This window comes from Paenibacillus campinasensis (genome assembly GCF_002272015.1).
Lineage (GTDB): Bacteria > Bacillota > Bacilli > Paenibacillales > Paenibacillaceae > Paenibacillus_AQ > Paenibacillus_AQ campinasensis.
On sequence record NZ_NPBY01000028.1, the window covers coordinates 1 to 56,522 of the forward strand.

Here is a 56,522-nt window from a genome sequence, read left to right on the forward strand (position 1 = left end):
CATGTAGCGATGATGATGGTCCCTGAGCCTTGGAATAACCATGAGAGCATGGACGAAACGAAAAAAGCGTTCTACGAGTACCACAGCACGCTGATGGAGCCGTGGGACGGACCTGCAGCGATGGCGTTTACGGACGGTATCCAAATCGCCGCGACGCTAGACCGCAATGGTCTTCGTCCATCGCGTTACTATGTAACGAAGGACGATCTGATCATTCTCTCGTCCGAAGCCGGTGTGCTGGATGTTGCACCGGAGAATGTGCTGTACAAGGATCGCCTGCGTCCGGGACGCATGCTGCTCGTTGACACGAAGGAAGGCCGCATCATCTCCGATGAAGAGGTGAAAGCTGCGATCGCGTCCGAGCATCCTTACAAAACATGGCTGAACGAGCATCTGGTGGAGCTTGACGAGCTGCCTGAGGCGCCGGAGCTTCCGGATCCGAAGCATGAGAATGTTCGTCAGCTGCAGCAATCGTTCGGGTATACGTTTGAAGAGCTGCGCAAAGTGATGGAGCCGATGGCGCTGACAGGTGCCGAGGCTGTGGCTTCGATGGGCTACGATGCCCCGCTTGCGGTGCTGTCCGAACGTCCGCAGCGCTTGTTCAACTACTTCAAGCAGATGTTTGCCCAGGTAACGAATCCGCCGATCGATGCGATCCGGGAGGAGCTTGTCACCTCCACCGCTACGACGATTGGGCCGGAGCGGAACCTGCTGAAGCCGGAGCCGGAAAGCTGCCGCCATATCCGTCTGGATACGCCGGTGCTGTCCAACGAGGAATTTGCGAAGCTGCGCCATATTCATCGTCCGGGCTTCAAGTCGATGACCATTCCGATCTTCTTCCCGGCAGCGGAAGGGGCAGAGGGGCTGCGCAAGGCGATTACCGGCTTGTGTGAGGCGGCCGATCGCGTCATCGCCAAAGGCCATAACATCCTGATTCTGTCTGACCGCGGCGTGGATAAAGAGAATGCGGCGATTCCGTCGCTGCTGGCCGTGTCGGCGCTGCATCATCATCTGATCCGCCAGGGAACGCGGACGAAGGTTGCGATTCTTCTGGAGTCCGGCGAACCGCGGGAAGTTCATCATTATGCGCTGCTGCTCGGTTATGGCGTGAGCGCGGTGAACCCGTATCTTGCGTTCGAGACGCTGGATGATATGATCCAGGAAGGCATGCTGCGTGGCATCTCGCACGAGAAGGCTGTGAAGAACTATATCAAGGCAGCCAGCAAAGGCGTGGTGAAGGTGTTGTCCAAGATGGGCATATCCACCATCCAGTCTTATCGCGGTGCCCAGATTTTCGAGGCTGTCGGCCTGAAGGAAGACTTTATCGAGCAATACTTCACACGCACACCGTCCCGTATTGGCGGAATTGGCCTGGAAGAGATCGCGCAGGAGACGCTTGCGCATCATGAACGCGCCTTTACTGACAAGGACGGGAAAGACAAAGCGCTGGACTCTGCCGGCGAATACCAGTGGAGAGCAGACGGGGAAGAGCATCTGTTTAACCCGAGAACGATCCATCTGCTCCAGCAGGCGGTTCGCACAGGCGATTATGAAACGTATAAGAAATATGCCGAGCTCGTACAAGGTGAGAACGAGCAGCACCTGACACTGCGTTCCCTGCTCAAGATCAAGCCTGCAGGAGAGCCGGTGCCGCTTGAGGAAGTGGAGCCGGTGGAATCGATTATGCGCCGCTTCAAGACAGGGGCGATGTCCTTCGGTTCCATCAGCAAGGAGGCTCACGAGAGCCTGGCGATCGGGATGAACCGCATCGGCGGCAAGAGCAACACTGGTGAGGGCGGGGAAGACCCGGCACGCTTCGTACCGGATGCTAATGGCGATTCCCGCCGCAGTGCGATCAAGCAGGTTGCATCCGGCCGTTTCGGGGTAACTTCGAACTATTTGGTAAATGCGGATGAAATCCAGATCAAGATGGCGCAAGGGGCCAAGCCGGGTGAAGGCGGACAGCTGCCGGGACGCAAAGTGTATCCTTGGGTCGCTGAGGTTCGCGGCTCTACGCCAGGCGTGGGTCTGATCTCGCCGCCTCCACACCATGATATTTATTCCATCGAGGATTTGGCAGAGCTCATTTATGACCTGAAGAACGCCAACCCTCGTGCAGATATTAACGTGAAGCTGGTGTCCGAGGTCGGTGTCGGCACGATCGCCGCAGGGGTGGCGAAAGGCCGTGCAGACATCATCCTGATCAGCGGTTACGATGGCGGAACCGGGGCATCGCCGCAGGGCTCGATTCGGCATGCCGGCATGCCTTGGGAACTGGGGCTGGCCGAGACACACCAGACGCTCATGATGAACAACTTGCGGGATCGCGTCGTTCTGGAAACCGATGGAAAAATGCTGAACGGTCGCGACCTCGTCGTCGCTGCTCTGCTCGGAGCCGAGGAGTATGGCTTCTCGACCGCGCCGCTGGTGGCTATCGGCTGCATTATGATGCGGGTCTGCCAAATGGACACCTGCCCAGTCGGGGTAGCAACCCAGAATCCGGAGCTGCGGAAGAACTTTACCGGCGACCCGGAACATGTCGTTAACTTTATGCGTTTTGTTGCTGAGGATATGCGTGAGCAGATGGCGCAGCTGGGCTTCCGCACGGTAGACGAAATGATCGGGCGTACAGACTGCCTGGACGCGGTGAAAGCCGATTCCCACTGGAAGAAAAAAGGCGTGGATATCTCTGCGCTCCTGTACACGCCGGAGCTTCCGGAAGGCAGCACACGTTATCGTACGAAAAAACAAAATCATGGGCTTGAACAGACGCTGGATATGCGTCAGCTGCTGAAGGCAGCCGAGCCTGCTCTTGAATCGGGCACACCGGTAGAGGGAACATTCCCGATTACGAATGTGGATCGCGCCGTTGGCACGATTCTCGGCAGCGAAGTCACCCGCAAGTATGGTGCGCCAGGTCTGCCTGAAGATACCATTCGGTTCACCTTTGTCGGCTCGGCAGGGCAGAGCTTCGGTGCGTTCGTACCGAAAGGCATGACGCTGACCGTTGAAGGGGACGCCAATGACTACATCGGCAAAGGATTGTCCGGCGGCAAATTGATCGTGAAGCCTTCGCCGAAGGCAACATTCAAGGCTGAGGAGAACATCATCGCAGGCAATACCGCCTTCTATGGAGCAACCGGCGGGGAAGCTTACGTTCGCGGCATCGCGGGCGAGCGCTTTGCGGTACGGAACTCCGGAGCGAACATTGTGGTCGAGGGTGTCGGCGATCACGGCTGTGAATACATGACAGGCGGCCGCGTCGTTGTTCTGGGCGAGACGGGACGGAACTTTGCCGCAGGGATGTCCGGTGGCATCGCTTATGTCTATGATCCGGAAGGCAGCTTTGTCAGCCGCTGCAATCTGGAGATGGTGTTGCTTGAGCGCGTGGAGGATCAGAAGGAAGCGGATCAACTGTTCCGGATGATTCAGCAGCATTCCATCTATACGGACAGCGTGCCGGCGCAGCAGGTTCTTGCTGACTGGGATCAGGCGCTCCATCGCTTCGTTCGGGTCATTCCGAAGGACTACAAGCGGATGATTCAGCAGATCGAGAAAGTTCATGCTCAAGGACTATCCGGAGACGCCGCGCTGCTGGCTGCATTCGAAGCCAACATGAAGGAATTGGCCCGGGCCGGAAGCTAAGCGGTAACCTGAAATATCAAGCAATAAAGGCGATTCCCGCCTTTGCGGCGGTTTAACCCGCAGCGGAGTTGCTTTCATAAATGTGAAAAACACACTGCATTTCGACTAAGAATGCAGTGTGTTTTTTTCTTATCGTCCCGATGTTAACGTACGAAAATATGAATTTTACGGGAAATTGATTTTTTGCAACAAACCTATTCGACAAAAATAGAACCCCAATCATGGAACAGCATTTCCATCAGACGACAACATAAAACAAGCACCTTCGTTATAATATTGATAAGTAAGTTTGCAGGCTAAAGGGCGGCGGTTCATTTCAGGAATACAGGTTCAAGGACTGGAATCAACAACGATACATAGCGGCAGGGATGGATAGGAAATCAGTGAATAAGCGGGGGAAGAATGAAGATGAGTATGGATAAGGAGAGAAGCTCTGTCGGTGGCGAGCAGCAGCCGGATGAGCAAAAGGTGAGTCTGGACATCCTGGAGCTCATGATTCAATTGGGAATCCATCCCGACAAATGGCGGCAATACGAGGAGACATATAAAAAATAAGCTGCATACCGGCTCGTCAACACAAAGATCCCCGGAATGTCCAGGAGACATGCTCTGACTCCTGGCTTCCGGGGATTTGTTGTGGTTCATCTTATGCTGAAAAGGCATCAGCATCTTATTTCATGGAACGTTCCATCCGAACGAAAGCAATAAAGCGTCTGGCTTCTTCCTCCGTCAGCTTGCGCCCGTCTACCGTCAGATTGAAACGCTGCAGAATATCCTCATCGGAGAGCTCAAGATCATCAACAAAATCTCTGGCTGCCGAATCCAGCACCGCTTTCTCCTCGGTTGTCCGCCCGATCAAATAATCAATCGACACGTTAAACCGGTCAGCAAGACGGGTCAAGGTATCAAAATCCGGCTTGCGCCGGTTTTTTTCGTAATGAGACAGCGCCGCCCGAGTAATGCCTACCGAATTGGCAAGCTCCTCCTGGGTCCAGCCGCGTCGTTCACGTAACTCTGAGATTCGTTCTCCGTAGTTCATTATGGATCCCCCCTTCGAATCTAGGATGCTGTTATTATTTATGGTTCAATGTAAAAATGACTTCCATGGATTGCCTCAAATCGGTTCTCTTCATGCGTTCCGTTATTGTCCTGCTATAGGGCCATCGGATGTGGACCTATCCGAAAATACAATAAGCGAGCCATGCTTGTAAAGAAATATAAAAACGCATATAAGGACTTGACTGGATACAATATGTATCGTAAAATTGGAAAATAAAACGATACAATACGTATCTTGGATATGCCGAATAGTGACATATAGTATCATTTTATCCTTGGAATTCATGTCTCATACCAGAATTTCATTGGATTAAAGGAGCGAACCGGATAATCCTATGTCAAATGAAATGAGCCACCTCATTCGAGTTGGAGTTCGGATACTCAAAATCGGCAGCTTGAACATTCAAGGAGAACTACATGCTGTAACCCCGCTCGAGCTTCATCCCGAGAGGCTGGTTTTCCTGTGCCGATGGCCGATTCCGATTACTCCTAACGTGAAGCTGGGGTATGAAATTAATGATGGAACCGATCAAATTAGCGTAGCAGGACGCATTGTAACAGAGGAGCCTTTCATGAGCTCCTATCTTTATCATGCCGAAATATACGCAGACCAAGACCAGAAGTCAAGGATAACGGGCATGCTCAACCGGATGATTACGGACTGCAGGCAGGGACGATTGCCGTACCCACACAGCAATAAATATATCATCCAGTGAAAATATGAAGTTGCTAAAGCCATTTTACTATATTTAAGAAGTGCGGTCATTAGTTCTTTTACCTTAAATACAAAGGTCCTTTCGTGGCTCATCGGCATCGGCCGCCTGCTCCCGGACGTGAATCCGGCGGCGAGGCAGGGGACGGTTCTTGCACCGAATGCGCCAAACGACACCCCGATTCGAACCCGCAATGCCTTCACTCTCATTTCCAACGACCTAGACCGATGCCGTGCATAGGGCACCATCGATCATCTCATGTATAACCAGACGTGAATAAGCGTGACTAACTATGGAGGGCAGCCATCCATGACGAAAAGAACCAAGTGGATCATCGGAACGCTCATCGCACTGCTCGTACTACCTTCCAGCTACATGACCTACGTCTATTTATCCATCAAATCCACGGTGAACGAGATCTATGAAGAACGACCGCGTCCACAGATGCTTCCGGAGGGCGTCCAGGTGCAAGACGTGAAGGGGAGCAATGCACCGAGCGCTGCACCGAAAATTACCCGCAAGGCGACGCCGTTTACCGTGCTGATCCTCGGGGTGGATGAAAGGCCATCGGACAGCGGGCGGTCGGATGCGATGATATTCATGGCGGTTGATCCGGACAAGGGCTCCGTATTGATCTTTAATATTCCTCGCGATACACGGACAGATATCGTCGGCCGGGGCACAGTAGACAAAATCAATCATGCCTATGCCTTCGGCGGGGTGGATATGTCCATTCAGACGGTGGAGCATTTCTTAAAGGTGCCGGTCGATTATTATATCAAGGTGGATATGGAAGGCTTCGCGGATATCATTGATACGCTGGGCGGCGTGACTGTACATAACGACATGGAGTTTGATTATGCCGGCTTTCATTTTGGCAAGGGTGAAGTGACGCTGACCGGGGAGATGGCGCTGGCTTTTTCGCGGATGCGTTTTGAGGACCCGAGAGGCGATCTCGGCCGAAATTCAAGGCAGCAGGAAATTATTAAGGCGATCATGCACAAGGCGATGAATGTATCAACGGCCTGGAAGCTGGAACAGATCCTCGATGATATTAAAGGCAGTGTGAAGACGAATATATCCTTTGACGAGATGAAGATTCTCGTGTCGGATTATCGCCAGAAGCTCCGGCAGATTGAACAGGTTGAAATCCAGGGGCACGGCCAAAGAATCAATGGGATCTGGTATTACATCGTCAACCAGCAGGAGCAGGAGCAAATCCAGTCCCGATTGTACAGTCATATGAACAGCGGTGAGTAAAGGAAAACTAACCAGCAAACCAAACTAATACCATCAAAAATAATCTGTGCTATTTACAGGGAAGCAGACAACATATCATGGAATGAACACTTGCGCATCCATAGTCGCTTAGACAGCGAGCATGGATGCTTTTTTGCGTGTCGCTCAGGTGCCGCATGCGGGATGGTCGCTGCGGTTTTGACTGCGGCTGCCGCTGGCGTCGCCCGGCAAACGGTTCGAAATAACGACAACCTGCGCAGAATCCATGTCGATTTATGTTGACAATCCCGGATAAATTTAATACATTTCAGGTTATGATACAATTTGTATCCTGAATAATACTATGATTCCCCTAGAGAGGAACTATCCACATGAGTGATATAAAAATGTACTGCCTGATCTGCAGGCGGATCGTGAAGGTGGCCGAGGGCGGGGAAGTGTTCAAGACGGGATTCTATCGATATCATACGCCAATGGGCATCTGTGTTGCTTGTCAACAAAAGAACAGGCTGCCCGGCGGCGACAGCGAGGAGCATCAGGGTAAGGGCAACGTCCAGCTTCAAGAACCACTGTGATATAATAAGGAAATGATGGATCATTATGGTGACCGTAGTTGGGTTAATCTGTAGTAGGTAATGGATGCGTTACGCCTGAAGAACACATACAAGGAGAACTTGAATATGCAGGAACCGCTCGTAAGACTGATGGGAGTCACCAAGAAAATATCATCAAGGGTGATCGTGGACAACCTGACCTTTGATATTCCTCAGGGTCAGGTATTCGGTTTTCTCGGGCCGAACGGGGCCGGGAAGACAACCACGATCCGGATGATGGTCGGTTTGATGTCCATCACCGAAGGGGATATTACGATCGGGGGCTGGAGCATTCGTCATCATTATGAACAGGCTGCCGCCCAGATCGGTGCCATCGTTGAAAATCCCGAGATGTATAAATTTATGTCGGGTTATAAAAATCTGATTCACTATGCCCGCATGATGCCCGGCATTACCGAGGAGCGGATTACGGAGGTTGTCAACCTTGTCGGCCTGGGCAATCGAATCCATGATAAGGTGCAGACCTATTCGCTCGGCATGCGTCAGCGGCTTGGCGTGGCTCAGGCGCTTCTTCATCGTCCGAGGCTGCTCATTCTGGATGAGCCGACGAACGGGCTTGATCCGCAAGGAATTCGCGAGCTGAGGGACTACCTGCGCAAGCTGGCGCAGGAGGAGGGGACAACGGTGTTTGTCTCCAGCCATTTGTTGTCGGAGATGGAGCTGATGTGTGATACGGTGGGCATTATCAGTCAGGGGAAACTGGTCGATGTCCGCGCCCTGAGGAACGCTCACGGCGAGCCGGAAGCGGAGGATACGGCCTTTATCGTCAGCGATCCAGCAAGAGCGGCAGAGGTGCTGCAATCCGCTGATCCGACCGTTCAGGGCAGCAGCGTCGTTGTGCGCGGCACCCCGGACATGGTGGCGGAGATGAATGCACGGCTAGTGAGTGCAGGGGTGAACGTATACGGGATTATGCCGGTTACGCGTTCGCTGGAGGATCAATTCCTGGAAGTGACAGGAGGGGAAGCGATTGAATAATTTCATCCGTCTTGTCGCGAACGAGAATATGAAAATTTACAGCCGTCCGCGCACATGGGTCATGCTGGGCCTGCTGGCGCTGTTCAGCTTGGCGATGCCGGTCCTGCTCTATCTGACGGGAGCCGATATGGACCTGTGGACGGTGTTTACGTGGACCGAAAGCTTCACCTATTTGCTGAACATCATATTTGCAGTTGTCATTGCTTCCGATCTGGTCGCTGGAGAGTTTAGCTGGGGAACGATCAAGCTGCTGCTGATCCGGCCTTGGAGCCGGGGCAAAATCCTGTTCTCCAAATATATTGCCATGCTGCTGTTCGGACTGCTGGGCACTGTCATATTGTCTGCTGTCGGGATTGTTTCATCAGCTCTGTTATTCAGTGGGAACCAGGCGATGGGCGCCGGCTTCGAACAGTCGCGGATGCTGGATTCCATGCTGCTGGTGCTGACCGATCTCATTCAGCTTGTGGTCATTGCCACGATCACCTTCATGCTGTCCACCGTGTTTCGCTCCAGCAGTCTGGCGATCGGCTTGTCGCTGCTTATTCTGTTTACGAAGGATCTGTTCGGCATGCTGTTCAATCCGGAGAAGCATGTCTGGGCGAAATATGTTCTTCTGCTTCATACCGATCTGAGTGTGTATATCCATTCACCGGTAGGCCCAGGAGGGACAAGCCTGGCGTTCTCCATTGCGATCCTGGCAGGGTATTCCATCCTGTTCCTGCTCATATCCTGGTGGGTATTCACCAAGAGGGATGTTACAACATGATACAAAAGGAGCTCCCATTCATCTTATCCAGATGCGAGGAGCTCCTTTGTTGTTTCTGCGAAAGCGGGTATGGATGATCGTGAATGCCGGGCCAGTGCGGCATCATGGAGGCATCCATTGCTGCCTTAGCCCACATCCGAATGCTTTACAGGCAGGACGCTGAGCTCCGAGCTCTCCTGAGCGGCGCTGTTCGTCTGATCCTCCATGCGGCTGACGCCGTTAAGCTGGCCGCCTTCCATCACGATCAGGGAGGAAGCCACTACATTGCCGAACATTTTCCCGGTCGGCGTGATCGTCAGCTTGGTTTCCGCCGCGACGTCCCCATAGACCATGCCAGCGACGATGACTTCGTTAGCCGTAATGTTGGAGCGGGCGACTGCGCTTTCGCCAATCGTGACGCTGCCCTGGCTTTCGATCGTTCCCTTGAAGCTGCCGTCGATCCGAAGGTCGGCATTGCTCTGCAGGGAGCCCTCCATTTCCGTTCCCGGACCGACGAGTGTGTCCATTCGGAGCGCTTGACGTCTGGCTTTTCTGTTTCTTCGCATGTTGATTCCTCCTGTTTACTTTTATTTTCATTGCAGATACGGCATCGGGTCGACGGTCTGATTGTTTTTGACCACCTGGAAATGAAGATGTGGTCCTGTACTGCGGCCGGTATTACCGAGCTTGCCGATGATGTCGCCTTGCTGGACCTGCTGGCCAACAGACACGTTAAGGCTGTCCAAATGCATGTACCACGTTTCCAAGCCGTTCGGATGCTCGATGACGGTGTAGATCCCGCGGGCGCCGCTTCGCTCTGCGGCGGTGACTATGCCGGAGCCTGCCGCATAGATCGGATCGCCGACACTTCCGGCAATGTCGATGCCGGCATGATAGGCGGAACGGCCGGTGAAGGGATCGCTGCGGTACCCGAAGCTGGAGGAGATCCTCTTGGAAACCGTGGGCCACAGTGACGGTGTTCCTTCCAGCATGACCTGGGTCTCCAGCGCCTGACCCAGCGTGCGGGGAATGTGGGATTCCATCCGGGAGATCAGCGCCTGAATCTCGGCAAAATCATCGCGGGTTTCCCTGGCCAGCGTGAGCATTTCATTCTCATGGACCGCGATAAATTCCCCGCCGACAAACATCCCTTGCTCCATGCTGACCGATGACGTTGCATCCTTGAACGTACCGTTCTCCTTGATGAACTCCTGGAGCTCCTGTTCCAGCTGCTGAACCCGCTCCATCTGGGCCCTGGTCTCCTTGGCCTCGCCTGACAGCTCGATGATGGCCTTGTTCAGCCGTTCGATGGCCGCGTCCTTATCGGTGACGGTAACCTCCATCTGCAGCGCTTCAAGGCTCTTCAGCGCGAGCTGCTGCTCCAGCTGTGTAATGGTCTGGGCGGACTGGATCTGGAGGGAGACGATCAGCCCGGCAATGGACAGAACAGCTGCGGCAGGCACGGCGATCATCATCGGCTTGGACAGTTGTACCTGCTTGACAGAATGCTGGGCATCCCGAAGAACGAGGAGGGTCAAGCGTCCCTTTTGCTGCGCGGTTTTCATGACATCACTCCTTTCGATTCGGAAAATAGGGGATTTCCATACGTCAGATCGGGTCGAGCATACTCCTTATCTTCTATGTATTCTACTTTTTCGGAGAACATGTCAAAAAAATAGGGCGAGCCTATTTTTATTCATCATGACAGGTTATTGGTTATGTATTGAATAAATAGCTGGAAGAATGGACAATGATGAATCTTGAGGCTGCTCCTGCTGTGCAGGGCATTATACCGATGCAGCGGCACGGACTCGCTGTTCGCATTATTCCAATTTTAGCGATTATCATACTAGTTAGGAGGCTGCCCCTATGCAGTGGCTTCTGCTTGCACTCATGGCTTTTGTTTTACAGATGGCAGCGGTCCTGCTGCTGGAATTCCGCAATCCTTCGAAGACGGTGGCATGGCTGTTTATTTTATTTTGTCTTCCGTTTCTCGGTTTCGTGCTCTACTTTTTTATCGCCAGGGACTATCAGAAGCGGTTCAAGTTCCGCGACAAAGGATCAAAAGTATTTCGGGAAATTCGCGAGCATCTGTGGAAGCGGGTGACGGTGGTCGAGAAGCCGGAGGAGATGAACAACCCTGAATTCAGAGGGCATCTGCGGCTGTTCAACCTGCTGAACCATTTGTCTGAGAGCCCGATTACCGGCTGCAACGAGACCCGCGTGTTAACCGATGGCGAGGAGACCTATGCCGCGATGCTCAAGGCGATGGAAGAGGCGAAGGATCATATTCATGTGGAATTTTATATTTTCAGACATGACAAGATTGGCACCAAGTTTCAGGATGTGATGATCCGTAAGGCGAAAGAGGGCGTCAAGGTTCGTCTCATCTGCGATGGCCTCGGCAGCTATAAGCTGAAAAAAGCGTTCATCCGGCGATTTCAGGAATCGGGGGTGGAGTTCTATTTCTTTCTTCCGGCGATGGTGTCGATGTTCAGTCGGCGCGTCAATTACCGCAATCACCGCAAAATTGTGATCGTGGACGGCACCGTCGGGTTTCTCGGCGGCATTAATGTCGGGGATGACTATTTAGGCAAATATCCGAAGATGGGGTACTGGCGTGACACGCATCTCGAAGTGAAGGGGGATGCGGTTTATTTTCTGCAAAATGTGTTTCTGCATGACTGGAGGCTGGCGTCCGGAGAACGCATCGCGGACCCGCTGCTGTACCCCGAGCACGGCTGCACAGGCGAAGAGCAGGTTCAGATCTTGAGCAGCGGGCCGGATCAGAACTGGAACGCGATTCAGGAAATGTGCTTTGGGGCCATCTCGGTTGCTAAAGAGCGGATATGGATCACCAGTCCCTATTTCATCCCGGATGAAGGCGTGTATGAAGCGATCAAGACGGCCGCCGTGAGCGGGGTCGATGTCCGCATCATTATTCCGGACAAAGCCGACACGCGCCTGGTGAAGCTCGCCAGCCTGTCTTATGTGGAGGAGCTTATGGCTGCGGGCGTGTCCTTTTACGAATATGAAAAAGGGTTTATTCATGCCAAGGTGATTATCGTCGATGAGATTCTGGGCTCGGTGGGCACGGCGAATATGGACATGCGCAGCTTTTTTTGCAATTTCGAGCTGACGGCCGTAATGTTCAACAAGCGCCCGATTGACGATCTTGTCGCCGATTTTGAAGAGGATCTGCGTAACAGCCGCCCGATCGAGTGGGAGTCCTTCCATAAGCGTGGAGGCAGGCAAAAAGCGGCGGAGATTCTGTGCAGAATGCTGTCTCCGCTACTGTAGCAGCCTGACATCTATGTGATCATAAGTTCCGGTTGGTGGCAGACACAGCGCAGGTGCACGCTTGCGGTATATGGCGTTTCAATATTTTATGTTAAAATATATATATAGCTGCAGCTCATAAATATATGAAACACAGATCCTCAGAATGAACGGGGGAAATTTATGTCAAGTCATGTAAAGGTTCTTGCGCATGAGGAAGAGGAGCAGCAGAAGCCGGAGAATCTGAAGGCGGGCGCGGTCCCGAAAAGGCTTCTCCGCCGTCTGGTGTTTTTGACTTTCGGTGCGTTGTTTATGGCTGTAGGGCTGGAGATTTTCTTAGTCCCCAACAAAATTATTGATGGGGGGATCACCGGGGTATCGATTATGGTTGCCCATTTTACCGGCGTTCCGCTCGGGATATTCCTCGCCTTGTTCAATCTGCCATTTCTGTTTATAGGGTATAAACAGATTGGCAAGACGTTTGCCTTGTCCACACTGTATGCCGTGCTGGTGATGTCCACCGCAACGTACGTTCTGCATCCGGTCAAGCCGCTTACGATTGATCCGCTGCTGGCGGCCGTCTTCGGCGGCATATTTCTCGGCGTGGGCGTCGGGCTTGTCATTCGCTCGGGCGGATCGCTGGATGGTACGGAAATCGTGGCGATTCTGATCAACAAGCGAACGCCGTTCTCGGTCGGGGAAATTGTGATGTTCATCAACGTGTTCATCCTGGGCAGCGCGGGCTTTGTCTTCGGCTGGGATCATGCGATGTACTCGCTGATCGCTTATTACCTCGCTTTCAAGCTGATTGATATTACGATTGAAGGCATCGACCAGTCCAAATCGGTGTGGATCATCAGCGACAAGTACAGGGAGATCGGCGAAGCCTTGACCCAGCGTCTGGGCCGAGGCGTCACTTACCTTGAAGGAGAGGGCGCTTATACCGGCGACAGCAAAAAGGTCATCTTCGTAGTCATTACCCGGCTGGAGGAAGCGAAGCTGAAATCGATTGTGGAGGATTGGGATTCCCAGGCTTTCCTGGCCGTCGGGAACATTCATGATGTGAAGGGCGGGCGCTTCAAGAAGAAGGATATTCATTAGGCCGGAAGAGCCGGGGGACTTCGCATCGCTCAGGCTGGACCGGAACGATATAGGGGATCAGCGGAACATAGTAGTCATAGATACTGTAGTCATAGATACAGGCTGTCCAAGAGAATGCGGGTGCGTTCTTGCGGGCGGTCTTTTTTTGGCCTTCTGGAAGCTTGCTGAAAATTCCATTTGAAACAGAACATATGTTTGGTTTATGATGGGGAATATAGAATGCAGCACTGGCATTAGAAGGGGAGGCGGGTTGCCATGCCAACGACAACTTATGAGACCGTAACTACGAAGCAGACGTTAAATCGGGTTCAGGAGGAGCGAATGCCTTTTGACTGGTCGATTAATCCGTACCGGGGCTGCGCTCACGGCTGCAGCTTCTGCTATGCAAGGGCCTTTCAGTCCTTCATGGGGCTTGGAGCGGAGGATGAATTCCAATTTCGCATTATGATGAAGAACAATGCAGCTGAGGCGCTGGAGAAGCAGCTGTCTGGCATGGCGCGCAAGCTCGGCCACGACATCGATGCGCTGGGCAGACAGATCGGTCAGGTGACCACCGGGACTGCGACCGATCCTTACCAGCCGATTGAGGGCAAGGCCGAAATTACGAGGGCGTGCCTGAAGGTGCTGGCCAAGTACCGGATCAGCACCAGCATTACAACGCGGTCGCCCCTCGTGCTCAGAGACCTGGACATTCTGACGCAGATGAAGGATGTATCGGTGAACATCAGCATCAATACGCTGGATCCCGGCATCATCCGCAAGCTGGAGCCTGCCTCCCCGCATCCGCACCAGAGGCTTGAAGCGCTGCTCGGGCTGTCGGAGGCCGGTATTCAGACCGGAATATTTGCTGCGCCGGTGCTTCCGCTCATTACCGACGAGGAAGAAGGGCTGCGCCAGCTGCTGATGGCAGCGAAGGAGCGCGGAGCGGCGTTTGCCATGATCTCTCTGCTCCGGCTGTCCAAGGATGTGAAGCGCTGGTATCTGCAGACGCTGAAGGAGCAATTTCCGGACAAGCTCGCTTCGTATTATGAGCTGTACCGAGGTCCTTATGCAGAGGAAGGATACGTCCGCTCATTCAAGCAGATGGCTGCGAAGCTGCTTGCGCAGTGCGGCATGAACGACGGATCGGCACCGGCTCAGCCTCGGGTGAAGGCTGCAAGCACGAGAAAGCTCCCTCGTCCTTCCGCAGAAGTGACGGTGAGGGAGCTTACACCGGAGGTCGAGCAGCTATCCTTTCCGTTTTGAGCCCCGGCCCGTTCCGGTCTTCAGATGACGAATGATATCCTGTACCGGCTGCGGAGGCAGCATTTGCAGAAGATCACCCTTTTCTTTCAGACGCTCTTCGATATTGAGCAGATGGAAGTCGGTTGGAGACACATTGGACTTCACCTCTTCCCAGGTCAGCGGCGTGGAGACGGTGGCAAGCGGACGGGCCCGCGGCGTATAGGGAGCTGCGAGCGTTCTGCCGCTGTAATGCTGGAGGTAGTCGAAATAGATCTTGTCTCCGCGATGTTTCTTCAGCCGCTCGATGGTGAACAGCTTCGGATGCTTCTCGGTCACGTATTGACCGACGAACAGCCCCACCGAGCGCAGCTCGTCAAATGTCACGCCTTCGGGAATCGTCACAATAATCTGGACGCCGGTCGCGCCCGACGTCTTCGGCACCGACTCGATGCCGAGCGAGCGCAGCGTGTCGCCGACAATGGAGGAGGCCTCCATGATGCGCGGCTCTTCCGGCAGTGACGGATCCAGATCGATCATCCATTCGCAGGGCAGCGGGCTGCCTGCATAATGGAGCGATGGGTGAAATTCAAGCGCAGCCAGATTGCCGAGCCACAGCAGCTCCGGCAGGCCGTTGAGCAGCACATACCGGATATTCTCATGGACGGCAGTCTGCACGAAGTCCGGAGTTGGCTCCGGGGCGTTCTTCTGATAGAACGATTCGTCCCCCGCCCCATGAGGATAGCGGATCGTGGTCAGCAGCCGGTTGCGGCAGTATCGGAGCAGGAAGGGGGACAGTGCCGCCAGCTTCTGCAGGTACATCGCCTTGGTGATGCCCACCTCCGGCCACAGCGGTTTGTCCGGGTTCGAGATTTGAATTTCCTGGCCCTCAATGACGAGGGTTCCTTTGACTTGACGCGGCATCCGCTACACCCCTTCTATGGCGAGCAGCTTCGGGTGGCGCATCAGGCCGTCCTGGCTCCATTCCAGAAAGGTAACGGATACCTGGATGGGCCGGCTTAGCCACATCAGCTGCTCTTTCTTCAAGTCGGCATGAAGGACGGGGGGATGAAGCTCGGCGCGATGCTGTCCGGCATAGTTAAGCAGTCGCGCCTTGGTCTGCTCGTTCAGGCCGAGTGAAGCTCGGCCGATATAATGGCCCTCTTCGTTAAACAGCACAAGGCTGGCCACGCGCCCTTCTCTTATGATAAGAGCCATCGCCGAGGCGTCCATCTCGACGGCGATTTTCTTCTTATACCAGTCTTTATGCTTCTTCCCTTCCCGGTATGGGGAGGCCAGGCGCTTCATCACAACGCCCTCCCAGCCGCGTTCCTCCGCCCATTGCCACAGGCTGGCCCCCTCCTGAAACAGATCGGTTATGATTAATCCGGGGATGTTCGGCGCGAGGGCTTTCAGCCGCTGATGCCGCTCCACATAGGGGAGCGTACGCAGGTCTTCGCTGCCGTCAATGAGCAGATCGAACAGCACATAGGTAAAAGCCGGCGCACCGGCACCTGCGCTGCGCGATCGCTCGCGCTGAAGCACTTTTTGGAACACAGGCCGACTGAGCTCCGGATCGAAAAAAACAACCTCGCCATCCAGCAGCAGACGGCGACGGCCGAGCTTCTCGACGGCATGGACCACTTCGGGGTAGAGCGAGGTTTTGTTCAGGAGCTTGCGGGAATAGAGCGAGACGCGGCCCTGATCCAGCGTGGCGAGAATCCGGACGCCATCCCATTTCAGCTGGTAGCCCCATTCCTCGCCGTCCAGCAACGCATCTGTTGATATCGGAGCCATAGGCTCCTTCGGAAGCAATTCCTCTAGCGATTTCATATCAGGAACCGGTCTCGGTCTTCTTCGATTTGGTCCGGCGCTTCGGCTTCGGGCCTTCCGGCTCCGTTTGATCACCGCTGGCTTTAGCAGCAGGCTCCTTGGCTGCTGTCTTGCGCGTCGTTTTCTTACGCGGCTTGGTGGCGGTGCCCGGATCGGTTCCGATCGGCTTCACCGCTTCGATGCTGGCCTGCAGGGCAGCCATCAGATCGACCACATTGGTCTCCTGGCGGGCCGGGGCAATCTTGATCTCTTCGCCAGTCACCTTGCTGTTGATCAGATCAAGCAGCCGCTCGCGGTAATCGTCGGTATATTTTTCCGGATCGAACGGTGTGGAAAGCTGGTCGATGAGAAGGCGGGCCATGTCCAGCTCTTTATCGTTCACTTCGGCTTTTTCCGGCAGGTTCGGCACCTGTGAAATCGGGCGGATCTCATCCGGATAGAAAATCGTCTCGATCGACAGGCAGTCATCCAGCACGCGGATGGCGGCTAGGCTGCTTTTGGAGCGGATCGCCATTTTGGCAATGCCGATTTTGCCGGATTGACGCATCGCTTCCATAAGCAATCGATAGGCGTTCGTTCCCGCCTGGTCGGGGGAGAGGTAGTAGGTTTTCTGGAAATAGATCGGGTCAATTTCCTTCAAATCAACAAAATCAAGAATCGTGATGTTCTTGTTGTTCTCTCCGGCAAGCTGGTCGAGCTCTTCTTTTTCAAACAGCACAAACTTTCCTTTCTCATATTCATATCCTCGCGAGATTTCCTCCCAGCCAACCTCCTCCTCGCAGACCGGACATTTGCGCACATACGACAGCGGGCTGCCGCATTCCTTATGGACATAGCGCATCGAGATGTCTTTGTCCTCGGTGGCGGAGAACATTTTGACAGGGACGTGGACCAGTCCGAAGCTGATCGCGCCCTTCCATACCGTATGCATCGATGAAACCCTCCTATTGATAAAGATTCGGCTGTACCGTTCCGCTCGATCTGTGGCTGATATGATTCCTGAATGAATGAACCTATAGGGGCACAAATCCGCAATATAGCAGTTTCTACTAGCTTGCCCAAAACCTATGGCAAATATAAAAGCTCCAAATCGACCACAAAGGGCCCTGCCGGCTTGGACTCCTTCAGTTCCGGGAATAATCCCGGCATGAATGTGGCATATTGACGGTGATGCGTCATATCAAGGAGGGATACCGTCATGCTGAAGCCTGAAGCAAACAGACAGTCCGAAGAGATTCAGAAGGATCGGGCCTCCGATCATGCCTCTTCGGGTCCGGTGTCCGGACATCAACCGGACTGGAGCCGACTGACCTCAAGCAAGGAAGATCCGGCTGGCCGGGAGTCGACGATGTTTGATATCGACCGGATGATCAATGAAGGTCTGGGTGGAGGCAATGTGACCGAGGACAACGGCTGGATCGGTGCCTCCACCACCGATACGATGAAGCAGGTGAACGAAGCGCCGCGAGAAGCGCAGGAAGGAGATGACTGATGGATATACAACGTGCAATGGATATATATAACGCCAGCGAAACCTATAAGGTGAGCCTGGAAGGCGAGCCGGTATGGATTGAGCATGTGGACCCGCATAATGGCATGGCGACAGTTCAGGTCGGTTCGCGTCCGACCAATACGCTGACCGTCAACGTGGACAGGCTCAAGGAAGATGAATAGCAGCATGCTCCCGGCTGCCTAGCTGCTGCCTTATGCTTCATTCTGTATGTGCACCGATATACAATGATATAGATGCGATATCGAGATTAAGCGAACGTCAAACACCTTTCATCCGATTCCGTGCTTGTACATGAAGGCCGGGCGAGGATAAAGGTGTTTTTTCATAACTGCACCCAGCGCTGTAGATGAAGATATGCGGTATGCTGCCGGATTATGTTTGGACTCCGGGCTTCCTTGCTGATCAACAATCCTTGCAGGGGGGAAAGCGGACCGATATAATGAAGATCAGGTTATTGCAGCATGGATAGGGGACAAGTTGTTCATCTTCATGCAGCAGGATAAAGGTGGGTTAACGGTGGATAAAAGCCATAGCGAAGCACAGTTCCAACTGACCTCCTCGGGGCCGGAGGATACACAGCGGCTGGCTGCCTGGCTGGCAGACAAGGCGGAGCCGGGCACGGTGATCGGGCTGGACGGGGATCTCGGGGCCGGGAAGACGGCATTCTCCCAGGGCTTTGCGAAGCAGCTGGGCGTCAGCGGCGTTGTGAACAGTCCGACGTTCACGATTATTAAGGAGTATGCGGGACGGCTCCCCCTGTATCATATGGATGTCTATCGGCTGTCGCTGGATGAGGCGGACGAGCTGGGGCTGGATGAATATTTTTACGGAGATGGGGTATGCATTGTGGAGTGGAGCCGTCTCATTACGGAGCTGCTGCCGGAGCAATACCTTCATATTCACATGGAGACGATCGATGAGTTTCACCGCACCATCACGCTGACAAGCGTTGGCGAGCCGTACGGCAGCTGGTGCCGGGAATTGACTGAAAAATGGGGTAAATAGAAAATGAATGATCATAACACAGAGCCGCGCCAGCGGTTTTTGGCGTTAGATACGTCCACGGCGCAGCTGGCCGTGTCGGTGCTGGAGGAAATGACGCTGCTGACCGAAATGAACACAAGCGCAGAGCGCAACCATTCGGTGCATCTTCATCCGGTCATGGCCGAGGCGCTGCAGCAAGCCGGGATGACGATGGACGAGGTAAGTGGCATAGCGGTCGGCGTCGGCCCCGGTTCTTATACGGGCATACGCATTGCCGTTACGGCAGCCAAAACCTTGGCCTGGACACTGAATCTGCCGGTCGTCGGCGTGTCCAGCCTGCACGCGCTGGCATGGGGCGGCCTTGTGGCTGCGGTGAAGAATGGGCAGCCGCCCGAAGGCGGCAGCTGGATCGTTCCGCTGCTGGACGCGCGGCGCGGGCAGGTGTATACCGCCCTGTTCGGGACGGAGGGCAGCGAGATGAGTGCGCCGGTGCGTCTGGAGAACGACGGCATCCGTCTGATGCAGACGTGGCTTCAAGAGATTAAGGAGCGGATTGCCGGGCTGCCTGAGCAGCGCAGGCCGCAGCACGTCTTTTTTGTCGGCGAGGTCGACATTCATGCCGAGGCGGCAAGGGAGCTGGAAGGATTCGCGGGGACCGGGGTATCGATTTCGCCTTATTCGCTGGAGGGCCGCTGGGTCGGGTATCTCGGCGCCAAGCGGCTGTTGGCCCAAGAGGCGGACGAGCCGCATTCGCTGGTGCCGAACTACACACAGTTGTCCGAGGCGGAAGCGAACCTGCTTCGGAAACGGTGAAGGGAGCGTCGGAACGAGTGAACGAGTCGCAATCGAGCGCGCCATGGGATGAGGAAGGCTTGAGCTTCAGATTAATGACGGAGCAGGATATCCCTGATGTTCTGGCCGTGGAGAGGGAAGCCTTCACCGTCCCCTGGACGGAGGAAGCGTTCCATAATGAACTGAAGCTGAACCATTTTGCTCATTATATGGTGATGGAATATGAAGGCCGGACGATCGGGTATGCCGGCATGTGGACGATCGTAGATGAAGCGCATATTACGAACATTGCCCTCAAGGAGGCCTATCGCGGCCGCAAATGGGGGGACCGGCTGTTAACGGAGCTGATGAAGACGGCGGCTTATATGGGGATGGAGAAGATTACGCTGGAGGTCCGGGTGTCCAACCATGTTGCCCAGAGGCTCTATTTGAAAAAAGGGTTCAGGCCAGCCGGCATCCGCAAAGGATACTACTCCGATAACCATGAGGATGCGATGATTATGTGGGCGGACTTGCCTCCCTACCGGGAGGACGAAGGCACGGAAGGAAGTCAAAGGCTATCATGAATGATATAAAGACGGATCGGCAGCATAGCTGTATATTGGCGATTGAGACAAGCTGTGACGAAACCTCGGTCGCTGTGGTGAAGGACGGATGCGAGGTGCTCTCCAGCGTCATCGCCAGCCAGATTGAAACCCATAAGGCTTTTGGCGGGGTGGTGCCTGAGGTGGCCTCGCGGAAACATGTCGAGAGCATTACGAACATAATAGAGGAAGCCATCCGCGAGGCCGGCATCGGGAAGAACGATTTGTCGGCGATTGCGGTGACGCAGGGGCCCGGGCTGGTCGGGGCGCTTCTCGTAGGAATGATGGCGGCGAAAAGCCTGGCGTTTGCCTTGAACAAGCCGCTGATTGGCACGCATCATATTGCGGGGCATATCTATGCGAACCGCTTCGTAGGCGAGATTGAATATCCGACGATGGCGCTGGTCGTATCCGGCGGACATACGGAGCTGGTGTATATGAAAGAGGAAGGCAGCTTCGAGCTGATCGGCAGAACGAGAGATGATGCGGTGGGCGAAGCGTACGACAAGGTAGCCCGTGCGCTCGGGTTTCCGTATCCGGGCGGGCCTCACGTGGATCGTCTCGCGCTTGAAGCCGAGGCGGCAGCCGATTTGCCGCGCGTCTGGCTGGAGGCGGACTCCTATGACTTCAGCTTCAGCGGACTGAAATCCGCGGTGCTGAACGCGGTTAACCAGAGCAAGATGCGCGGGGAAGACGTGCCGGCCGGAGCGATTGCCCGCGGCTTCCAGGAATCGGTGGTGGAAGTGCTGGTGGAGAAGGCCGTCCGGGCTGTGAAGCAGTTCGGAGCGAAGCAGCTGCTGCTATGCGGCGGTGTGGCTGCTAACAAGGGCCTGCGGACGGCGCTGACAGACCGCTGCGAGGCCGAAGGGATTCAGCTCACCATCCCGCCGTTTAAATATTGCACGGACAACGGGGCGATGATTGCGGCGGCCGCACATCTGAAATGGAAGCGGGAGCGTCAAGATCCGCTTGATTTGAAGGCAGATCCGCAGCTTTCGCTGGAAAGCTGGATGTAAGTCAACACGTTAGCGGCATGCTTGGCATGCTGTGGCGATGGCATGCGATAGTTCCATGAATATTCCAGAGGGCAGTTCCGGGTTGACCGGATGCATTCCCCTTGCAGACGTTCGTCGAGATGAGATCTTGACTTGGGCGGCGGCTGCCGGGAGTGTGTCCGGTCCAAACGGGACTGCTCTTTTTTATCGTGATGGAGGTCGCAAGTACGTCCGCAAAAGTGTGGCGATTCTTGTCAAGATGTGCACAACGTTATCCACATATCCTGTGAAAATTGTGTATAAGTAAGAAAAATGTCGAAATAACGGCGTTTGAAGACGGATTGAAAAGAGGGGATATTCTTTTCAGAAACCCGGGATTTTTTTGTGGATAATGTGAATAATTTAGTGGATAAAGCTGGATATTGCGCGGAAATGGGTGCAGAACAACAAAAAAATGGCCGCGAAGGCCATTTTCAAATCCTACTTATACACTAAAGCTGGGGATAACGCTGTGCATAAGTGCAATATTCGATTTTGAAACAGGTTTGTGAAATTTTTTTATTCCTCCAGCAGGGACTCCCATTCGGCAAAAATTTGCTCCAGCAATTCTTTTTTGTTGTCGACGGTTTCCTGCCGCTCCTGAAGCGCCACATAATCCTGAAAAATTTCTGGACGGGTCATCTCTTCTTCAATCTGGGCAATCTCCGTCTCCAGTGTATGAATCTGCTCCTCCAGGCTCGCCAGCTTCCGTTTGCGGCTGCGCTCCTCCCGTTTCGCCTGCTTCTCGGCTTCAAAGGATACTGCGCCCTGCTTCTCCGGAGCCTCCGGTTTATTCTCCGTCTTGGCCGAATGCCGCGCAAAGGGCTCGGAGGGCTCATCGTTGAAGTCCAGCAGCTCCTGCTTCTTCTCGGTGTAGTCGTCGTAATTGCCCAGGAAATGCTGAACGCCGTCCGGATGAAGCTCGACGATGCGCTCGGCCATTTTGTTCAGGAAGTAGCGGTCATGGGAGATGAACAGGAGTGTCCCCTCATAATCCATGAGGGCGGATTCCAGCACCTCTTTGCTATACAGGTCCAGATGGTTGGTCGGTTCGTCCAGAATGAGCATGTTGGCTTCAAGGAGCATCAGCTTGGCCAGAGAGACCCTGGCTTTCTCCCCGCCGCTTAATGAGCTGATCTTCTTGAGCACATCTTCGCCGCTGAACAGGAAGTTGCCAAGCACGGTCCGGATTCGGGCTTCTTCCATATGCGGATAAGCACTCCACAGCTCTTCCAGCACGGTATGGTTCGGATTGAGCTCCGATTGCTCCTGGTCGTAATAACCGAGCTTGACCTTCGTGCCCCACTGAAAGCTTCCCTCTGAAGGCTGCATCGTGCCGATCAGGCATTTGAGCAGCGTGGATTTGCCGACACCGTTGGGCCCGATCAGCGCCACGGTCTCGCCGCGATGCAGATCGAAGGAGACGTCCCGGAACAGCGGACTTCCCGGTTCAAAGGCGACGGATAAACCGCTCACCTGAAGCACGTCTTTGCCAGACATATATTCCACTTCAAACGAAAAGTGAGCCTTCTTTAGCTCCCCCATCGGTCTGTCCATGCGATCCATCTTTTCCAGCGCCTTGCGCCGGCTCTGCGCACGCTTGGTCGTTGAAGCCCGGACCAGATTGCGCTGAATGAACGCCTCCATGCGGGCAATCTCATCCTGCTGCTTCTCGTACTGCTTCATCTGGGATTCGTATTCGGCCGCCTTCAGCTCGATGTAGCGGCTGTAATTGCCGGTGTAACGCTTCGAGTGGCGGCGTTCAATCTCGACAATGGTCGTCACGAGCCGATCCAGAAAGTAGCGGTCATGGGACACAACGACGAGTGCGCCTGCATAGCCGCGCAGGTAGTCTTCGAGCCAGGTCAGCGTGGCGATGTCCAGATGGTTCGTCGGCTCGTCCAGCATCAGCAGGTCCGGAGCTTGCAGCAGCAGTTTGGCCAGCGCCAGCCGGGTCTTCTGCCCGCCGCTGAGCGTGGCGATCGGCGTGTCCGGTGCGAAGGAGCCGAAGCCCATCCCGTGCAGTACGCTGCGAATCCGCGTTTCGATCTCATACCCGCCGTGGTCCTTGAACCAGTCTGAGCGGACGGCGTAGCGGTCCAGCAGGTCCTGGTAGCGCTTCGGGTCCTCGCTCGATTTCGGATCGGCAATCAGCTGCTCCATCTGGCGCAGTTCCCGTTCAGTCTCCAGCAGCGGGGTGAATACGTCGAGCATTTCCTCCCAGATGGTCCGCTCGGATTGCAGTCCGCTATTCTGGGCGAGATAACCGACGGTCGTTTCCTTGGCCTTGAAGATTTGTCCGCTGTCATAGGACATCTCGCCTGCGAGTATTTTCAGAAGGGTCGACTTGCCTGCGCCATTAACGCCGACAAGACCGATCCGCTCTCTTTCCAGCACCTGAAGATGGATTCCTTCAAGCACAGGGGTAACACCATATAATTTCGTAATGCCATTAGCTTGCAGCAGCATATGATAAGGAACCTCCATATTTCTGTATGCATCGATGATATGCAAATCTTCTATTCTAATTTTCAGTTTACATGAAAATGGTCGAACAATCGACCTTGAAAGAGGCTGGGGGGATTCTTGGCGAACGAGGGTAACAGTGGTAAACTAAACTTAAATCAACGTGAGGGGACAGGTCATGTTGCCTTTTGAGAGTGAGTATCAGATCGGACCTCCGGCCAAGCAGCAGCGTCAGTTGAAACAGCAGCTCAGGCAGCAGATGTCGAAGCGGCGAGATGCGCTTGCCGAGAAAGCGCGGCAGGAGCTTTCGTTCCTTGCCTGCCGGCATGCGGCCCAGCTAATGGAGCAGCGCGGCTTGCAGCGGATGCTGGTCTACGTCCCGTTTCGCTCCGAGCTGGATTCCCGGCCGCTTGTTGAATGGGCGTGGGGGGCAGGCATCGAGGTGCTCGTGCCGCGAAGCATTCCCCGCGACAGGTCGATGGAGCTGTACCTGCTGCGCAGCTGGGATCAGCTCGTACCGGGAGCTTACGGCATTCTTGAGCCGGACCCTGCTGCTGCAGAGCGGCATGAGGATGCTGCCCCGGAGATCGTGTGGGTCCCGGGACTTGCTTTTGACAGGAAGGGCGGCAGGCTCGGATACGGGGGAGGGTACTACGACCGGCTGCATGACAAGTTGAACAGGCTGCGTCAGGACCCGGAACGGAATGCGCCTGGCACAAGCAAGAGCACGATGTGGATGGGGCTTGCCTACGAGATTCAAGTCGTGGATCAGGTGCCCATGGACAGGCATGATGCGGTACTGGACGGCCTGGTTACGAACGAGGGCTGTACGACACGAAACGAGCAGCATACGGAGGGTGAAGGATGGAACTGAGTCATTTTAACACACAGGGCAGAGCCCGCATGGTCGATATTAGCGACAAGGAAGTGACCGCCCGCACGGCCACGGCCCGCACGACGGTTACGATGCATCCGGATACCCTGGTCAAAATTCAGGAGGGCAAGATCGGTAAAGGAGACGTGCTGGCGGTGGCCCAGGTGGCTGGCGTTATGGCGGCGAAGAAAACAGCGGACTTCATCCCGATGTGCCACCCGCTGCCGCTGACCGGAATTGACATCACGTTCGCCGATAATGCGAAGGACGAGCTGTATGTCGAGGCCACAGTGAGAACGACAGGCAAGACGGGGGTTGAGATGGAGGCTTTGACGGCCGTTTCGGCTGCGGCGCTGACCGTCTATGATATGTGCAAGGCGCTTCAGAAGGATATGGTGATCGGGCCGACGATGCTGGTTCGCAAAACCGGCGGAAAAAGCGGCGATTACATAAAGGAACAGAGCGAGCAATGAATTAAAGAGCAGGATAAATACAAAGTTTCGGATAGAGAGGGAAGGGAGAGGGGACTTCATGGTGTGGAAAACGGCGATCCTGACCGCGAGCGACAAAGGCGCGCGGGGGGAGCGTGAAGATACGAGCGCCCAGGTTATCCGGGAACTGGTGGAAGAAGAGCTTGGTGGAGAAATTATTGAATACCGGATCGTCCCGGACGAGCAGGATGAAATTATTGCGGCGCTGATTGAACTGACAGACTACTATCAGCTGGATCTGGTGCTGACAACCGGCGGAACGGAGCTGGCGATTCGGGATGTCACACCAGAGGCGACCAAGCGGGTCGTCGAACGCGAGGTCCCTGGCATCGCCGAGGCGATGAGAGCGACGGTCATGCAGAAGAACCGGGCGGCGATGCTGTTCCGCGGAATATGCGGCATCCGCGGGCGGACGCTGATTCTGAACCTGCCGGGGTCCCCGAAGGGTGTCCATGAGAATCTGGCGGCCGTCATGGATCAGCTTCCCGAGGCGCTCTTGATGGTGACGGGGCAATACCGGGAGCAGTTGTAGGACAGATCGGACAGGCGTTTCAGGCTTGTCGAGCCGGTAATTCTTTCGCGCTTTCGCGCTTTTTGCAAGAACGTCATCTGTATAGTTGTTAAATATTATGGTATGCTGGAATCAATGTGACAATGATGGCAAGCTGTGCCGGAGTATCGACTGTGGACAAATATCCCAATAGGTCCTTGAAGGTCAGCAACACAGGACAAGGAGGAAACATAGAATGGGTAGTACAATAGGTGTACCGGGCTTAATCTTGCTCGTGATTTTGGCGCTGCTGTTGTTCGGTCCGAATAAATTGCCGGAGCTTGGCCGTGCGGTCGGAAGAACGTTCCGTGAATTCAAGAACGGCGCCCGTGAGATTATCGAAGACGAGCCGGCTCCGAAGAAGGAAGATCAAGCTCGCCAGACGGCGGCAGTGGAAGAAACGAAGGCGGATAACAAACGTCTGCCTGAATAACGGTTGGTGTGGGAATATCCCTTCCTTCGGGAGGGATTTTCTTATGTCACGGGTTACAGATAGGATGGTGTGAGTTCAAATATGTCTGATCAAATGAAGCAAATGGCGTTAACGGAGCATTTGGGCGAGCTGCGCAAGCGGATCATTGTGGTCCTCATTGTATTTGTAGCCGGGCTGATTGCGGGGCTGTTCGTGGCGGATCCGATATACAGATACTTGATTGAAGCGAAGCATGCCCGCACGTTCGAGCTGCATGCGCTCTCTTTTTGGGATGGCATTGGCATTTACATGAAGATTGCAGCCGTGTTCTCGCTCGTCATCTCGATTCCGTTCATCATCTACCAGCTCTGGGCCTTTGTGAAGCCAGGACTACGCAAGGAGGAGCAGAAGGCCACGGTCGCCTATATTCCTTATGCGTTTCTGTTGTTTATTGTCGGGGTGCTGTTCGGTTACTATATCGTCTTCCCGATGACCTTGACGTTTACGACAACGATCACCCAGAACATGGGACTGACGGAGACGTACGGAATTATCTCGTATTTCAATTTCATGTTTAATCTGGTGCTGCCGCTGGCGCTGGTGTTTGAGCTGCCGCTGGTGGTCATGTTTTTGACGAAAATCCGGATATTAAATCCGTTAAGATTGAAAAAGATGCGCAAGCTGGCCTATTTTGCACTGGTCTTTATCGCGGTTGTTATTACGCCGCCGGATTTCATCTCCGATTTCCTGGTGACGATTCCGCTGCTGCTGCTGTATGAGTTCAGTGTGTTCCTGTCGGCAGCGATCTACCGGAAGCAGCTGGAGGCGGATATGGAAAGAGAAAGCCGGTATGTGCAGGTCAGCGAGGACGACAACTAGGCAGTTCAGGCTCAGCGGGCGATGGGTTCAGCAGGGAAGGAGCTTACTGACAGGCTGCCAAGTCATTCAACAATCAGGATATTAACAGTGGACAGATCGTGACCTATGGAATAAGCGATCTGTCTTTTTTTATGGGCGGTTCAAGGGAGCGGGGGTGCCGGCAGCTCGTGTGGCCGATGGATCATGGCCGGCAGGCCGGATTGCTGAGTCTCGTGCCTACAAGCTCGTTCAATTGCCGGACCATGTCGACGGCGGTAGCTTTGAAGCCCTGCCTCGCCCATTCCATCACAAGCCCCAGAGCTGTCGTTATGGTGTAGCTGATCAGGAGGTCGTCATCGATCTCTTCAGGTCGGCCACTCAGCAGCCGGACCGTGGTCGATTGATGCGACCGAATCCGGCTGTACAGTCGCTGATGCAGATTGGCAGGAGTGGCCAGCAGCGCCTGGAATACCGGCCGGTGTTCATAGATATAGCGAAAGATTCGTAGTGCTTCAGCAGCCAGCTGATTGGCGTGGAGCGTTCGAGATCGTACATAGGGGCGAATCAAGACATGTCCCAGACCGTTCAGAAAATCGTTTGTCACCCGCTCAAGCAGTTCGTCTTTATCCGCAAAATGTTCGCGGAAGGTATCCGGATGGGTGCCCGCTGTTCGGACGATATCGGAGAGGGTTACCTGATCGTAGCCTTGATCCAGAATCAGCTCGATCAGGGCGGACTTCATCGCCTGGGTGCTGTGCTCCATGCTGCATTCATCGGTGAGCTCATACATTATTGATCACCTCGACCTCGCTTTAGACTTCAGAATCCGACAGGTTAAGCGTGCGTTTCTTCATAACATATCGGTCAGGAAGCGGGTTTTGATAAATTTCGAGGCCGGTTCCGGCCTTGGCAGCGACGGGGATCGACACGCGGGATAATAGGCATATTTCGGTCAGGCTTGGATACAATGGTGAGGGGTGTTTTCAGCCATGGGCAAGCAGGATTTCATGTCCCAAAAAATTGATCAAAAAATGAGCAAAGGGCTTGAAATCTTGTGACAACTTGAGTATCATAAAGTTGGTTGTTAGCACTAGCAGACGTCGAGTGCTAATACATATGGCTTTTTGTAATAAAAGCATGTACAACATATTTAAAGGAGGCTATTTTTCATGATCAGACCTTTAGGTGAACGCGTATTGGTAGAACCGATCGAACAAGAAGAAACTACGGCATTCGGGATTGTACTTCCTGATTCCGCTAAAGAAAAGCCGCAAGAAGGCAAAGTCATTGCTGTAGGCAGCGGCTCCCTGAAAGACGGTGTTCGCGTACCTTTGGAAGTGAAGGAAGGCGACCGTGTCATTTTCTCCAAATACGCCGGAACAGAGATCAAATATGAAGGTAAAGAATACTTGATTATGAAAGAAAGCGACATCCACGCGATCTTAGGCTAATCACGCGCCTGCATATATCATGTTTGAATATCCATAATCGACTAGGGAGGTATGTTATACCATGGCAAAAGATATTAAGTTCAGTGAAGAAGCCCGTCGCTCAATGCTTCGCGGTGTAGATGCTTTGGCTAATGCAGTAAAAGTAACGCTCGGTCCTAAAGGCCGCAACGTGGTGCTTGAGAAAAAATTCGGAAGCCCGCTCATCACGAATGACGGTGTAACCATTGCTAAAGAAATCGAGCTGGAAGATGCATTCGAGAACATGGGTGCTCAGCTTGTTAAAGAAGTTGCTACGAAAACAAACGATGTTGCCGGTGACGGTACAACGACAGCTACTGTGCTCGCTCAAGCGATGATTCGCGAAGGGCTGAAGAACGTAACCGCTGGCGCTAACCCTATGGTTGTTCGCAAAGGGATCGACAAAGCGGTTAAAGCGGCTGTAACCGAGCTGCACAACATTGCTAAAGAAGTGAAAAACAAGCAGGAAATCGCTCAGGTTGCTTCCGTGTCCGCTGCGGACGAAGAAGTAGGACAATTGATCGCTGAAGCGATGGAAAAAGTGGGCAAAGACGGCGTTATCACCGTTGAAGAATCCCGCGGCTTCCTGACAGAGATGGAAATCGTAGAAGGTATGCAATTCGATCGTGGCTACATCTCTCCATACATGATTACGGATACGGATAAAATGGAAGCTGTGCTTGAAAATCCATACATCCTGATCACCGACAAAAAAATCAGCAACACGCAAGAAATTCTGCCAATCCTTGAGAAGATCGTACAACAAGGCAAATCCCTTGTTCTGATCGCAGAGGACATCGAAGGCGAAGCGCAAGCGATGCTGATCGTGAACAAGCTGCGCGGCACATTCAACGCTGTAGCTGTTAAAGCGCCTGGCTTTGGTGATCGCCGCAAAGCGATGCTGCAAGACATCGCTGCTCTGACTGGTGGTCAAGTGATTACCGAAGAGCTTGGTCTTGACCTGAAATCCGCAACGATCGAGCAGCTCGGTACCGCTCGTCAAGTGCGTGTAACGAAAGAAAACACCATCATCGTTGACGGTGCAGGCAACAAGGAAGACATCGAAGCTCGCGTGAAACAAATCCGTACGCAGCTCGAAGAAACCACTTCCGAGTTCGACAAAGAGAAGCTGCAAGAGCGTCTGGCTAAACTGGCTGGCGGCGTAGCCGTAATCAAAGTCGGCGCAGCTACGGAAACTGAGCTGAAAGAGCGCAAACTGCGCATCGAAGATGCTCTGAACGCTACGCGTGCTGCTGTGGAAGAAGGTATGGTATCCGGTGGTGGTACGGCTCTCGTGAACGTATACGCTGCGGTTGCTGCTGTAGACGCAGAAGGCGACGAGAAGACGGGCGTGAACATCGTGCTGCGTGCGCTTGAAGAGCCAATCCGTACGATCGCTGCGAACGCGGGTCAAGAAGGCTCCGTCATCGTTGAGCGTCTGAAGAAAGAACAAATCGGTATCGGCTACAACGCTGCTACTGACGAGTGGGTGAACATGTTCGAAGCAGGTATCGTTGACCCTGCGAAAGTCACTCGCTCCGCACTGCAAAACGCTGCTTCCGTAGCAGCGATGTTCCTGACGACTGAAGCGGTGATCGCTGACAAGCCTGAACCAGAAAAACCAGCTGCTGCTCCAGACATGGGCGGCATGGGTGGAATGATGTAATAAAAGGTTCAACAACCCTGCAATATGGCAAGATGAAGGGCTCCCGGGAGGGAGCCTTTTTCATTAGCATTACGAATATAATCACACTTCTTGCACGATGTATCCATTTGTATTGATGGCGCAAGTGACCGTCGCCTCCACTTCCGTTTACCAGGTGTATCTTCTTCATGTCCCCAGATCAGGCAGCATCTCTAAGAGAATCTCAGTTTAGTACTTTACAATGTAAAATAAGGAAGATAGAATAGATGAGAGTGATAATCAATATCAATAAAAGAGGGAGATCGAGAAAAGGGGGACGTGCTAGCTTAGACTATACGAAGGATACAGATCATCTTAACATCTTACACCAGGAGTAACAGGATGGCTTTACATAGCTTGAGCAACATGCTGCAAATGTTGGATAGTTTCTCGAATTCATAAATAGAAAGGTATGAAAATCAATGACAACCGATCGTAAGTTCATCTTTAAGTCGATTGCTATGATCATGGTTCTGCTGATCGCATTGGCAGGCTGCTCCTCTAATTCGCAGACCTCCGCACCTGTATCTGAGGAAACGCCTACGACTACTGCATCGGAGGAGAATACGGAAACACCAACTACAGAAGCTCCAGAAGCTGAGGGAGCGGACGCCGAATTCCCGATCACCATCCAACATGCTTTGGGCGAAACGGTCATCGAGAGCAAGCCTGAACGGATCGCAACCATCCAATGGGCCAATCATGATGTCGTACTCGCTCTCGGCGTTGTGCCGGTAGGCTTCTCTGCCGCCAATTTCGGTGTGCAGGATGATAGCGGCCTGCTGCCTTGGACTGCCCAGAAGCTGGAGGAACTCGGGGTGACGAACCCTAACGTTTTCCAGGATACCGACGGCCTTGATTTCGAAGCGATCTCCGATTCGGATCCCGATGTCATTCTGGCCGCATACTCCGGCATCTCGCAGGAAGATTACGATATACTCAGTGAAATCGCGCCGGTTGTACCCTATCCAACAGCTCCTTGGGCGACCACATGGAGAGAGCAGGTTATTTATAACGCAACCGGGATGGGGATGAAGGCCGAAGGGGAGCAGCTTATTCAAGATACGGAGGCCATGATTGACGAAAAGTTAAGCGCATATCCGCAAATTGAAGGCAAGAAAGTTGTCTGGGTCAATTTCTCTGCGCAAGACTTGTCCCAGCTGCATATTTATACCCCTATTGATTCCCGCGTCTCCTTCTTGCATGAACTGGGGATGACGTATCCGGACAGCATTACAGAGCTCATTACAGACCCGAACAGCTACTCCTTAAAATTAAGCGCTGAGAATATCGAGGCGCTGTATGATGCAGATCTCATCGTCGGATATGGCAATGATGAGCTGTATGAAGTGCTGAAGGCCGATCCCGTGATCGGCAAGGTTCCGGCAATTGCGCGAGGCTCCGTTGCCTTTATTACCAGTGACACGCCGCTTGTAGCAGCCGGCACGCCGAATCCGCTGTCCATCGCGTTTACAATTGATGAGTATCTGGAGTTAATCGGAGGAGCTATTGACAAGATCAATGAATAGTTCTCCAGCTTTGATGAGGAAAGGTCATCGGCCGCATGTTCCGAAGCATTTTTCCATTGTCCTGTTGGTGGGGATTGTGCTGCTTGGTGCGGCCATCCTCGCTTCGTTAACGCTAGGAGCCCGAGTCGTTCGGTGGCAAGAGTTAATCGATGGCCTGTTTCATCCTCATATCGATTCCTTTGGGGCGAATGTGGTTCGGAAAAGAATTTCCCGAACCCTGTTCGGCTTGTTTTGTGGAGGAGCCCTTGGGGTTTCGGGAGCACTGATGCAGTCGGTTACGCGCAATCCGCTGGCTGACCCCAGCATCCTTGGCGTCAACACCGGGGCATCTTTATTTGTCGTTGTCGGGATTGCTGTATTCAGTATAACGACGGCTAATGAATACATATGGCTGGCACTGGCTGGCGCTGCAATAACTGCAGTCTTTGTATTCGGGATCGGCTCGATGGGGCGCGGAGGAGCTACGCCGATTAAGCTTGTGCTGGCCGGGGCGGCCACCAGCGCCGCGCTTTCTTCGCTAGTGTCGGCGATATTGCTCCCGCGTTCGCATGTGATGGATCAGATCCGGTTCTGGCAGGTCGGAAGCGTTGGAGCAGCCAGCTGGAGCTCGATTCTCACGTTTCTCCCTTTCTTAGCCGTTGGCATCGTGATTGCCGTGGTCACTGCACCGGCGTTAAATGCTTTGGCACTCGGAGATGAGGCGGCCAGCGGGCTTGGCGTGCGGACCGGGGTGCTGCGGCTTGTTGCCGCATTCGGCGGTGTGATTCTGTGTGGAGCGGCCACAGCGCTGGCTGGGCCCATAGGATTTATCGGGTTGTTAGCCACCCACGTCATGCGGCTTGTCCTGGGGCCTGATCTGCGCTACGTTATTCCGATGTCGGCTTTGGCGGGGGCCATCATCTTAACCTTATCCGATGTATGCGGCCGATTGATCGGCAGCCCGGGTGAGGTTGAGGTCGGCATTGTGACCGCGTTTATCGGGGCACCTATCTTAATCATTCTAGCGATCAGATCGAAAGTGCGTTCATTATGAAGAATCAAGCTTATGAATTTATCATGTCAGGCAGACGGCATCGACGCCGCCGCTGGTTCCTTGTTACAGGTATTCTGCTGATGCTTGCATGCATGCTATGTACGGCCATGTTGCTGCTCGGCAATACCATTTACCCGGTCCAGGATGTCATTCGGGCCCTTTCCGGCGAGCAGATCAAGGGAGTATCCTTTGCCGTTAATACGATTCGACTGCCAAGAATGCTGGCTGGGCTGTTTGCAGGTTTTGCATTTGGCATCGCCGGCTATATATTTCAAACGATGCTTCGCAATCCTCTGGCCAACCCCAATGTCATCGGAATCACGTCAGGTTCGAGCGCTGCCGCCGTATTTTTCATTACGGTGCTGCATTCCGGCCGGACTCTCGTATCTATTGCCGCTGTTGTCGGCGGCCTGGCCACGGTCATTGTGATGTACGTATTATCCAGAGGCAAATCGTTTTCCATCGGACGCTTGATCCTGGTGGGCATTGGCATACAAGCGATGCTGGATGCTGTGGTATCGTATCTGTTAATCATTAGTTCACAGCAGGATTTGCCGGCGGCGTTCCGATGGCTCAGCGGCAGTCTGAACGGTTCACAAATGCATGAATTACCGCCTCTTGTTCTCACGGTTCTGGTATGCACCCCCATGCTGATCATGCTGGGCAAACACTTAAGTTTACTGGAGCTGGGTGAACAGTCAGCCACATCGCTTGGCGTGAATACCGACAAGACGAGGGCCGCGCTCATCGTAGGCGCCGTCTTTATGATTGCTATTGCTACCGCGACGACAGGGCCGATCGCTTTCGTTTCCTTTCTGGCAGGACCGATCGCCAATCGATTGGTTGGAATCGGGGCTTCCAACCTGATTCCGGCCGGGCTTGTCGGGGTGAATTTGGTGCTGGCAGCAGATTTGATCGGACAATTTGCTTTTGTGTACCGATTCCCGGTGGGCATCATTACCGGAATCCTTGGCGCGCCTTATCTGGTCTATTTGCTAATCCGAATGAATCGAAAGGGAGATCTATAACGATAATGAAACAGACACATGTGTTGCAGGCGGAGCAATTAGTAGCAGGTTATGACCAAAAGCCGATCATTCACGGGATAGACCTGACGATTCCCAGCCACAAAATAAGCGTAATTATAGGGGCCAACGGCTGCGGCAAATCTACGCTTCTGAAAACGCTGGCACGGCTGATCAAGCCGATATCGGGATCGATAACGCTGGACGGCAAAGGGATCGGTAGAATCCCTTCCAAACAGCTGGCGCGCATGATCGGCTTGCTGCCGCAATCTCCGATCGTGCCGGAGGGCATTTCGGTGGCCGATCTGGTTGGCCGGGGGCGCTTTCCGCATCAGTCCTTGTTCAGCGGCTGGTCAAAAAAGGACACAGAAGCGGTAGCCGAAGCGATGAGCATTATGAATATTGTCGAGTATGCCAACCATCATATTGACGAGCTTTCCGGCGGACAAAGGCAACGCGTCTGGATTGCCATGGCGCTGGCGCAGCAAACTGATATTCTATTCCTTGATGAACCGACCACGTTTCTCGATATTACCTATCAGGTGGAGATTCTGGATCTGCTGACAGACTTGAATCGGAAGCATGGCACCACGATTGTGATGGTGCTCCATGATATTAATTTGTCCGCGCGTTATGCGGATTATATCTTTGCCATGGACAGCGGAAGGCTCGTTGCCGAAGGACCCCCGTCCGAGGTCATTACAAGCGCCATGGTGAAGGATATTTTCGGCCTGGATTGTGTCGTTATTGCGGATCCGCTGTCAGGTTCTCCTTTCGTCATCCCGAAGGGCCGGCACCACATGGACTGCTGACCTCAGATCCTCGGGGATAGCGAGGCATGAATTTATGTTATTCTAATCGCATTTTAAGCTTATATTAAGATTGGCGTCCTAATATAAAGATACCCCTTAACATAGATGCAGAAGCCCCTTCGAACCGAGATCCGAAGGGGCTTCTTCGCGTGTGCATGCAGGATGATCACATCAGGCATGGCCGCAAGAAAGATGGTCACAAGCTTGTCTCCAAATTGTTACAATCAAGTAATGTAAAGCGATTTTTCTCCCCTTATAATTGAAGAAGCAGCTTATTCATGGGGGGAATCAGACATTGAAATCGTACATCATCGCAGGCATTACCGCTTTACTGCTTATCGTCATTATGAGCCAGCTGCTTCAGGACCGCGTGCAAGCGCAGGATGAGGCAGCCCCAATCGTGATTGTGGACGGGGAAGCTGTTCCTTCGCCAGGGTATCCTTTTTATTCCGGTGATATTTTATATGTCCCGGCAAGGGTGATGGGGACGTACTATCCGTATACTTTCCGTTGGGATAATGCGGAGAAAAGCTTGCAGCTTGATGCACCGGACGGAGTAGTTATCCTCAAGAGCGGCAGTAGAGAGGTAACAGTGCATGGCGAAGCTTTGTTTCAGCTTGATGCACCGGTACTGCTTCGGCAAGGGCATGTGTACATTCCGGTCGATTCCCTCTCATCGTTGACCGGGGCAGAAGTAACGTATCGTTCTATCGAGGATGTGACAATTACATCGGGATCGGTCAGCATCAGCGTCCGGGAACCGAAGGAACCGCTGGCGACCGCAGAGGACAGCAGCTACAAGCTGTATGCTGCCTTGAAGGACAGACAGAATTACAGAGGCTTCATTCTGGAGGCCGGAGCTGCCCGCTATTCCTACGATTGGCAGGCGCCTAGGCTGCCGAGTTATGAACCGGTACTGCATGCGGAAGATGTGGACGGGGACGGCCAGCCGGAGGTTGTTGTCATATTCACGACCGGGACTGGCACAGGGCTGCACATGGAAGAAATTCATGTGGTAGATCCGCGGGACGGTCAAGAGATTCCGGTGTTGTCTGCAGAGCAGGCGGCCGATGAATGGATTGAATCCCGCATCACCCTGGAAGGCTCGGAGCTGGTTATTGACGTGAAGCTTAAAGGGGAGACGCCACAGGCATGGTCGTTCCGAATTCCGGATGTTGAGCCGGGCGATCATTATAACAGCCAGGTCGGTGTTGGCGGGGTTATCTATTACGATGTGGAAGGCGGGAAGCTGACGGCCGAAGCTGCCGCTAATATTGGATTCGCGAATTATATTGGAGATTTTGAGTTCGAGTATGACCGGTCAGAGCGCGGGTTCGAGCCGGTTGCCGTCACTTTCCATCCGTTCCCGGAATTCGAGAAATACCGCATTCGCTAACGTGATGGTACCCTTGCTCTCCGGACTGAAATCGATCCGGGTTTGCCCCTTCCCTATGATTTACGATATGATAGATTGGAATGTAAAAATGATCATAAGATAGAGTGGGAGAACTATGGAAGATTTAATATTGTGGTTAAAGTATCTCGTGCTAGGCATTATTCAGGGGGTGACGGAGCCGATTCCGGTATCCTCCAGCGGGCATGTTATCATTGCCCAGCGGTTGATGGGTATGGAGCAGAACGGGTTGTCATTTGAAATATTGACGAATACGGCTTCGCTTGCAGCCATCCTGTTTATTTATCGCAAAGACATCGCTCGATTGATTGTGAACGGACTCGCTTTCTTGCGGACGCGCAAGGCCGAGTACAGATCGGATTTTATGTTTGTGCTGTATATCGTGATCGGTACGATCCCGGCGATGGTGATCGGACTGCTGTTCAAAGAGCAGATTGAAGCTGTATTTTCCTCCGTACATACCGTGGCAATTGCGCTCTTGTTCACCGGGGTTGCGCTATGGCTGATCCGGAACCTTCGCGGCCGCAAGCGGGACGGGGATCTGTCGGTGAAGGACGCGGCTATCGTCGGTTTGGCGCAGGCCGTAGCGCTTATACCGGGCATCAGCCGCTCGGGTGCTACCGTCATTGCCTCGATTGCTGTCGGCATGAAACAGGATACCGCGCTGCGCTTTGCCTTCATGCTGTACATCCCGGTCAGTCTCGGCGGTGCGGTGCTTGGCGTGTCGGATATTATGGGCGATCCTGAACGCTCGACACTGTTTGTGCCTTATCTTATCGCATTTGTAGCTACGTTGATATGTACGTATTTTGCCATGAAATGGCTGATGAACATTATGGCCCGCGGCAATCTGAAATACTTTGCGTACTACTGCTTCTTGGCCGGAACCTTGCTGTTGATCTTTTTGTAACTCATCAGGTTGAATGTGACAAGAACAATCGTGGCCTTGCCTTTTGTGGCGAGGGACGGTTGTTTTTTTTCGGGTTAATCGTCCTTATTCTTGTTGCTTCGATTGGCCGCGATAACAAATGCGATGATCACGAGCGGAATAAAAATGAACCAGGGAATATGAATCGATGTCTGCAACAGAATAGCCACCAGCAGCAGCAAGACCATGCCTACGATAATATAGAGGCAGCCTCTTCCGAATGTTTCCAAATCCATCAGCTCCTTTTGTTGTGATTATACGCGGAGAGAGAGTCTAAGTTTCATGGAGGTTACGGAAATTTCAGTCGGTACAAACGGGGGCTCTTCTGCATGCCATCACGCCCTGGTGGTCACGCTGACATGCAGAAGAGCCCCGCAGCTTTAACATACAGGATGAAACGCATTTCAGAGCAAGCTTTTTGTGTGACATGTTGCGGAAGGTTTTGAACATCGCTTCGCATTCATGGTAGTATGCAGACATGGAAGTCAGCGGTGAAAGGGGCTTATGACGGACGATGGCGAATATTAAAGAGATTGCCAGACAGGCAGGGGTGTCGGTGTCAACCGTATCACGGGTGCTGAACAATCACCCCTACGTGAGTGAAGAGAAGCGTAATCGAGTTATGGATACGATAAAGCAGTTGAAGTATGCCAGAAACATGAATGCCGTCCACCTGATCACAGGCAGGACGATGAATATCGCGATTATGCTGCCGTTTGTCAACCATGTTTACTTTTCCGCCTTGATGGAAGGGGTGGGGAAAGGGGCGTTATCGGCCAGCTACCGGCTTATTTTGTGCCAGACGGGGTACAGCCAGGATAAGGAGCGGGAAGCGCTGGACATGCTGCGAAACCGCGAGGTGGACGGCATCGTGGTGCTGTCATCCTCCATTTCTCCGACAGAGATTGAGGCATACTGTGCGTATGGGCCGGTCGTATGCTGTCAGGATGCCGGAGAGAGGCGATTCTCATCCGTGTATATCAACCATACCGAAGCGTTTCGAAAGGCGATTCGGTATCTGATCCGCAAGGGCCATCGGCATATCGGCTTTACGGTGGGGAGAATGGACAGTCCGAGCACGGAGGCGAGGCTTATTGCTTACCGGGAGATGCTGGAGGAGCTGGGAGAGCCTTATCGCAAGGAATGGATACTGGACCGGTGTTTGGATATTGAAGACGGGGCAGCGATTATGGAGCGATTGTTCGTCATGAAGGAGCGCCCCAGCGCCCTGCTGGTGACGGGGGATCACGTTGCGGCCGGACTGATATATGAAGCGGAGCGGCGGGGGGTTAGCATTCCGGAGGAGCTGGCTGTGATCGGCTTTGACAATCATCCGATAGGCCGGATGCTCGGACTCACCACCATCGATAATCAGCTGCTGCAGATGGGGGAGATGGCCTTTGCGATATTGCATGAGCACATTGAAGGCACCCAGACCGCACCTGTCCGCCATGAGCTGGATTTTGAGCTGATCGAACGGGCCTCGGTCTGAATAGGCACGCCGAAACACCTGAAAGAAGTAGACAGGCGAATGCCTGAAAACGCCCCGATCCTTCTGCACAGGCAGAAAGGATCGGGGCGTTTATTAGATGGAACAATCTTCGATGCTGTTAGTTGGCAAGATCCTCAATCGAGGTAATGTCCATATAAGCTGGAACGACCAGGCCGGTTTTTACACCTTCCATGTTGGCGCCAAGGTCTTCAACTTGATCCTGGAATTGATTCCAGTAGTCGGCGTGCGTCAGCGGCAGCCATGCGGCAACCGTAGCGTCCACATCGGCGTTGGCAACACCCGTCCACATTGGGCCGGCTTCGACCTGAAGGGCCGTTACTTTAAAGCCAAGTCTGTCTTCCATAATCACTTTCAGCAGGTTGGTGCTTGCAATTTCGGAATCCCAAGCGACATAGCTGAATTTGAACTCTGTACCGTCTACAGGATTCACGCCTTCAGTCCATTCGTCCACCCGGTCGCTGTTGGCTTCCGCCCAAGCGCGAGCGGCTTCCTCAGGGTCCTGTCCTTCTTGGATAGCTGTCATAATTTCGCCCATCTCATCGGAAGTCCATTTGAAGTTGCTCAGGAACTGATAGGCTTCCGGCTGGTCCTCTTGAAGGCCGAGACGAACCACGGTATGGATTTCTTCGGCTTCACCATAGACCAGCTTTGGATCCTCCAAATATTTCAGATCATACTTGGCGAACATCCAGTGTGGCGTCCAGCCTGTAATGATGATGGGCTCTTCATTCTTGAGCGCTTTATCCAGCGTAGCTGTCATCGCAGCACCGGAGCCTTCCACAAGCGTCCAGTCGCTCAGACCGTATTCCTCGATAGCGGTAGCGGTTGCTTTCATAATACCTGCGCCTGGATCAATACCGATGATTTGATGATTCACTTGAGATCCGACAGAAGCGGAAGACTCTCCCTCACCCGTTCCTCCGTTGTTGCCCTGATCACTGTTAGTTCCGCTGTTACATGCGGACAGCATCAAGACGGCGACAAGGCTAAACATCAGCCAAAGCTTCGTTTTTTTCATGCTTAAGCACCCCTCTTTTTAGATTTAAATATATTTTGTGTAAAGCGGTCCAGCACAATCGCCAAGATGACGACAGCCAGGCCGGCTTCAAACCCTTTACCAATCTGCAGCTGGGTAACTGCGCGATACACCTCGGCGCCAATACCTTGCGCACCGATCATGGAGGCGATGACGACCATCGACAGGGACAGCATGATCGTCTGGTTAATCCCTGCCATCAAGGTTGGCAGTGCCAGCGGCAGCTGAACCTTGAACAGCTTCTGCGCCGATGTGGAGCCGAAGGCGTCTGCGGCCTCGGTCAGTTCGCCGGATACTTGCATAATGCCAAGACGGGTCAGGCGAATGGTTGGCGGAATCGCGAAGATAACGGATGCGATCACGCCCGGTACCACGCCCAGGCTGAAGAATGTAACCGCAGGCAGCAAATATACGAACGCCGGCATCGTCTGCATAAAGTCCAGAATCGGAATCAAGATGCGTGATGCGGTCTTGCTGTAGGCGGTCAGAATGCCTAGCGGCACACCGAGCAGTACGGATATCAAGGCCGATGTAATGACCAGACTGAGCGTGCTCATCGTCTGGGACCAGTAGCCCAGATTATCAATGACGAGGAACCCGATGGCCGTGAACAGCGTCAGCGGCAGTCGACCCAGGAACCAAGCAAGCACCGCCAGAATCAGGATGAACAGATAAGGATGCGGCAGCATGAATACATAATTGAAGAATCCAACAACCTTTTGAATAATGAATGCAATCGTATCAAATAATCCGGCGAGGTAAGTCCCCATCCAATCAACGAGTGATTCAATCCAGCTTGCGAGCGGGATTTTAGGCATCTTGCTTCACCTCCTCGCTCTTGCTTTCGCCAGCCAAGGCGCCAAGAACGGCTCCGCGCACGATCACGCCGAGAAGTCGGCCGTTGTCGTCCACAACCGCCAGTGGAACCTTGGACAAGCTGGTGATTTCAAACAGTTCATTCAGTAATGTATCCGGTCCAACCTTCGGGCCGTCCGTGACGAGAATGTCTTCCAGTTTGCGATTGTTGCGCATCGCGTCCGAAGCGTCTTCGGCGGTAATGACACCGAGCATCTTCTTCGTGCGGTCAATGACAAACAGGTTGGAGATGCCGCGTTCACGCATCAGCTCCAGCGCAACCCGCGGTCCGCGATCCGGCGTGATGGTTTCCGGACGACGCATGACATGGGCGGCTGTCAGCACCTTGGACAGATCGACGTCTTCTACGAAGCGTTCTACATAATCGTTGGCCGGCTGGGTCAGAATTTCCTCAGGCGTGCCGATCTGCACGACAGCGCCATCCTTCATAAGGGCGATGCGGTCTCCGATTCGGAGCGCCTCGTCCAGGTCATGGGTGATGAACACGATCGTTTTCTTCATTTTGTCCTGAAGCTCAATCAGCTCATCCTGCATATCCCGGCGAATAAGCGGGTCAAGTGCGCTGAACGCTTCGTCCATGAGCAGAATCTCCGGATCATTGGCGAGCGCTCTGGCGAGCCCGACACGCTGCTGCATGCCGCCGCTAAGCTCGTGAGGCATTTTGTCCTCCCAGCCCTTCAGACCTACAAGCTCCAGAGCGGTCATCGCTTTATCACGCCGCAGCTTTTTATCGACTTTCTGGATCTCGAGCCCGTACTCCACATTGTCAATCACCGTCCGGTGCGGGAACAGGGCGAATTTCTGGAACACCATGCTGATCTTCTTGCGCCGAACCTCGCGCAGCTGCTCCTTGTTCATCTTTCTCAAATCTTTGCCGTGAATAAGAATTTCTCCCGATGTCGGTTCGATCAACCGATTTAGCAAACGGACAAGGGTAGACTTGCCGCTCCCTGATAGCCCCATAATGACAAAAATTTCGCCTTGCTGAATATCGAAGCTGACTCGGTTCACCCCGACCGTAATGTTTTTTTCTTTTGCTAAACGGGCTTTGCTAAAGCCTTGCTCCAGCAGCTCCAGCCCTTGCTCGGCATGTGGCCCGAACAATTTGCTAACTTGTTTTACTTGCAAAATAGCCAAAAGTACTCCTCCTTTTTATATGGATAGCAGCGTACGTCACGATGTCAGTACGTTGATCTGTCGAATTGAAATGAGTCATATGGCCATCCTATATCCGTATTCGTCCCGGTCATATGAGTATGGACCCGCGACTGTAAACCCATGGAATTCATTGTAACAATCGATTCGTAAAGTATCAAACGTTATATCCGTACGTAAAGTACGTACAGAAAAAACTGTACAAAGTTATCCTTGAGATAACTCCAAGATGCTCCGATATCCTCCTGAATGGAGTTCTTTACTTTTAAAATGGCTTTACCTACAATAAGACAAGAGAAAGTGTGATTAGCTGGAGGAGAATCTGTCACGTACAGGAGATACTGCCTGTATCAAGGGATTTGTCGCTTTTGTCACTACTTCTTGGATGGTCACTGAAAGAGGAGGCTGCAAGCATGGGCTTGTACCATTTAGATGAGGTTCGGCAGGCAGCCGTGCAAAAAATCCGCAAGCGCGTGATTGAAAATATCGGACGCAACATGGATTTGTACGGCATCTCGATCTCAACGGGACATTTGTACGGTCTGTTATTCTTTGCTGACAAACCGATGAATCTCGATGAGATGGGACAGGAAATGAGGATGAGCAAAACGAGCATGAGTACCGGCGTGCGTACGCTGCTCGATTATAAAATGGTAAACAAGGTATGGGAGAAAGGCTCCCGCAAGGATCTGTACGAGGTGGAGTACGATTGGTACCAAACCTTTGCCGATTATTTTGATATTAAATGGCGGAAATCCGTAGAGAGCAATATTCTGGTCCTTCGCAAGGCGCTCGAGGAGATCGAGAAGCTGATGAAGGAGCATGAGGACGATGAAGAGCTGCATGCTGTGCTTCAGGCAGATCGTGCGAAAATGCGGGAGGCTGAGGCGTATTACCGTTGGCTGGATCGATTGATTGATACTTTTGTGGACGGTGATATTTTCAAGCTGGTTCCGAAGGAGCCTCCGGAAGACCATTCCTGATATCTTCACCATGTAGAGGGAAAATATAATTATCGAAGGCAATGTTTGCCTAAACGAGGTACAACCTGATCCGTCGGGTTGTGCCTTTTTTTCATGATCAGGAGTCCCAAAGTGAAGTTCTTAGAAAATATAACAATTTAGGCATGTTATGAGTGAGTACTCACTTTACATGTGACTTGTGTTGATTTATGATTAAAGTGAGTAATCACTCATCATTACGTGAAAAGAGGGTGACAAAATGCATGTCGATGATGTCCATGAGAAGATTGTATCGATCAACCAGGTATCGAAAGCGTATGGGAAGCAGGAGGTGCTGAGTCAAATTTCCTTAAATATTTACAAGGGGGAAATCTTTGGCTTGCTAGGGCCATCGGGAGCGGGAAAGAGCACGTTGGTAAAAATGCTGACCGGTTTGGAAGTGCCAAATGAGGGGGACACGTATCTTTTTCAACAAAAAATGCCTTCGTTAAAATTGATGGAGCGAATTGGTTATATGGCCCAGTCGGATGCACTATATGGTGAGCTGACCGCGAAGGAAAACCTTGAGTTTTTCGGTGCTCTCTTCGGGTTGAAAGGAAAGGCGCTGCAGCGAAGAATCGATCATGTGATGAGCATTGTCGAGCTTACCGAGCATCTGAATAAATCCATTCACCATTATTCAGGAGGCATGAAACGAAGGTTATCACTTGCGATTGCCTTGCTCCACGAGCCGGAGCTCTTAATTCTCGATGAACCGACGGTTGGAATTGATCCGGTCCTGCGAAAAAGAATCTGGGATACCTTTTACGAATTAAATGATAAAGGAACGTCGATGATTGTTACGACGCATGTCATGGGAGAAGCCGAGAAATGCCACAGGCTCGCTTTGATTCGGGACGGCGGGTTAATCGCTGTGGGGACACCCGAGCAGTTAAAGGCGCAGACCCATTCTTCCTCGATTGAAGAAGCGTTTCTGGCTTATGGAGGGGTGAAGGCATGAGAATACAAGCGCTGGTGATCCGTATTTTAAGACAGATTATGCGGGATAGGCGAACACTCGGATTGCTGATATTTGCTCCGATTGCGATTTTAACGATGCTTCATCTTGTGTTTAACGGTGGGGATTATGTTCCGAAGGTAGGTCTCATTCAGATTCCTGACGCGGTGGAGGCGCAACTGGACCAGAGCGGTGCTGACATTACGAAATACACCGATGCCGGGCAAGCCAATCAAGATATCGAGAAGCGGAGGATCGACGGTTATATTAGGTTTGACCATGGTTCCCCCTCCGTTGTGCTGGAAGGCAGCGATCCGAATGTGAACGGCGCTGTCATCCGGTGGATTCAACAGGCCGTGGCCCCGTTGCAACCGGGAGGTTCAACGAATCTGGAGATGACATTCATCCACGGTTCGGCAGAGATGAGTCAATTCGATTATTTTGGGCCCGTATTGTTAGGCTTCTTTATTTTCTTTTTTGTCTTTTTAATTGCGGGAGTATCCTTTTTAAGAGAACGAACCACCGGGACGCTGGAGCGGCTGTTATCGAGCCCTTTGCGAAAATGGGAAATTGTTGCCGGCTATATTGTCGGGTTCGGGATCTTTACGATGATTCAAGCTGCGCTTATTGCCTCCTATGCTATTTATGTGCTGGGGATGCTGATGGAGGGGCATTTCATTGACGTGCTTGTGATCACGCTGGTCCTTTCTCTCACCGCATTAACCTTGGGAATTTTGCTATCGGCCTTTGCCAATAATGAACTGCAAATGATTCAGTTTATCCCCATTGTCATCGTTCCACAAATCTTTTTCTCCGGACTGTTTAATTTGGAGACGATCTCTGATTGGCTCAACTGGATCGGCCCGTTTACACCGCTCTATTACGCTGCCGAGGCGCTGCGGAATGTGATGATCCGCGGGTACGGGTGGGGGGATACCTATATGGACATTTTAATGCTCCTCGGTTTCTCGGTATTGTTCATGTTCCTGAATATCGCGGCTTTGCGGAAGTACCGAAAGATTTAGCATCTGTGGCTATAATCCATTACAATAAAGGTACTATGGAATGAAGGAGTTTACGATGAACGGTCCGGACAATCTTATTGAAGAAATTTTTGAACAGAGTGACGAGCTTACAGAGAAGCAGAAGAAAATCATTCTGGCTGCGATCCAGTCGTTTGCCGAAAAAGGGTACGCCTCGACCTCGACAAGCGAAATCGCCAAAAGCGCCGGGGTTGCGGAGGGAACGATTTTCCGCCATTACAAAACGAAAAAGGATTTGCTTTATTCCATTATCGAGCCGATGCTGAAGAAATTTATTGCTCCTTTTGTCATTAAAGATATGGAAAAGGTTCTTAATGAAAAGCATGCTTCCTTTGAAGACTTTTTGAGGGCGATGATCGAGAACCGGATCAGTTTCCTTTCCAAGAATATGCTGTTGTTTAAAATTCTGATTCAGGAAATTCCCTTTCAACCTGAGCTAAAGGCCCTGTTTAAAGAGCATATTGGAACGAAGGTCATCACCCGATTCACGCAGGTGGTTGAGCATTATCAAGAAAAAGGGGAGCTGATTGATGCCCCGCCTCTCACGATCATTCGCCTGACCGCTTCAGCGATCTTCGGCTATCTAATCGTTCGCAATCTCCTGCTGCCCGAGCTGGACTGGGATGATCAAGCGGAAATCGATCAGACGGTTCAGATGATTATGCATGGAATTGCCGTGCCCAAGCAAGCGTGAACATGAAGATATATATGCGAGTATAAAGAATTTTTGGAGCCGCCTATTTACAAATGGGAATAGGTGGTTTATTATTATCACATCGATCTAGAAAATTAGAACGAACTACAATAGTGGAACAAACCACAAATACAGATTGAACAACGAAATTAGAACCGCCCCTATACTAAGAACGGAGTGATCTTGATGGAGCAGAATCCGAATCAAATGTTTGACATTACGGTGGAACAGGCTAAATTGCTCGGCAGCGCCCAGCGCGTGAAAATTATCGGCTGTCTTGTCGACATCCCCAAAACGGCTAAGCAGGTAGCTGATGAACTCGGGGAGTCACCGGGAAGCATTCATTACCACATTCAGAAGCTGTACGACGGCGGGCTGATCGAGCTGGTGGATACGCGGACGGTTGGCGGGATCGTGGAGAAATATTACAAGTCGAAGGGGAAGTGGTTCAATACATCCAGTAAGGAACTGGTCGATCCCGTTCTGTCTGACAGCTATAATGCGGCTTCCAGCACGAAGATGCAGCTGCGCTTGCAGTTGACAGAGGAGCAGCATGAGGAAATGACCCGAGAGTTTAAGCTCCTTCTGGAAAAATGGGTGAACCAAACGATGGCCACAAAAGGGCAAGACAGCAAGGAATATGCCATCGGCGTTAATGTCGTTTCGATCGAAGAAGCATCCTCCCAATAGAGGCCGCTTCTTCAATATTAGCAATGATGCGGTTTTTCCGGCGGCTCGGCCTCATTAAGATGAGCACAGCGCCGACTTCTTTTGTCTGAATATACAGTGAACAGGAGAGTTCTGAACGATGAATATATTGAAAAACCGCAATTTTTTGCTGCTGTTTATCGGCCGCATCCTGACCAATATTGGAGACAGCTTGTATGCCGTTGCTGCCATGTGGCTCGTGTATGATCTGGGCGGCTCGACCCTGTACACAGGGTTGGCCGGGTTTCTGTCCATCCTGCCCCGGATCATTCAGATTTTCTCCGGCCCGCTCATTGACCGCGTTCCGCTTCGAGGGCTGCTCGTATACACACAGCTGATTCAGGCCGGGCTGCTCCTGATCGTTCCTGCAGCTCACTATATGGGGTTTCTTACCGTAGGGCTGGTGCTGACCATCACGCCGATCATGAGCACACTTAACATGTGGGTCTATCCCGCCCAAATGTCCGCATTACCGAAAATCCTGGACAAAAAGCAGCTGACACAAGGCAACTCGTTATTCACGCTGGCTTACCAAGGCATCGATGTGGCCTGCAATGCGATTTCGGGCGGATTGATTATCCTGCTGGGCGCGGTTTCCCTGTATCTGTGGAACGCTGTCGGTTTCTTCATCGGCGCGGTTCTGTTCGCGCAGCTTCGCATTCACAGTGCTTCTAGTTCTTCTAACAATGATCTAACAACATCAAGGGAAACGCAGGTCAAAGACAGCACAGCCACTTCAACGAGCACCGATTCATTCAAATCCTATATGGAGGATATGCGCTTCGGACTGCGTTTCCTCCTCGGCTCGCCGCTAGCCCGTGTTCTGCTTGGCATGATTATGATTAACGCGGTGGGCGGAGCGACGTTCACCGTCATGCCCGCATTCGCCGACAGTCTCGGCGGGGCCGGTATCTATGGCATTCTTCTGATGGCGCAAGCCTGCGGCAGTTTGCTTGGCGCACTGGCGGCGCCATACCTGAAGCTGGAGAAGTTCAGGCTTGGGGTAATTTACGGCGTCGCGTTCTTTGTCATGGGGGCGGCCTGGGCACTTAGCGTGTTCACGCCATGGACCTGGCTGGTTGTATTGACCTATGGATTGGCCTGGTTCCCGGGCGGAATTACCAATGTCATTATCAACACGGTGATTCAGAAGACGATCCCGCAGCAGCATATGGCTACCGTATTTGCCGCTTCGAATGGGCTAAGCGGGATTGCAAGCCCGCTGGGAAGCCTGATTGGCGGCAGTCTGGGGCTCCTCCTGGCCAGCTCCTCCATCATAGCGGGCAGCGGCCTGATCGTCCTGCTGATCGGAGTGCTGTGGCTGCTTGATCCGGTCACCCGGAAGCTCCCGCCTCCGGACCGTATGGATGAGTCGCTGTTTGCTCCGCTGCAATCCGCTGCGCAGGAGCGCAGGGAACAGGCCAACCCGGCAGCACCGCCCGCATAGGAGCCGAAGGCTGGAACGCTGCATCCATGAACAAACCCCCGCTGACCGCACGATGCGGCTCACGGGGGGAATGAACGAGGATGGATCCGGTCACGCTATTTAATTCACTTGTATGCTTGATGCGCAATCGTATATTCGATCCCATCGATCCAGTCGGAAGCGCGGTAATCTCTGCCGCGCACAACCGTGCGGTCTTCATAGACATCGACGACATAGCCCTGGGAGCCTTCCTTCCGCTGGTCCTCATCCGTCCACAGGTAGGCCACGGAGGCGCAATTCAGCATGCTTGGCGAGGATGCCGTCGCCGGCACGTACGTATAAGGCGAGCCAAGCTCCCAGTGGGTATGGCCGGTGAACAGCACGACCCGGGGATGCTTGCTCAGGATGCGCTTCAGCTCCTCATCCTGACGAACACCGTACCATTGCTGATGGGCGAGCGAGCCGGACACCGTATCCAGCAGCGGCTGATGCAGGAATAGAAATATCGGCAGTTTGGCGTCCGGAACAGCGTCCAAGGTACGTTCGAGCCAAGCCAGCTGCTCTTCGCTGAATTCGCAGAATAACGGATCATTCGTCTCACTGCCGATGAATATAAAATGGGCTCCGCGAATGACATGATGATGATAGGGACCCGCCTGGCCGGTCGCTTGCAGGAAAGCGGCGATGCGGTTGTCCCATGTGCCTGCCGCTTCATGGCCCTGCTCCATATAGGCCGGAGGCAATAGATCCGCGTATTCCTCCGGAATGGCGGCCAGCCCGGCATGAGCTGCCTGGAGCCCGAGCTTGGCTGCCTCTTCGGCAAGCGCAGCTCCCGCGTGGCTGGCGAGATAGGTCTTTAGATCCTGCGGAGAGATCGTGCCGACATCATGATTGCCCTGCACGGTGTAAAGCGGAGGGAGCTTGCCCTGAAATTCCGCCAGGATGGCGGCATAACGCCGGTATTCTCCCGGATAACCATGGTTCGTCAAATCCCCGGCATGGGCAATGCAGGCGCTGTCCGGAAAATGCTCGGCAATGTCCTGCAATGCCAGCCTGAAATGATGATTGTACAGATGTCCTTCTTCTTCCTCGATATGCGTATCGGTGAGAACATGGAATCGAAATAAACGCTGATTTGTCATGTGCAGTACCTCCCCTTATCCGTGAGCGGATTGACTGAAATTAAGCCCGACTACGCCTGCGACAATGACGACGATCCAGAATACCCCGGCTAGCGTTATCTGCTCCTTGAAGAGCAGGGTGCCGGCCAGGGTGATGAGAATAATGCCGACACCTGACCACATCGCATACACGAGGCTGACTTTGAGATAGGCAAGAGAAAAGTTCAAACAGGTGAAGCTGACTGCATAACAGGCAAACATCACGATGGAAGGCAGGAGATTGGAAAATCCGGCCGAGTACTTCATCGCGAGGGTCCCTGCGAATTCAAAGAAAATTGCAATGAATAACCATAACCATCCCATTCGTAGTCGTCCTTTTTCTAGTGTAAGTTTAGGCTGTAATCGTAAGCTGCCCGTAGTCCTCGAAGCAGGATGTGGCATGTGTAATGACGGACCCGCCGGGTGACAGCTTGCCAAGGCGGACCGCCAGGCCGGCGCTGTGGGCCATGCTCATGTCGCTGGATGTGTCCCCGATCATAACGGCCCGGGTAAGATCCACCTGATGGCGGCCGGCCGCAAGCTCAAGCATATCCGGATAGGGCTTGCCGCGGACAACCTGGTCGGTTCCGATGATATCGGTAAAATAATGCGCCATCCCCAGCCACTGCATCTGTTTAACCGCAGTATCGGTTTCATCTGCCGTTACGATGAACATCGGAATCCGGAGCCTTGCCGCCTCCTCCAGGAACCGGCCTGCGCCAGGCAGAAGCCGCACGCGGCGCTCCAGCTCTACAGCCTTGTCGGCGTAAGCCAGGCATGACCGGCTCACTTTGATCGCCTCGAACCATGGCATGCCAAGCTCATAGCTGGAGAAGGTCAGAATCGTCTCCAGCTGCGCCACGGTTCCCATCGCGAGCGGTCCATTCCGGTCAACATCGGCGCCATGCGCAAGCATGCCGATCCGGGCCGGCATGTTCGCCGCTGCCTCGTATCCCTGCTCGGCCAGCTGAATAGCATATTGGCGGAGCGCTTGCTCCGCCCAATATCCCCAAGTATGCATGAAGTCGATGAGGGTGCCATCCTTATCCAGGAAGACGGCCTCCACCTGCCACTGCAGCTCGTTTAAATAAAGTTGTGCCATGTTCATGTTCGTCCTCTTACTGCTTGTAATGGGCGTCAAGGGCCGCTTGCGCCTCGGCCTGTGCTTCTGCCAGCGCTTCGGCTGCCGGAAGGTTGGATATCTGCACCTTATCGGCGGCCGTAGCGAGCGCGTCGGAAATTTTGCCGCCTGTCGGGTCAACGAACGGGCGGGAAGCATGGGTCGCCTGCGACAGAGGTACAGTAATCTGAGGGTTCTCTTTAGCGAAATCCGCGAATGCAGGATCATTCTGAGCGGATTCACGCACGGCAATGTAGCCGGTATTCATGGACCAGGAAGCGGTGTTCTCCGGCTTCATGAAAAACTTGAACCACTCATAGGCTGCAGCCTTCTGTTCTGGCGATGCGGCTGCTGGAATGCCAGCCAGGATGGCCTCTGCGACCGGCTCGCCTTGGCCGTGACCTTCCCAGCCCGGCTGTTCCATGGCCGCGATGATGGAGAAATCAAGATCGCCCTGGTCACCGCTGGAGCCTGTGTAGCCTGCAGCGAAGCCCTGCATGACGTCATCAATCGTTTTGTACCAATATTCCCAGCCGGTTCCGCCATGGTGAATGCGCATGATCTGATCCTCATGAATCCACTTGCGGAAGTAATCCCAGGTGTCTACCCATTCATCGGTTGTGATCGTCACGGTCCGGCCATCCTCGCTCAGCACCGAGCCGCCTTTGCTGAATACAGCATCCATCATGTTCTCCTTGCCCCACATCGGCTCCCAGCCGTAGAACGTTGTCGTACCGCCATCCTTCTTCGTCATCTTGGCGGCCGCATCGGCGAGCGCCTCCCAAGTGGTCAGCGTAGCCGGATCAATGCCGTGCTCTGCCAGAATATCCTTGCGGTAGTACATCACTTGCGTTGTGCCGTACATCGGCAGGAAGTATTGTTTGCCGTCGACCTGGCCTTGTTCCAGGAAGGTGGGAATGACATCCTCTTTATTGAAGTCGGAATCCCCCGCGATATAGCTGTCCAGCTCTTCAAAATATCCCCGTCTTGCCCATTCGGCGTTGGACGAAAGAACCGCGGCCGGCACATTGCCCGATGCAATCGCCGCCTGCAGCTTCGTGGATGTCTCCGAGTAGCTGGCCTGTACCAGGCCTTTGACCACAATGTTGTCCTGAGATTCGTTAAAGGCCGCAATGAGGCGCTCCATATTCTCGCCAAGGTTGCCCCCGAGGCCGTACCAGAATTCAATTTCAACCGGTGCATTCGAAGCTTCGGATGCCTCGCCTTGATTCGGCTGGGCGCTTGGTGCGCTGCTGCTTCCTCCGTTGGATGATGATGACCCGCAGGCAGACAGGAAGATCATGACACTGATCAGGGCGATGGATAACCAGGGTTTGGATGTTTTTAGCACAGCAGATTTCCTCCTCATATCTATCGATTATAATGGGGTTGTTAACCTTTTGTTGCTCCGGCTGACAGATTGACGCTTTGAATAATCGTTTTCTGTGTGAACAGAAACAGTACCAGGAGCGGCGCGATGGTAAGCGCGCTTGCGGCCATAATCAGCGGCCACTTGAGTCCGTATGCACCTCCTTCAACGAAGAAACTGCGCAGCCCGGCCGATACGAGATGCAGATTGGGATCATTGGTGATCAGCATCGGCCAGAAGTAGTTGTTGTATTGTTCAATGAAAGTAATCAAAGCAATGACCGCAAAGAACGGTTTGGTAAGTGGCACCAGGATGCGGAAGAGCACGGTCAGGTGACGGGCTCCATCCATATGGCCTGCTTCGATCAATTCACCGGATACCTGGAGAAAGGCTTGTCTGATCAGAAAAATCGAAAATACGCTGACACAGTTGGAGAAGATCAGACCTTGATAGCTGTTGAGCATGTTCAGTTCATTCAGAATGAGATAGCTTGGCAAATACGTGGCGGTTGCCGGGATCATATACCCGAGCACAATCGCTGCCGTGAACACGCCCTTCAGCCGGAATCGCATATGGGTGATGGCATAGGCATACATGGCCGAGTTGACCACCTGGCACAAGACGATGGTGGAAGCGACGAAGAAGCTGTTCCATACATATTGGCCGAACGGAGCGGCGTTCCAGGCGTCCATGAAGTTGTGCCATAACGCCTGCTCAGGCAGAAGCGTGGGCGGGAAGCTCCATATTTCCTCATTCGTTTTTAATGCGCTGCTGACCATCCATATAAACGGGAACGCCATCATTATGGAGGCGGCTGCCAGCACGAGATGATGAATGCTTTGTTTCAAACGGGCGTAGAGCGCCATGCATCGGTACCTCCTTTTTCTGGACTAAGCATTGTAATGCACCGTTCTCTTGCCAACCCAGAAGCTTAACAGGGAGAGCAGCAAGCAGAAGAGAACAAGCGTCATGGCGACCGTTGACGCTTCTCCAATCTCATAGGACTGGAAGGCGGATTGATAATACATGTACAGGATCGTTCTCGTGGATCCGGCTGGCCCGCCCTGCGTCAAAATATTGATCTGATCATACGCCTGCAGCGCCGAGATCGTTTGGACGATGAACAGGAAGAAGGTGGTCGGCGAGATGAGCGGCAGCGTGACGTACAAGAAACGCTTCACACTGCCCGCCCCGTCAAGCGAGGCTGCCTCCAGGAGCGGCCTGGGCACATTGCGGATCGCCACCATGTAGAAGATCATGCTCCAGCCGGCCGATTTCCATATTGTCACAATCAGAACAGCAACGAGCGCCCAATGCGGATCCTCCAGCCACCGAACCGGAGCAGCGCCGAACCATCCGAGGACCGTGTTGGCCAGCCCGACCCGCGGTTCATAGATCCAGGACCATACGATGGATACCGCAACCGTCGGCGTGACCCATGGCGAGAACATGAGCGTGCGGTAGATGAAGCTCCCCTTCAGCCTGTCGCTAAGCAGCAGCGCGAGGGACAAGCCGCCGAGGATGATCGGAATGACGCTGCCGGCGCAGAACCAGAGCGTGACGCGCACCGTATCCCAGAACTTCTTGCTGCTGAACAGCGCCTGGTAATTCTCGAAACCGACGAAGGTTTTGACCGGATTCATGAAATCCCATTCCATAAAGCTCAAATAGGCGATATAGCCGAATGGAATGAACCAGAACAGCATTAAAGGGATGAGTGCAGGAAGCATGAAGCCGAAGGCCTTGATATCATTCATGAATTTGCTGGTCACATTAACCCTCCTGATGATTCAAAATTATTTGAACTAATGCTAAAATAAAGATGTAAATTCGTGGTTTATTATCATCGTTCAAAATATTTTGTACGTTCAGTGTAAGTGAGAACCATTAAAGGAATGTCAAAACAGCGCGAGAATTTTGTAAAGTTTGGAGTTGGAATGATGGAAAAAGACAAGCCGCTGGAGGAACAATACGAGCAGGCGAAGCATGAGGTGATCGAGGCGATCGCCCAGACGATGGACTTGTACGGCGTCAATCATACCTTTGGCACCTTGTACGGGGTAATGTATTTTGAGGAAAAAGAAATGACCCTGGAAGAGATGCAGCAGAAGATGAACATGAGCAAGAGCAATATGAGCTACGCCATTCGCTCGCTGCTGTCCTCCCAGATGGTGACGAAGCTGGACAAGAAGCAGGTCAGAAAGGATCAATATATCGCGGAGACTGATTTTTTCAAAGTGTTCCAAAATTTTTTCGGCAACAAGCTCCAGCGCGAGATTGACGTCATGTCCCTCGCCATTGACGAAGCGATCGGGGCATGGAGCAGCATCATCCTGAGCCCGGACGCAAGCGAGGAGCTGCGCAGCCTGTGCTTGCAAGACATGTTCAAGCTGCAGGAAGCCAAGGCGTATTATGAATGGCTGCAACGATTTGTGAACCACCTGCAGGACGGAACGCTGTTTCAGCTGCTGCCAACCGATGCTTCCGAGTCCTCCGGGCAGCCGAAATAGACTTTAAACCAACACATCCTCTTCATAGGAGGGTGTGTTTTTTTGTGGAAGAAGATGTGTCCTGATCTTCGATTAACGAGGGGTTAACCAGAAAGTGATCGCTCAATTATTTCTGTCTAGGGAGAAATAATTTATAGTACGCTATTTACAGAAAGTATAAAACTGGATAAAATGATTGTAATGCTGCGTCGCACAAGCATAATTCGCACTTTTCTTATTGGTATTATGATGATAGTTCCATTATTTTCAATTTAAAGGGGGAGAAGGGAGGAGAACAGCCGAAGGCTTCTGTTTCATGCTTATGCTTCATGGTTGATGTTGGATGATCAAGGTGGCAGTCGGGCTCATCAGTTAGTGCAACACTACGCAGTTGCTGTCTGTCTTGGTGCGGATCGACTCTTCCGTAAAGTCAGCGGTCTATTACTATTATAATTCATACTTATCACATTGGAATTATTGTTTTTTGGCATTGCCAGATTCGTTGTATGTGGGTTGCGAGTTCGGCAGTATCGGTGCAGTATCAAATCTAATGTTAAAAGGTGGTTGCCATGAAAAAACAACGATACATAGCGTTTGTTCTGTTATTGATCTTATCTCTGTTAATGGCTGCATGCTCTTCAGGCTCTTCTGCCAATGAACCTGCTGATTCTTCCGATCCGGGCAGCAGCAATGAGACGTCGGCGGAGACGCCGTCGGAACCGCAAGCGGCTGCGCTTACAGAGCGGCTTGCTGCAAGTGACCTGTCCAAGCTTCCGGACAGAGCGAAGCAGCGGGATGACACGATCATTGTCAGCCTTGTGAATCCAAGCGGCGCGTTCACGCCTTATTTCACCCAGGTCGGGTATGACGGCAATGTCAACAGCGTGCTGTATACGCCGCTGGTCAAGGTCGATCCGAACGGCCTCCCGGTTCCCGGACTGGCTGAGCGGTGGGAGATTTCCGAGGACGGACTGACCTATACGTACTATCTCCGCGAAGGCTTGAAGTACAGTGACGGCTCGCCGATGACGGCCGAGGATGTCGCGTTCACCTGGACGCTGCTGCATGATCCTTCTTATGACGGCATCAACACGGTGGTGGAGTCAAGAATAGTGGGCGGGCAGGATTACAAGGATGGAAAAGCAGATGCCATCGAAGGGATCCAGGTGATTGACGAGCGCACGATTTCGGTGACGCTGGAGGAGACGAACGCAACGGCATTGACGGTGCTGGGCGGACAGATTTTGTCCAAGGCTTACTACGGTAAAGACTATACGTTTGGCAATCTGGACTATATCAAGGATCTACACGCGAATCCGATTACGAATGGCCCTTACAAGCTGGAGCGCTTCATTCCGGGCCAGGAAGTGCGGTTTGTGGCCAATGAGCATTACGTGTTCGGCAAGCCGAAAACAGAATATTTCATCTACAAAACAAGTGAAGGCGATACCTGGCAGTTCGTTGAAACGGGCGAAGTGGACTACGGCAGCTTCACCGCGACCGAGGATAACCTGGAACGGCTGACAGGCCTGGGCTTCCTGGACCTGATTCCAAGTACGGCAAGCAACTACGGATACAACCAGCTGAACCTGGAGCGGGATCATCTGCAGGATAAGCGCGTTCGCCAGGCATTGACCTACGGGCTGGACCGCCAGCTCATATATGTCGAGGCCAGACAAGGCGCCGGCCAGCTGGCTAACATTCCTTCCTCGCCGATTCTGTGGTCGTACACGGAGGAGGACATCAATCCGTATCCGTATGATCCAGAAAAAGCGAAGGAGCTGCTGGATGAGGCAGGCTGGGTCGTTGGCGCCGACGGCATTCGCGAGAAGGACGGCCAGAAGCTGCGCATCAATTATCTCGGGTCCAAAAGCGAAAGCACCGACATCTTCATCGCTGTGGCGTCGGAGAATTATGCCGAGATTGGCGTTGACTTCGTGCCGGAGCAATTCCCGGATTTCAACACGCTCTCTGCCAAGGTGAGAAACGGCGATTATGATATGGCGTCCTTCTCCACAACGATCATCAGCGATCCGTCCCAGGGGGTATTCCGCTTCACGAAAGGGCAGACCCCTGGCTATGACAACCCGGTCATCGATGATCTCTATGCGAAATCGCTGGCTACGAGCGACATTGAGGAGCGCAAGGCAATCTACCATGAAATGTTCAAAATTCTGAACGACGAGCTGCCCGTCATGTTTACTAGCTACAGCAAACAGATTGTGGCGATCAACGGACGCATCGGCGGATTTGAGCTGAACCCGCTGTCCGGCATCGGCTTCAGCCTGGCGGATTGGGAGTTGAAGTAAAGCTTTACGCAATCATTAACAACGACATCTCCAGCCTGAGCTGCTGTTCAGGCCGGAGATGCTGATTAGGAGATAAACATGAGAACCTATTTGCTCCGAAGATGCTTGTATATGCTTTTGATTCTGTTGGGCGCGTCCTTATTGATATTTTTCCTGTTCTCTCTGACGCCGGGCGATTATGTTGACAACAATCTGAGCTTGTCCGAGGAGCGGAAGGCAGAGCTGCGGGAAATCTACGGTCTGAACAAACCGGTGTTTGAACGCTATGTCAATTGGATGGGCAATCTGCTCCAGGGCGATCTCGGCTATTCGCTGGCCCAGCAGCGTCCTGTAGCTCAACTGATCCAGGACTACATATGGAACTCCTTTCTGCTGGCGGTGGTCGCCACCTTCTTCACCTGGTTTATCGCGGTTATCATCGGTGTGATTACGGCTTACAAGCAATACTCGCTGTTTGACACGCTGGTGATGATCGGCATTTTCGCGGCGATGTCCATCCCGTCATTTTTCATCGGACTATTCCTGATCAAAGTGTTTGCCGTCGACCTGAAGATACTCCCGCCAGGCGGCATGATTACGACAGGCAGCCGCGCCGAAGGCTGGGACTATATAGTGGAAGTGATGAACCATATGGTGCTGCCGGTGGCGGTCATGGTGCTGCTCGGCGTCGGCTCGCTGGCGCGTTATCTCCGCAGCAATGTGCTGGAGGTCATCAAGCAGGACTATGTGCGCACGGCTCGTGCCAAAGGCTTGAAGGAGCGGACTGTGCTGTACCGGCATGCGCTG

Annotated in this window: 56 protein-coding genes (1 of these 56 running past the window's edge); 38 read left to right on the forward strand and 18 right to left on the reverse strand. The window is 53.1% G+C overall.

Annotated features, from left to right (window positions below; genetic code table 11):
- Positions 1–3,645: glutamate synthase large subunit (gene gltB / locus CHH67_RS08585; RefSeq protein WP_095264760.1), on the forward strand; the 3,645-nt coding region annotated here is incomplete at its 5' end.
- Between the two features lie 402 nt (positions 3,646–4,047).
- The gene (locus CHH67_RS26170; RefSeq protein WP_176475524.1) at positions 4,048–4,200 is read left to right on the forward strand and encodes a hypothetical protein; all 153 of its coding nucleotides are present in this window, start codon (positions 4,048–4,050) and stop codon (positions 4,198–4,200) included.
- Between the two features lie 115 nt (positions 4,201–4,315).
- Here CHH67_RS26170 and CHH67_RS08590 read toward each other — a convergent pair whose 3' ends face one another.
- A complete protein-coding gene (locus tag CHH67_RS08590) occupies positions 4,316–4,684 on the reverse strand; it encodes a helix-turn-helix domain-containing protein (protein WP_095264761.1) in 369 nt (122 codons plus the stop codon).
- A 1,042-nt stretch (positions 4,685–5,726) separates the two neighbouring features.
- Here CHH67_RS08590 and CHH67_RS08600 point away from each other — a divergent pair.
- From CHH67_RS08600 to CHH67_RS08615, 4 genes are all read left to right on the forward strand, one after another.
- A complete protein-coding gene (locus CHH67_RS08600) occupies positions 5,727–6,677 on the forward strand; it encodes an LCP family glycopolymer transferase (RefSeq protein ID WP_095264763.1) in 951 nt (316 codons plus the stop codon).
- Between the two features lie 350 nt (positions 6,678–7,027).
- Positions 7,028–7,231: a hypothetical protein gene (locus CHH67_RS08605; RefSeq protein WP_095264764.1), complete on the forward strand. Its 204-nt coding sequence runs from the start codon at positions 7,028–7,030 to the stop codon at positions 7,229–7,231.
- Between the two features lie 105 nt (positions 7,232–7,336).
- Positions 7,337–8,248: an ABC transporter ATP-binding protein gene (locus CHH67_RS08610; protein ID WP_095264765.1), complete on the forward strand. Its 912-nt coding sequence runs from the start codon at positions 7,337–7,339 to the stop codon at positions 8,246–8,248.
- A complete protein-coding gene (locus CHH67_RS08615) occupies positions 8,241–9,014 on the forward strand; it encodes an ABC transporter permease (RefSeq protein WP_095264766.1) in 774 nt (257 codons plus the stop codon). The genes CHH67_RS08610 and CHH67_RS08615 overlap by 8 nt, the downstream gene beginning before the upstream one ends.
- 125 nt (positions 9,015–9,139) lie before the next feature.
- On the opposite strand, the gene CHH67_RS08620 is transcribed toward CHH67_RS08615, so the two are convergent.
- On the reverse strand, positions 9,140–9,559 hold the full coding sequence (locus tag CHH67_RS08620; RefSeq protein WP_095264767.1) for a bactofilin family protein: 420 nt from the start codon (positions 9,557–9,559) through the stop codon (positions 9,140–9,142).
- 27 nt (positions 9,560–9,586) lie between these two features.
- Positions 9,587–10,558 carry a M23 family metallopeptidase gene (locus tag CHH67_RS08625; RefSeq protein ID WP_095264768.1) on the reverse strand — a complete coding sequence of 324 codons (972 nt, stop codon included), beginning with the start codon at positions 10,556–10,558 and terminating at the stop codon, positions 9,587–9,589.
- A gap of 304 nt (positions 10,559–10,862) precedes the next feature.
- Here CHH67_RS08625 and cls point away from each other — a divergent pair, with 304 nt between their 5' ends.
- The 3 genes from cls (at position 10,863) to CHH67_RS08640 (ending at position 14,618) form a co-directional block, all read left to right on the forward strand.
- Positions 10,863–12,293 (forward strand): cardiolipin synthase, encoded by a 1,431-nt coding sequence (cls, locus tag CHH67_RS08630; protein WP_095264769.1) that lies wholly within the window; start codon positions 10,863–10,865, stop codon positions 12,291–12,293.
- A gap of 162 nt (positions 12,294–12,455) precedes the next feature.
- Positions 12,456–13,373: a YitT family protein gene (locus CHH67_RS08635; RefSeq protein WP_095264770.1), complete on the forward strand. Its 918-nt coding sequence runs from the start codon at positions 12,456–12,458 to the stop codon at positions 13,371–13,373.
- A 255-nt stretch (positions 13,374–13,628) separates the two neighbouring features.
- The gene (locus tag CHH67_RS08640) at positions 13,629–14,618 is read left to right on the forward strand and encodes an SPL family radical SAM protein (RefSeq protein WP_095264771.1); all 990 of its coding nucleotides are present in this window, start codon (positions 13,629–13,631) and stop codon (positions 14,616–14,618) included.
- Here CHH67_RS08640 and CHH67_RS08645 read toward each other — a convergent pair.
- Genes CHH67_RS08645 through ku form a run of 3 tightly spaced genes read right to left on the reverse strand, consistent with a single transcriptional unit; the run spans position 14,601 to position 17,358 of the window.
- Positions 14,601–15,518 (reverse strand): DNA polymerase domain-containing protein, encoded by a 918-nt coding sequence (locus tag CHH67_RS08645; protein WP_095264772.1) that lies wholly within the window; start codon positions 15,516–15,518, stop codon positions 14,601–14,603. The two genes, CHH67_RS08640 and CHH67_RS08645, sit on opposite strands and share 18 nt — an antisense overlap.
- 3 nt (positions 15,519–15,521) lie before the next feature.
- Entirely contained in the window at positions 15,522–16,427 is a 906-nt protein-coding gene (locus CHH67_RS08650; RefSeq protein ID WP_095264773.1) for an ATP-dependent DNA ligase, read from the reverse strand.
- A 1-nt stretch (position 16,428) separates the two neighbouring features.
- Complete coding sequence (gene ku, locus CHH67_RS08655; protein ID WP_095264774.1) at positions 16,429–17,358, reverse strand: non-homologous end joining protein Ku; 930 nt, start codon at positions 17,356–17,358, stop codon at positions 16,429–16,431.
- A 267-nt stretch (positions 17,359–17,625) separates the two neighbouring features.
- Here ku and CHH67_RS08660 point away from each other — a divergent pair, with 267 nt between their 5' ends.
- The 6 genes from CHH67_RS08660 (at position 17,626) to tsaD (ending at position 21,316) form a co-directional block, all read left to right on the forward strand.
- A complete protein-coding gene (locus CHH67_RS08660) occupies positions 17,626–17,919 on the forward strand; it encodes a hypothetical protein (protein ID WP_095264775.1) in 294 nt (97 codons plus the stop codon).
- The gene (locus tag CHH67_RS08665; protein ID WP_095264776.1) at positions 17,919–18,101 is read left to right on the forward strand and encodes an H-type small acid-soluble spore protein; all 183 of its coding nucleotides are present in this window, start codon (positions 17,919–17,921) and stop codon (positions 18,099–18,101) included. The genes CHH67_RS08660 and CHH67_RS08665 overlap by 1 nt, the downstream gene beginning before the upstream one ends.
- Positions 18,102–18,429: 328 nt before the next feature.
- A complete protein-coding gene (gene tsaE, locus CHH67_RS08670) occupies positions 18,430–18,945 on the forward strand; it encodes a tRNA (adenosine(37)-N6)-threonylcarbamoyltransferase complex ATPase subunit type 1 TsaE (protein WP_095264822.1) in 516 nt (171 codons plus the stop codon).
- A gap of 3 nt (positions 18,946–18,948) precedes the next feature.
- Entirely contained in the window at positions 18,949–19,737 is a 789-nt protein-coding gene (gene tsaB / locus CHH67_RS08675; protein ID WP_095264777.1) for a tRNA (adenosine(37)-N6)-threonylcarbamoyltransferase complex dimerization subunit type 1 TsaB, read from the forward strand.
- 74 nt (positions 19,738–19,811) lie between these two features.
- Positions 19,812–20,282, forward strand: a complete 471-nt coding sequence (rimI, locus tag CHH67_RS08680; RefSeq protein WP_095264823.1) for a ribosomal protein S18-alanine N-acetyltransferase — start codon at positions 19,812–19,814, stop codon at positions 20,280–20,282.
- Positions 20,279–21,316 (forward strand): tRNA (adenosine(37)-N6)-threonylcarbamoyltransferase complex transferase subunit TsaD, encoded by a 1,038-nt coding sequence (gene tsaD, locus CHH67_RS08685; protein ID WP_095264778.1) that lies wholly within the window; start codon positions 20,279–20,281, stop codon positions 21,314–21,316. Before rimI ends, tsaD begins: the two co-directional genes overlap by 4 nt.
- Before the next feature lie 537 nt (positions 21,317–21,853).
- Here the strand turns inward: tsaD and CHH67_RS08690 are convergent.
- Positions 21,854–23,803, reverse strand: a complete 1,950-nt coding sequence (locus tag CHH67_RS08690) for an ABC-F family ATP-binding cassette domain-containing protein (RefSeq protein ID WP_095264779.1) — start codon at positions 23,801–23,803, stop codon at positions 21,854–21,856.
- A gap of 175 nt (positions 23,804–23,978) precedes the next feature.
- Between CHH67_RS08690 and CHH67_RS08695 the strand changes: the two genes are divergently transcribed.
- From CHH67_RS08695 to tatC, 5 genes are all read left to right on the forward strand, one after another.
- Entirely contained in the window at positions 23,979–24,674 is a 696-nt protein-coding gene (locus tag CHH67_RS08695) for a 5-formyltetrahydrofolate cyclo-ligase (RefSeq protein ID WP_095264780.1), read from the forward strand.
- Positions 24,665–25,147: a cyclic pyranopterin monophosphate synthase MoaC gene (moaC, locus tag CHH67_RS08700; protein ID WP_095264781.1), complete on the forward strand. Its 483-nt coding sequence runs from the start codon at positions 24,665–24,667 to the stop codon at positions 25,145–25,147. The genes CHH67_RS08695 and moaC overlap by 10 nt, the downstream gene beginning before the upstream one ends.
- A gap of 58 nt (positions 25,148–25,205) precedes the next feature.
- Positions 25,206–25,697, forward strand: coding sequence for a MogA/MoaB family molybdenum cofactor biosynthesis protein (locus tag CHH67_RS08705; RefSeq protein WP_095264782.1), 492 nt, complete (start codon positions 25,206–25,208; stop codon positions 25,695–25,697).
- A 214-nt stretch (positions 25,698–25,911) separates the two neighbouring features.
- Complete coding sequence (gene tatA / locus CHH67_RS08710; protein ID WP_095264783.1) at positions 25,912–26,148, forward strand: twin-arginine translocase TatA/TatE family subunit; 237 nt, start codon at positions 25,912–25,914, stop codon at positions 26,146–26,148.
- A gap of 81 nt (positions 26,149–26,229) precedes the next feature.
- Complete coding sequence (gene tatC / locus CHH67_RS08715; protein WP_095264784.1) at positions 26,230–27,006, forward strand: twin-arginine translocase subunit TatC; 777 nt, start codon at positions 26,230–26,232, stop codon at positions 27,004–27,006.
- Between the two features lie 181 nt (positions 27,007–27,187).
- On the opposite strand, the gene CHH67_RS08720 is transcribed toward tatC, so the two are convergent.
- Positions 27,188–27,775: a TetR/AcrR family transcriptional regulator gene (locus CHH67_RS08720; protein ID WP_095264785.1), complete on the reverse strand. Its 588-nt coding sequence runs from the start codon at positions 27,773–27,775 to the stop codon at positions 27,188–27,190.
- Between the two features lie 379 nt (positions 27,776–28,154).
- On the opposite strand from CHH67_RS08720, the gene groES reads away from it, so the two are divergent.
- From groES to CHH67_RS08760, 8 genes are all read left to right on the forward strand, one after another.
- Positions 28,155–28,436: a co-chaperone GroES gene (groES, locus tag CHH67_RS08725; RefSeq protein WP_095264786.1), complete on the forward strand. Its 282-nt coding sequence runs from the start codon at positions 28,155–28,157 to the stop codon at positions 28,434–28,436.
- Positions 28,437–28,497: 61 nt separating this feature from the next.
- Positions 28,498–30,120: a chaperonin GroEL gene (groL, locus tag CHH67_RS08730; protein ID WP_095264787.1), complete on the forward strand. Its 1,623-nt coding sequence runs from the start codon at positions 28,498–28,500 to the stop codon at positions 30,118–30,120.
- A gap of 440 nt (positions 30,121–30,560) precedes the next feature.
- Positions 30,561–31,667 (forward strand): ABC transporter substrate-binding protein, encoded by a 1,107-nt coding sequence (locus CHH67_RS08735; RefSeq protein WP_095264788.1) that lies wholly within the window; start codon positions 30,561–30,563, stop codon positions 31,665–31,667.
- 13 nt (positions 31,668–31,680) lie between these two features.
- On the forward strand, positions 31,681–32,700 hold the full coding sequence (locus CHH67_RS08740; protein ID WP_244908129.1) for a FecCD family ABC transporter permease: 1,020 nt from the start codon (positions 31,681–31,683) through the stop codon (positions 32,698–32,700).
- On the forward strand, positions 32,697–33,728 hold the full coding sequence (locus CHH67_RS08745; protein WP_095264790.1) for a FecCD family ABC transporter permease: 1,032 nt from the start codon (positions 32,697–32,699) through the stop codon (positions 33,726–33,728). Before CHH67_RS08740 ends, CHH67_RS08745 begins: the two co-directional genes overlap by 4 nt.
- A gap of 5 nt (positions 33,729–33,733) precedes the next feature.
- Positions 33,734–34,537, forward strand: coding sequence for an ABC transporter ATP-binding protein (locus CHH67_RS08750; protein WP_095264791.1), 804 nt, complete (start codon positions 33,734–33,736; stop codon positions 34,535–34,537).
- 295 nt (positions 34,538–34,832) lie between these two features.
- Complete coding sequence (locus CHH67_RS08755; RefSeq protein ID WP_095264792.1) at positions 34,833–35,933, forward strand: stalk domain-containing protein; 1,101 nt, start codon at positions 34,833–34,835, stop codon at positions 35,931–35,933.
- A 115-nt stretch (positions 35,934–36,048) separates the two neighbouring features.
- On the forward strand, positions 36,049–36,861 hold the full coding sequence (locus CHH67_RS08760) for an undecaprenyl-diphosphate phosphatase (RefSeq protein ID WP_095264793.1): 813 nt from the start codon (positions 36,049–36,051) through the stop codon (positions 36,859–36,861).
- A 74-nt stretch (positions 36,862–36,935) separates the two neighbouring features.
- On the opposite strand, the gene CHH67_RS26175 is transcribed toward CHH67_RS08760, so the two are convergent.
- The gene (locus CHH67_RS26175; protein WP_179292083.1) at positions 36,936–37,109 is read right to left on the reverse strand and encodes a hypothetical protein; all 174 of its coding nucleotides are present in this window, start codon (positions 37,107–37,109) and stop codon (positions 36,936–36,938) included.
- A 284-nt stretch (positions 37,110–37,393) separates the two neighbouring features.
- On the opposite strand from CHH67_RS26175, the gene CHH67_RS08765 reads away from it, so the two are divergent.
- Entirely contained in the window at positions 37,394–38,371 is a 978-nt protein-coding gene (locus tag CHH67_RS08765) for a LacI family DNA-binding transcriptional regulator (RefSeq protein ID WP_095264794.1), read from the forward strand.
- A gap of 118 nt (positions 38,372–38,489) precedes the next feature.
- Here CHH67_RS08765 and CHH67_RS08770 read toward each other — a convergent pair whose 3' ends face one another.
- From CHH67_RS08770 to CHH67_RS08780, 3 genes are read right to left on the reverse strand one after another with little or no spacing between them, the layout of a single operon-like run.
- Positions 38,490–39,410: a glycine betaine ABC transporter substrate-binding protein gene (locus tag CHH67_RS08770; protein WP_095264795.1), complete on the reverse strand. Its 921-nt coding sequence runs from the start codon at positions 39,408–39,410 to the stop codon at positions 38,490–38,492.
- Positions 39,411–39,412: 2 nt separating this feature from the next.
- The gene (locus CHH67_RS08775) at positions 39,413–40,246 is read right to left on the reverse strand and encodes an ABC transporter permease (protein WP_095264796.1); all 834 of its coding nucleotides are present in this window, start codon (positions 40,244–40,246) and stop codon (positions 39,413–39,415) included.
- On the reverse strand, positions 40,239–41,441 hold the full coding sequence (locus CHH67_RS08780) for a quaternary amine ABC transporter ATP-binding protein (RefSeq protein WP_095264797.1): 1,203 nt from the start codon (positions 41,439–41,441) through the stop codon (positions 40,239–40,241). The genes CHH67_RS08775 and CHH67_RS08780 overlap by 8 nt, the downstream gene beginning before the upstream one ends.
- A 431-nt stretch (positions 41,442–41,872) precedes the next feature.
- On the opposite strand from CHH67_RS08780, the gene CHH67_RS08785 reads away from it, so the two are divergent.
- The 6 genes from CHH67_RS08785 to CHH67_RS08810 all read left to right on the forward strand — a co-directional run bounded on the left by CHH67_RS08785 (position 41,873) and on the right by CHH67_RS08810 (position 47,310).
- Positions 41,873–42,442, forward strand: coding sequence for a GbsR/MarR family transcriptional regulator (locus CHH67_RS08785; RefSeq protein WP_095264798.1), 570 nt, complete (start codon positions 41,873–41,875; stop codon positions 42,440–42,442).
- Between the two features lie 238 nt (positions 42,443–42,680).
- Complete coding sequence (locus CHH67_RS08790; RefSeq protein WP_095264799.1) at positions 42,681–43,421, forward strand: ABC transporter ATP-binding protein; 741 nt, start codon at positions 42,681–42,683, stop codon at positions 43,419–43,421.
- The gene (locus tag CHH67_RS08795) at positions 43,418–44,443 is read left to right on the forward strand and encodes an ABC transporter permease (RefSeq protein ID WP_095264800.1); all 1,026 of its coding nucleotides are present in this window, start codon (positions 43,418–43,420) and stop codon (positions 44,441–44,443) included. The genes CHH67_RS08790 and CHH67_RS08795 overlap by 4 nt, the downstream gene beginning before the upstream one ends.
- A gap of 55 nt (positions 44,444–44,498) precedes the next feature.
- Positions 44,499–45,155 carry a TetR/AcrR family transcriptional regulator gene (locus tag CHH67_RS08800; protein WP_095264801.1) on the forward strand — a complete coding sequence of 219 codons (657 nt, stop codon included), beginning with the start codon at positions 44,499–44,501 and terminating at the stop codon, positions 45,153–45,155.
- 186 nt (positions 45,156–45,341) lie between these two features.
- Positions 45,342–45,845 (forward strand): winged helix-turn-helix domain-containing protein, encoded by a 504-nt coding sequence (locus tag CHH67_RS08805; protein ID WP_176475649.1) that lies wholly within the window; start codon positions 45,342–45,344, stop codon positions 45,843–45,845.
- A 118-nt stretch (positions 45,846–45,963) separates the two neighbouring features.
- The gene (locus CHH67_RS08810; RefSeq protein WP_095264803.1) at positions 45,964–47,310 is read left to right on the forward strand and encodes an MFS transporter; all 1,347 of its coding nucleotides are present in this window, start codon (positions 45,964–45,966) and stop codon (positions 47,308–47,310) included.
- Between the two features lie 104 nt (positions 47,311–47,414).
- Here the strand turns inward: CHH67_RS08810 and CHH67_RS08815 are convergent, their stop codons facing one another.
- The 6 genes from CHH67_RS08815 to CHH67_RS08840 are packed head-to-tail and all read right to left on the reverse strand — an operon-like array spanning position 47,415 to position 52,710.
- Positions 47,415–48,431: a metallophosphoesterase family protein gene (locus tag CHH67_RS08815; RefSeq protein ID WP_095264804.1), complete on the reverse strand. Its 1,017-nt coding sequence runs from the start codon at positions 48,429–48,431 to the stop codon at positions 47,415–47,417.
- A gap of 15 nt (positions 48,432–48,446) precedes the next feature.
- On the reverse strand, positions 48,447–48,773 hold the full coding sequence (locus CHH67_RS08820) for a DMT family transporter (RefSeq protein ID WP_095264805.1): 327 nt from the start codon (positions 48,771–48,773) through the stop codon (positions 48,447–48,449).
- A gap of 28 nt (positions 48,774–48,801) precedes the next feature.
- Positions 48,802–49,557, reverse strand: a complete 756-nt coding sequence (locus CHH67_RS08825) for an HAD family hydrolase (protein WP_095264806.1) — start codon at positions 49,555–49,557, stop codon at positions 48,802–48,804.
- Between the two features lie 10 nt (positions 49,558–49,567).
- Complete coding sequence (locus CHH67_RS08830) at positions 49,568–50,938, reverse strand: ABC transporter substrate-binding protein (protein ID WP_095264807.1); 1,371 nt, start codon at positions 50,936–50,938, stop codon at positions 49,568–49,570.
- Positions 50,939–50,961: 23 nt separating this feature from the next.
- Positions 50,962–51,804 (reverse strand): carbohydrate ABC transporter permease, encoded by an 843-nt coding sequence (locus CHH67_RS08835; protein WP_095264808.1) that lies wholly within the window; start codon positions 51,802–51,804, stop codon positions 50,962–50,964.
- A gap of 24 nt (positions 51,805–51,828) precedes the next feature.
- Positions 51,829–52,710, reverse strand: a complete 882-nt coding sequence (locus tag CHH67_RS08840; protein WP_413773632.1) for a carbohydrate ABC transporter permease — start codon at positions 52,708–52,710, stop codon at positions 51,829–51,831.
- A 165-nt stretch (positions 52,711–52,875) separates the two neighbouring features.
- Here CHH67_RS08840 and CHH67_RS08845 point away from each other — a divergent pair, with 165 nt between their 5' ends.
- From CHH67_RS08845 to CHH67_RS08855, 3 genes are all read left to right on the forward strand, one after another.
- Entirely contained in the window at positions 52,876–53,448 is a 573-nt protein-coding gene (locus tag CHH67_RS08845; RefSeq protein WP_095264809.1) for a GbsR/MarR family transcriptional regulator, read from the forward strand.
- A gap of 548 nt (positions 53,449–53,996) precedes the next feature.
- A complete protein-coding gene (locus tag CHH67_RS08850) occupies positions 53,997–55,736 on the forward strand; it encodes an ABC transporter substrate-binding protein (RefSeq protein ID WP_095264810.1) in 1,740 nt (579 codons plus the stop codon).
- A gap of 78 nt (positions 55,737–55,814) precedes the next feature.
- Positions 55,815–56,522, forward strand: the 5' portion of a protein-coding gene (locus CHH67_RS08855; RefSeq protein WP_095264811.1) for an ABC transporter permease. The gene runs 246 nt beyond the window's last position; 708 of the gene's 954 nt are visible here — the first part of the coding sequence; it begins with the start codon at positions 55,815–55,817; its stop codon lies off the right edge, out of view.

What these genes read in the sequence shown, in the direction of transcription:
- CHH67_RS08610 (WP_095264765.1), top strand. Translation starts at nt 7,337, where the DNA reads ATGCAGGAACCGCTCGTAAGACTGATGGGAGTCACCAAGAAAATATCA.
- CHH67_RS08605 (WP_095264764.1), top strand. Translation starts at nt 7,028, where the DNA reads ATGAGTGATATAAAAATGTACTGCCTGATCTGCAGGCGGATCGTGAAG.
- CHH67_RS08735 (WP_095264788.1), top strand. Translation starts at nt 30,561, where the DNA reads ATGACAACCGATCGTAAGTTCATCTTTAAGTCGATTGCTATGATCATG.
- tatC (WP_095264784.1), top strand. Translation starts at nt 26,230, where the DNA reads ATGTCTGATCAAATGAAGCAAATGGCGTTAACGGAGCATTTGGGCGAG.
- rimI (WP_095264823.1), top strand. Translation starts at nt 19,812, where the DNA reads ATGACGGAGCAGGATATCCCTGATGTTCTGGCCGTGGAGAGGGAAGCC.
- CHH67_RS08795 (WP_095264800.1), top strand. Translation starts at nt 43,418, where the DNA reads ATGAGAATACAAGCGCTGGTGATCCGTATTTTAAGACAGATTATGCGG.
- CHH67_RS08850 (WP_095264810.1), top strand. Translation starts at nt 53,997, where the DNA reads ATGAAAAAACAACGATACATAGCGTTTGTTCTGTTATTGATCTTATCT.
- CHH67_RS08660 (WP_095264775.1), top strand. Translation starts at nt 17,626, where the DNA reads ATGCTGAAGCCTGAAGCAAACAGACAGTCCGAAGAGATTCAGAAGGAT.
- CHH67_RS08815 (WP_095264804.1), bottom strand. Translation starts at nt 48,431, where the DNA reads ATGACAAATCAGCGTTTATTTCGATTCCATGTTCTCACCGATACGCAT.
- CHH67_RS08640 (WP_095264771.1), top strand. Translation starts at nt 13,629, where the DNA reads ATGCCAACGACAACTTATGAGACCGTAACTACGAAGCAGACGTTAAAT.
- tsaE (WP_095264822.1), top strand. Translation starts at nt 18,430, where the DNA reads ATGCAGCAGGATAAAGGTGGGTTAACGGTGGATAAAAGCCATAGCGAA.
- CHH67_RS08625 (WP_095264768.1), bottom strand. Translation starts at nt 10,558, where the DNA reads ATGAAAACCGCGCAGCAAAAGGGACGCTTGACCCTCCTCGTTCTTCGG.
- CHH67_RS26170 (WP_176475524.1), top strand. Translation starts at nt 4,048, where the DNA reads ATGAAGATGAGTATGGATAAGGAGAGAAGCTCTGTCGGTGGCGAGCAG.
- tatA (WP_095264783.1), top strand. Translation starts at nt 25,912, where the DNA reads ATGGGTAGTACAATAGGTGTACCGGGCTTAATCTTGCTCGTGATTTTG.
- CHH67_RS08745 (WP_095264790.1), top strand. Translation starts at nt 32,697, where the DNA reads ATGAAGAATCAAGCTTATGAATTTATCATGTCAGGCAGACGGCATCGA.
- CHH67_RS08665 (WP_095264776.1), top strand. Translation starts at nt 17,919, where the DNA reads ATGGATATACAACGTGCAATGGATATATATAACGCCAGCGAAACCTAT.
- CHH67_RS08695 (WP_095264780.1), top strand. Translation starts at nt 23,979, where the DNA reads ATGTTGCCTTTTGAGAGTGAGTATCAGATCGGACCTCCGGCCAAGCAG.
- CHH67_RS08645 (WP_095264772.1), bottom strand. Translation starts at nt 15,518, where the DNA reads ATGCCGCGTCAAGTCAAAGGAACCCTCGTCATTGAGGGCCAGGAAATT.
- CHH67_RS08635 (WP_095264770.1), top strand. Translation starts at nt 12,456, where the DNA reads ATGTCAAGTCATGTAAAGGTTCTTGCGCATGAGGAAGAGGAGCAGCAG.
- CHH67_RS08825 (WP_095264806.1), bottom strand. Translation starts at nt 49,557, where the DNA reads ATGAACATGGCACAACTTTATTTAAACGAGCTGCAGTGGCAGGTGGAG.
- tsaB (WP_095264777.1), top strand. Translation starts at nt 18,949, where the DNA reads ATGAATGATCATAACACAGAGCCGCGCCAGCGGTTTTTGGCGTTAGAT.
- CHH67_RS08790 (WP_095264799.1), top strand. Translation starts at nt 42,681, where the DNA reads ATGCATGTCGATGATGTCCATGAGAAGATTGTATCGATCAACCAGGTA.
- CHH67_RS08760 (WP_095264793.1), top strand. Translation starts at nt 36,049, where the DNA reads ATGGAAGATTTAATATTGTGGTTAAAGTATCTCGTGCTAGGCATTATT.
- CHH67_RS08835 (WP_095264808.1), bottom strand. Translation starts at nt 51,804, where the DNA reads ATGGCGCTCTACGCCCGTTTGAAACAAAGCATTCATCATCTCGTGCTG.
- CHH67_RS08810 (WP_095264803.1), top strand. Translation starts at nt 45,964, where the DNA reads ATGAATATATTGAAAAACCGCAATTTTTTGCTGCTGTTTATCGGCCGC.
- CHH67_RS08750 (WP_095264791.1), top strand. Translation starts at nt 33,734, where the DNA reads ATGAAACAGACACATGTGTTGCAGGCGGAGCAATTAGTAGCAGGTTAT.
- CHH67_RS08805 (WP_176475649.1), top strand. Translation starts at nt 45,342, where the DNA reads ATGGAGCAGAATCCGAATCAAATGTTTGACATTACGGTGGAACAGGCT.
- CHH67_RS08600 (WP_095264763.1), top strand. Translation starts at nt 5,727, where the DNA reads ATGACGAAAAGAACCAAGTGGATCATCGGAACGCTCATCGCACTGCTC.
- CHH67_RS08775 (WP_095264796.1), bottom strand. Translation starts at nt 40,246, where the DNA reads ATGCCTAAAATCCCGCTCGCAAGCTGGATTGAATCACTCGTTGATTGG.
- CHH67_RS08720 (WP_095264785.1), bottom strand. Translation starts at nt 27,775, where the DNA reads ATGTATGAGCTCACCGATGAATGCAGCATGGAGCACAGCACCCAGGCG.
- CHH67_RS08785 (WP_095264798.1), top strand. Translation starts at nt 41,873, where the DNA reads ATGGGCTTGTACCATTTAGATGAGGTTCGGCAGGCAGCCGTGCAAAAA.
- CHH67_RS08690 (WP_095264779.1), bottom strand. Translation starts at nt 23,803, where the DNA reads ATGCTGCTGCAAGCTAATGGCATTACGAAATTATATGGTGTTACCCCT.
- CHH67_RS08845 (WP_095264809.1), top strand. Translation starts at nt 52,876, where the DNA reads ATGATGGAAAAAGACAAGCCGCTGGAGGAACAATACGAGCAGGCGAAG.
- CHH67_RS08830 (WP_095264807.1), bottom strand. Translation starts at nt 50,938, where the DNA reads ATGAGGAGGAAATCTGCTGTGCTAAAAACATCCAAACCCTGGTTATCC.
- CHH67_RS08765 (WP_095264794.1), top strand. Translation starts at nt 37,394, where the DNA reads ATGGCGAATATTAAAGAGATTGCCAGACAGGCAGGGGTGTCGGTGTCA.
- CHH67_RS08620 (WP_095264767.1), bottom strand. Translation starts at nt 9,559, where the DNA reads ATGCGAAGAAACAGAAAAGCCAGACGTCAAGCGCTCCGAATGGACACA.
- CHH67_RS08650 (WP_095264773.1), bottom strand. Translation starts at nt 16,427, where the DNA reads ATGAAATCGCTAGAGGAATTGCTTCCGAAGGAGCCTATGGCTCCGATA.
- CHH67_RS08705 (WP_095264782.1), top strand. Translation starts at nt 25,206, where the DNA reads ATGGTGTGGAAAACGGCGATCCTGACCGCGAGCGACAAAGGCGCGCGG.
- cls (WP_095264769.1), top strand. Translation starts at nt 10,863, where the DNA reads ATGCAGTGGCTTCTGCTTGCACTCATGGCTTTTGTTTTACAGATGGCA.
- CHH67_RS08820 (WP_095264805.1), bottom strand. Translation starts at nt 48,773, where the DNA reads ATGGGATGGTTATGGTTATTCATTGCAATTTTCTTTGAATTCGCAGGG.
- tsaD (WP_095264778.1), top strand. Translation starts at nt 20,279, where the DNA reads ATGAATGATATAAAGACGGATCGGCAGCATAGCTGTATATTGGCGATT.
- ku (WP_095264774.1), bottom strand. Translation starts at nt 17,358, where the DNA reads ATGCATACGGTATGGAAGGGCGCGATCAGCTTCGGACTGGTCCACGTC.
- CHH67_RS08740 (WP_244908129.1), top strand. Translation starts at nt 31,681, where the DNA reads ATGAGGAAAGGTCATCGGCCGCATGTTCCGAAGCATTTTTCCATTGTC.
- CHH67_RS08800 (WP_095264801.1), top strand. Translation starts at nt 44,499, where the DNA reads ATGAACGGTCCGGACAATCTTATTGAAGAAATTTTTGAACAGAGTGAC.
- moaC (WP_095264781.1), top strand. Translation starts at nt 24,665, where the DNA reads ATGGAACTGAGTCATTTTAACACACAGGGCAGAGCCCGCATGGTCGAT.
- CHH67_RS08590 (WP_095264761.1), bottom strand. Translation starts at nt 4,684, where the DNA reads ATGAACTACGGAGAACGAATCTCAGAGTTACGTGAACGACGCGGCTGG.
- groES (WP_095264786.1), top strand. Translation starts at nt 28,155, where the DNA reads ATGATCAGACCTTTAGGTGAACGCGTATTGGTAGAACCGATCGAACAA.
- groL (WP_095264787.1), top strand. Translation starts at nt 28,498, where the DNA reads ATGGCAAAAGATATTAAGTTCAGTGAAGAAGCCCGTCGCTCAATGCTT.
- CHH67_RS08770 (WP_095264795.1), bottom strand. Translation starts at nt 39,410, where the DNA reads ATGAAAAAAACGAAGCTTTGGCTGATGTTTAGCCTTGTCGCCGTCTTG.